Raw genomic sequence first — 55,141 nt, forward strand, 5'->3', positions numbered from 1 at the left:
CCCCTCGGGTGCGCGGAGGGACGATTGCCCCATTTCGGGCGCCGCCGGGTTCGATCGTGCGGCCGGTCGGCGTACGTTGATGGACCGGCTCGCGGGCGCCGCCGCGCGTATACCCTCGGCATGGGGATCAAGAGGACTGGCGAAGCTCTACGAGTGGGCTACCTGGGCGAGTTCAGCTCGAGCGCCCTCGAGGAGCGCCAGGCTCAGCTCCTGCTCGCCGCGTATTTGTGTGTGAAGCTCCTCCGACGAGAGGATTCGGGTGGTGCTAACGACGGCAGCGTCGACCTCAGCGCGGATGAACGTCAGGTTGGCCTCGTCAAGTTCGATGCCGAATGGGGCGTCCCGCGGTGGCCAGCCTGCGGGGCCTTGACCTCGCAGCGGGTGCACAGCCGCGAGCTCCCAGCCGCGATTGCGGAGCGACTGCGCCCGCGCGATGACTTCTTGATCGCCGTTACCCGACTGCACCTCGTTCGAGATCAAGTTGTCGAGCACCGCATCAATAACAAGCCATGTCCCCACCGACACCACGCACCGAGACTAGCAAGGGTGGGTGCACGCATTCTCGTGCGAACCAGGACCGGCTCGCGGGCAGCGCCCGGTCGTCTAGCATTCCAGGATGACGACCGCGGCTCTGACTCGGACCCCGCTCGAGGGGTGGAAGGGCACCGCGTACCTCGTCTGGTTCTGGCTCCTCGCGATCGCCGGTCTCTTCGTGATGACCGGGGCATGGATCCTGCTCCCGCTGGCGTCGCTGGAAGAGGTCACCGAACAGGGCAAGGCTCTCGCTGCCGGCACGACAATGGCTGGAACCACTCTCGTCTTTGGCGTTCTGCCTCTCGTCGTGGCCCACGCAACTGGATTGCTGATCCTCTGCTCGATCGGCGTACAGGGCCGCTACGACCGTTGGCGCGGATTCTGGCTCGGGGTAGCGGCAGTGCTTGCTGCATCGATCATCGGACTCACCGCCACGCTGATCCTCTCGGGCGGCGAGCTCATCGCAACACATAGTTACGTCCCCTGATACACAACCACCCCGATCGCCGCACGCACGGGGACCCCTGCAGCAACGCTGGCAAGTGCGCTACCGTCAGCCTCGAGGTGCATGCTCACGTAAGGAGGCGGGATGCGACGTGGTGTCTTGATCGGGCTAGCAGCGCTTGTCCTCGCGCTGATGGGTCTCTCCGTGATCGGCGAGCTCTGGGTTCTGCCAAGCGAGATCGACCGCGTAACGACGACATTCCCGGAGACTGAGCCCCACGCGACAATCGCTCTCCTGTGGGGAGTTGCGGCGATCACGTGCTGCCAGCTCCTCCTGGTCATGGCGCTACGGCTCGTCGCGCTTGGCCGCAACGAGAGCAAGTTCAGGGCGTCCGCATTCCGGTGGGCGCGCGCAATGGTCGGCTGCCTACTTCTGCTGGTCGCGCTGATTGCCGCGGCGATGGTCTTGCTGAGCGTTTGGGGTTACTCCAGCCCGCTGTCGTTCTTGCTCGGCATCGCGGGAGGGATCGCCCTGACGGCCGCAGTGGCAATTGCTAGTTCACGAGTCTCGCGACGTTCGGAGCGTCGATTGCTCGTCTCGCCGGCGACGGCACACTAGCCCCATCGCAGATAGCCGCCCGTTGACCGACCGGTATCCGGTCGAGTGAGTAGCGGGTTCGAGTCCCGATAGTCACCTCCGGATGAGCCGCTCGATGACCCCGCTGCGGGCGCGGCGCGACTACGTGTCGATGGAGACCATGTTGGCTTGGTCGTGTCGTTCGCCGGCCGCGGGTTCGAGCGCGGTCAGGCGGTCGGCCTGGTCCGCCGTCAGTTCGATTGTGTCGGCGGCGGTGTTCTCCTCGACTCGCGTGACCCGGCGGGTGCCCGGGATCGGGGCGATGTCGTCGCCGCGGGTGAGGATCCAGGCCAGCGCCGTCTGCGCGGGCGTTGCTCCGATCTCGGCGCCGATCGTGCGCACCTCGTCGACGAGGCGAAGGTTGCGGGTGAAGTTCTCGCCCACGAAGCGCGGGTTTGTCTTGCGCCAGTCATCGTCCGGGATGTCGGCCGCGGATCGGATCTGGCCGGTCAGCAGACCGTGACCGAGGGGCGAGTAGGGGACGAAGCCGATGCCGAGCTCACGGAGCAGGGGCAGGATCTCCGCTTCCACGTCGCGGGTCCACAGCGAGTACTCGGTCTGCAGGGCCGAGACCGGCTGCACGGCGTGTGCGCGCCGAATGGTCTGCGTGGATGCTTCGGAGAGACCGAAGTGGAGCACCTTGCCTTCCGCGATCAAGTCGGCGACCGCACCCGCGGTCTCTTCGATGGGCGTGTTCGGGTCGACGCGGTGCTGGTAGTACACGTCGATGTGGTCGGTGCCGAGACGGCGGAGCGAACCCTCTACGGCGGCTTTCACGTTGGCAGGCGCGCTGTCGATCACGCCCGGTCCGCCGCCGGAGTGGGAGACGAGACCGAACTTGGTGGCGATCTTCACCTCATCTCGACGACCGCGGATGGCCTGGCCGACGATCTCCTCGCTGAGGTAGGGGCCGTAGATCTCGGCGGTGTCGATGTGAGTGACTCCGAGGTCGAGGGCGCGGTGGATGGTGCGGATGGACTCGTCGTTGTCGAGACCGCCGCCCGTCGTGTAGGTGCCGGCCATGGTCATCGCTCCGAGGCCGATGCGGGAGACTTCGAGGCTCCCGAGGTGTGCGTTCTTCATGGGTGTTCTCCGTTCGGTGCGGTCAGGCCTGTGAGGTGGGCATGGCCCACAGTTCGGCGATGGAGGAGCGGCGGTGGCGCGTGACCATGTACACGATGCTCTCGGCGATGTCTTCCGGCTGGAGCTTCTCGGGGATGCTCTCCGCGTCGGAGACGGCGAGCGCGTCTTTGACGGTGTCGTTGTTGTGCGAGATCAGCTCGGTCTCGACGGCGCCGGGCTCGAGCACGCCGACCCGGACGTGCTTCTTCGTGATCTCCTGGCGGAGCGCTTCGGTGAAGCCGTTCACCCCGAACTTCGTCATGTTGTAGGCGGCGAAGTTCGCCCACGCCTGCCGGCCGGCGATGGAGGAGATGTTGACGATGTCCGCGACGGCGCGCAGTTCATCTTCGGCGGCTGCCAGCAGGTGCGGGAGGGCGGCCTTGGTCATGAAGAGCAGGCCGTTTTGGTTGACCGCGATCATCCGCTCCCACTCCTCGACATCCTGATCGGCGACCGGTCCAAGCAACATCAGCCCGGCATTGTTGATGAGGATGTCGAGGCGTCCGAGCCGGTCGATGACCGTCTGTACGGCGCGCTCGGCCTGCATGCGGTCGGTGATGTCGGCGGTGAGCGCGAGGGCCGATCCGCCCGCGGCCTCGATCTCGGTGACGAGGGCGTGGAGTCGACCCTCACGGCGGGCAACAACCGCGACAGTCGCGCCCAGTTCGGCGAGCTGCTTCGCAGTGGCCTCACCGATGCCACTGCTGGCGCCGGTGACGATCGCAACGGTTCCGGTGAGCTTGTCCTGAGTCATGGATGCCCTTCTCGAGTTTCACCGCTCGTTCGGCGGATGGTTCGAGTCAACGCTTCTTCGCCGGAGTTAGCGTGGCCCTACCTACAGGTGCCCCGACAGGGACCCCCGACGCGCTCCCATGTCGGCGTAGTTTCGATGGCATGGACACGTCGGACGCGATCAGCGAGTTCCTCACCACGCGGCGCGCGAAGCTCACGCCGTCGCAGGTGGGGCTACCGGACTTCGGCGGTCGCCGCCGGGTTCCGGGGCTGCGCCGGGAGGAAGTCGCGCTGGTGGCGGGAATGAGCGCGGAGTACTACAAGCGCCTCGAACGCGGCAACGCGACGGGCGTCTCCGAGGCAGTCATCGACGGTGTCAGCCGCGCCCTGCAACTAGACGAAGCCGAACACGCCCATCTGTACGACCTGATCCGCACAGCCAACACCGGCGCTCACCCGCAGCAACGACCACGGAACCCCCGCAAGACACAGCTCACGCCCGGCATGAGACAGACCATCGACGCCATGTCGACGGTGCCGGTCTACCTACAGAACGGCCGTCTTGACGCGGTGGCCACCAACCGCCTCGGGGCAGCTCTCTTCTCCGAGATGCTCGACAACGCCCGGCCGCCAGCGAATGCCGCCCGATTCATCTTCCTCGAGCCTCGCGCCCAGACCTTCTATCGGGAATGGGAAGCGCAGACCCGCCAGATCGTGGCTGTCCTTCGCACCGAAGCCGGCCGCTCGCCGTACGACCGTCAGCTGACCGACCTTGTCGGCGAACTCTCCACCCGCAGCGATCTGTTCCGAAAGCTGTGGGCAGCCCACGACGTCCGCGAACACCGCACCGGCCTGAAACTCGTGCACCATCCCGTCGTCGGCGACCTCAATCTCACCTTTCAAGCGATGGATCTCGCGTCCGACCGCGGACTGCAGATGATCGTCTTCTCGGCCGAACCCGGATCTGCCACCCACGAACGTCTCCAACTACTCGGCAACGTGGCCGAAACGAGCCACACGGAAGGCGACCAGGTAGCTATCGAGGGCTGATTCGCCGCGAATCGCTGAACCGAGCGGCGGCGACGCCTAGTCGCGGATCACCGCCGCTCCCGTGTCCGGTGGGCGCAATTCGCGTTCGCAGAGGGACCGGCTCGCGCGCGCGGTAGCGTTCTCGGATGCAGGTCACACGACTCCGCGTATATCCCGTCAAGTCGTTCGCCGGCGTTGACGTCAGTACTGCGCGAGTGTTGCCGTGGGGGCTCGCGGACGATCGTCGCTGGGCGGTGGTCGATTCCGACGGCCGACCCGTTACGGCGCGGGAGGCGAACGTGCTGCTCTCGCTCACCGCTGCAGTGCGGCCCGATGGCGGTTTGCTGGTGGCCGATCGTCACAGCGGCGATGCACCGCTGCGGGTCGATGTCCCGACCGGCGCGGCGCCGGTCAGCGTGGGCCACTCGCGTCAGGGCACCGCGTTGCCGGCCGGCTCAGACGTCGATGCCTGGCTGAGTCTCCGTCTCGATCGTTCGGTGCGGCTGGTTTGGCAACCAGACCCCCGCGCTCGACCCGTCAACCCCCTGCACGGCGGGCGTCCGGATGACCGAGTGTCGCTCGCAGACGTCGCGCCGTTGTTGTTGACCAGCGAGTCCTCATTGACCCAGCTGGATGCGTGGACCGGTGATGATGAGCCGCCGCTGGACATGGTGCGGTTCCGCCCAAACGTGGTTATCGATGGCGACCCCAGCGAGCCCTTCGCCGAGGACGCCTGGCCATTTGTGCAACTCGGCAAGGTGCGTTTTCGGGTGATCGGAGTATGTGACCGATGTGTGATGACGACAATCGATCCGCAGTCGCTGGTGCGGGGCAAAGAGCCGATTCGCACCCTTGCGAACTATCGCAAGTGGGACGGGAAGACCTGGTTCGGCGTCTGGCTTGTTCCCGATCTCGCGGCCTCACCGACGCAGGCGCTGATCACGGTCGGTGACTCGGTGGTCGCAGCCTGAGACTTGCGCAACGCTGGTGTGATGGACGCGCGTCGGTGCGCCGACCACTCGTGACTCGAACGAAAGGACACTTGAGGATCGGCAACCAGATCCATTGAAGGTGTCAACCCATGGCGGAGACGATCACGAACGCGTGCAGTTGAGGCATCTGCATCGACAAACCCGAACTACGACTGGAACGAGGTCTGGCTCATGAGGAGCGAAGAGGATCCCGCCCCGGTCGAGTGGCTGAAACGAGGCCAAGAGTCATTCCAACAGTTGAAGGTGGAGCTGGCAGGCCCTACCGAAGTGCGGCCGGAGTTTCTCCCATAGCCGGTTCGCCCACCTCCCAGCGGACTGTGAATCTTGACAATCGGGGGCGGCGTTCCTTGGACGCTAAATGGCGGCGGGTGCGATGACGAATGTCACGGCTTCGCGCTCAACGAACTGGCCACCATGCGTGAGCCTTCGCGGAATTTTGCGCTGCCGGTAGCGTAGCCCAATGGCAGATACCGGTCGGATGGGTGTGCTCACTCCCCAACAGGATGATTTCCCCCGCTGGTATCAGGACGTATTGGAGAAGGCCGAGCTGGCCGAGAACGGTCCAGTGCGCGGCACGATGGTGATCCGACCGTATGCCTACGGGCTGTGGGAGCGGATGCAGGCTGAGGTCGACCGGCGCATCAAGGAGACCGGCGCTGAGAACCTCTATCTGCCCCTGTTGATTCCACAGTCCTACCTGGAACGGGAGGCCGAGCATGTCGAGGGGTTTAGCCCGGAGCTCGCCGTCGTCACCCACGCGGGAGGTAAGGAGTTGACCGAGCCGGTCGTCGTTCGGCCGACGAGTGAAACCCTGTTTGGTGAGCTGATGGCCAAGTGGATCCAGTCGCATCGGGATCTGCCCATGCTGCTAAACCAATGGGCGAACGTAGTGCGATGGGAGATGCGGCCCCGCCTGTTCCTGCGAACCTCAGAGTTCCTGTGGCAGGAGGGTCACACCGCCCACGCCAGCCGCGAGGACGCGAACGCCTACGCGCTGCGTATCCACCTTGACGTGTATCGCGATTTCTTACAGAACGTCCTCGCGATCCCCGTGCTCGTCGGCGTGAAGTCCCGACGCGAACGGTTCGCGGGAGCGATCAACACGATGACCTGCGAGGCCATGATGGGCGATGGCAAGGCACTCCAGATGGCCACCAGCCACGAGCTGGGACAGAACTTCGCGAAAGCGTTCGACATCACCTTCACCGACAGCTCAGAGCAGGTCGAGACCTGCTGGACGACGTCGTGGGGCTCCAGCACGCGCATGGTTGGCGGGCTGATCATGGCGCACGGCGATGATCGAGGAATCCGCATTCCACCCCGTGTGGCCCCTGTGCAGGTCGTCGTGGTCGCAGTGAAGGACGACGAGCGAACCATGGCCACTTCCTCTGCGCTCGTCCGCGAGCTGACCACGGCTGGTGTGCGTGCACGGCTCGACCACCGGACCACTCAGAGCTTCGGACGGCGTGCCACGGAGTGGGAGCTGAAGGGTGTCCCGGTGCGTCTGGAGGTCGGCCCCCGCGATCTCGAGTCGGGCCACGCGACGATCGTGCGACGCGACAGCGGCACCAAGGAAGCAGTCGCGCTCGACACGATCAGCACGACCGTTGTCACTCTCCTGGAGAGCATGCACGCCGAGATGATCGACGCAGCCCACCAGCGACTCACGGACCGCACCGCAGACGCCAGGTCCGTATCTGAGGCTCTCCAGGCGGCCAAGTCGGGTTTTGCGCGAATCCCATGGGAGCAACTCGGCGAGGAAGGCGAGGACGCCCTTAACCGCGAGGCTGTGAGTGTCCGCTGCCTGCAAACCCGGGAAGGAACAGTGCCGAGTAGCGGGGACCTCGACTCCGAACTCATGGCGATAGTCGGCCGGAGTTATTGACTACTCATCGCGTGAGCGGGTGATTCGGATACTTCGCGCGCATGTAGTCGCGAACGACCTTCCCCGACCTCGCCTCATCCTCGTACCCGCGCTCGCGGGCCAGCTCGGCGGGTTCAAAGGTAGCCATGACCGAAGCGCAGATGAACTGCCGTCTCGGCTGTGCGTTGCGTGGCCGGTCTATGACGTCCCGCGATAGCGTCGATGGGTGCCAGTTTCCGACTACGTCAGCGGGATCCGCTCCCGAATCGGGGCCGAGTTTCTGCTCCTACCCGCTGTCACTGCCGTCATATAGCGCGCCGACCGGTTCCTGCTCGCACGGCAACGAGACTCAAGGCGTTGAAGCCTGATCGGCGGCGGGGTCGAACCTGGCGAACAGCCAGGGAATGCCGTTCGACGGGAGGTGCGCGAAGAACTCGGCGTCCACGCTGCCACTCACGGGATGGTCGGCGCCTACGGTGGCGAGGCGCTCGAGGCCGTGTACCCAAACGGTGACCGCGTCGGCTACGTGACGGTCGCCTGCCGATGCTCGCTGTCCACCGCCAATCTCGTGCTCGAAGATCTGGAGCTTCTTGAGACGCGATGGGTGACGGCCGGAGAAGTCCAGGCGCTCGATCGCCACGAGTGGATCGACCAGGTCATCGCGGACGCGGCTCGGTAGAGGACCGCGCGTGCCGCGTGTCAGAGCCCGGGAGTGTCGAGCGGGGGAGTATCCGAGCCCTGGTAGGCGTCTCCGATGTGGGTGCGGACCTCGTCGACGGTCATCTCTCGAAGATTCCCTTGCAACTGGGCGATCTGCTCAGGCGAGGCGGGTCCAGTCCCTCCGACCTCGTCGACCTTGTACTCGTCGGCGGCGTTGACGGCTATGAACAGGCCATCCTCGACGTACGCGATTCCGGTTCCGTCGGCGCGGGCCCACCCGGTGTCGGTGCGGATGCACCAGATGGGATTCCCGTCGGCGCCGATGTCGTCACTGTCGCCCTGTCTGCCGAGGAAGCTGCATGCGCCCGTGATCTGGGACTCGACAGCCTGGCCTTGAACGAGCGCGAACGCGACCGCGCCGTCATCAGTGACCAGCCAGGTTGCACCCGACAACTGCACGCGGGCATTGCTCCACCCAGGCAGGTCGGTGACGACCGCGAATGTCCCCTGCTCGAGGTAGTAGTCGCGCTCCTCCTGCTCCTGCTCGGCAAGTGCGGCCGCCCCTTCTTCAGCGGCCCTCTCCGCCGACGTGGGAAGTGTGGCCACCAGGACGATCGCCGCGACGGCCGCCGCCGCACCCGCCAGGCGAAGCGGCAGCGGGCCGAGGGACAGCCCGAGCGTCAGCGCACAGAGCACGCAGATGACGATGTGTACCCAGCCGCTGGGATCCAACAGCACGGGGACAAGCCGGCCGGTGACGAACGCGAACGCCCCGATGCTGGCCAACAGGAGGCTGACCATGAACGCCGCGAGAGGTCGGGCTCTCCCTGTGAGTCCCTTGGCGATCGCCATGACCGCGAACGCCAGCAACACGATGACGATGGGGATGCCGAGAAGATACGCCGGCATGAACATGCCAACAACCGTGACCTGCGACACCACGAGCTCAGCGAGAAGCATCGCGAAGGCGGTCACCCCGATGACCGCAAGTGACCGGCCTGCGGACGGTGCGCGCACGGGCGGGGGCGGTTCGGCGAGCGCTATCCGTTCAGTCACCGATGTAGTCAAGCACGAGGCGACGAAGGATTGAGGATGTGCAGGTGCGCGATCTCTGCCTCGGCGCGCGATGAAGGACCCGCGACCGAGCGGAGGGTTGAAGCCCCGCGATCGGACGGCACTGAGTGCTCGGCGGAAGTCGTCGTTTGAGGTCATCATCCGGCGAACTGTTGCCCTTCGGGTGCGGCTGAGTTGGAACCTATCCACGCAGCGGTCCCGAGGGCCGGAACTGATCGAGATTCTTCCTGAGAACTCCGACGACCAGCGGACCTCTGGAAGCCATGTCGGTCGCGAGGGAGACGTCGGATCGCTTCGCCAGAGTGGGCGGGCGAAGGGGGCTCCTCGCAGACCCGGCCCGTTATCACTCATCGGCGATGGGGTTGCCGCCTAGATACCCAGTCCGCTCAGGGCGTGGTTCCAGGAACGCCGTCGTTGTCGGTGCTACGCGTCTTCATTGAGCCTCTGAAACATCAGGTGGTCCCGCCACGAGCCGTTGATGCGGAGGTAGTCGGGTGCGACGCCGAAGAGGCGGAATCCGTTCCTCGCGAGCACCCGCTGCGAAGCGACGTTCTCCGGCAGGATCTCCGCTTGGACACGGTGGAGCTTCAGGGTCGAGAATGCGTAGTCCACCGCCTGCGCGACCGCCTGCGTCGCGTGCCCTCTGTCCGCGCGATCGTCTCGCACCCAGTAACCGATCGCGCAGGACAGCAGCGCGCCGCGTGTGATACCGCTCAGCGTGACTCGCCCCAACAGCTCGTCCTCGTCCGACCAGATGAGGAACGGGACGCTCGATTCTCGCTGGTAGGCGTCGATGGCCGTCGCCGCGTACTGCGTCTGCTTGTCGATCGAGTAGTAGTGAGCGGGTCGAGCGGGTTCCCAGGGGCGCAGATGCTCGGCCTGCGCCCGGACCAGATCGGTCAACTGGGGAACATCCTCCAGTGTGAGCACCTTGAGCTGAACCGCCATGCTCCACCCCTCGATGCCGTGACAGGAGGCCCAGTGTATTGGAACACATCGCGTCGGCGCGTTCGTGCTACCGCGGCTGTGCCGCGGCCCGCTGAGGCACCGGCTACGGGGCTGGCCATTCTGTCGGAATCTGCTCGTCCGGCGTCAGCTCGACGAGCCCTTGGACCGGGCTTATGGTCCTCCAGTCGAGATCGTCGCCCACGAGGAAGAGCGCTGCTGCGCCGTGCCTGGTGGCGGTCTCGAGCGGATCCCCCTCGTCGAGGTACGGCTCCGTGTTGGAACCGCACGCGGACGGCGGCGATAGAACCTCGATGCGGTTGGGTCCGTCGCCTTTGAGCCAATCGGCAACCTCGACAGACCAGATGTTTGCGCTTGCACCGTTGAAATCTGTTGTCGAGACCTTCTCGACAACGCGCCCGACGACAACGGCATCCGCGCTGTCGGCCGCGTCGTCGGGCGTCTCGTACCCCGCCCAGCCGGGACAGCCCTGCACCGAGACACACCCCGCTAGGGCCGACGCTAGACAGACCACCGCAGCAGTAGCCGCAAGCATCCGCGTTGGTCGCATGCGCCTATGGTGAAGCAACGCCGGTTCAAACGGGGGCTTCGTTACGTAGTCGATGCGAGAGCGCCGGCAGAAGGTCGGGATGCCGACGCATGCGCGGCGAAGGACCGTCTAGGGTCGCAAGCCAATCACGCAAGCTGGCTTATGCGAGCCGCGGCCGATCGGGAGCGAGATAGCGTCGGAGCTGTGGAGAACGAGTGGATAGCGAGGGCCGTCTTGTTCGTCGTGATGGTTGGCGCGGGTATCCTCCTCATCTGGATGGCGAATGCGGCAGCGTCTGGGCGGCTGAAGCGGAATCAGCTCGCGGGCATTCGGAATCCCAGCACGATGGCGAGTGAAGAAGCCTGGCTGGCGGCACATGTTCGAGCGCGGGGAGCGACGGTCTGCGCCGGAGTCATCAGCATCCTGGGCGGGGCGTTCGCTCTCGTTCCCGTTCCGATGCCCGTGGTGACTATCGGGGTGCTTCTTGCCGCGGTTGCCGCGCTCGGATTCGTCCTGTATGGGGCTCAAGTCGGGGGCACGGCTGCGAAGGCCATTTCCGAGTCCTGACCGCATTCGACCCGTCCCATGAAGGACCGGGCTGCGTGCGCGACTCGGCAGAACGCCGCGGACTCGCCGGCGTCCACGGTGCGGTGCGGATACCGCTCCCCGAAAGGAGCCCCGCGCTCCCCGCTGTCGGCGAGGACGCGGCCGAGACCACCACCACTCACGACCATGCTGCCAGCGTCGACGGTGCTAGTAGTAAGTGGTTAGTACCTGTATCGTGTGAGCATGGCGACCGACCGGAAGACCGCGGACACGCGTCGGGCTCGCGCCGTGGACGCTGGCTTGCGCGCGTTTGCCGACCACGGCATGACGACCGCGGCTGTTCAGGATGTCGCGAAGCAGATAGGGGTTTCGCAGCCCTACGTATTCCGGCTGTTCGGGTCGAAGCGGGCGTTCTTTCTGGCGTGTCTCGATGAACTGGAAGCCCGGGTGGTGGCCGCGTTCTCGTCTTATGACGGCCACGCCGGAGATCTGCTTGAGGAGATGGGAGCTACCTTCCGCTCGCTGGTATCCGACGGCACAGCGGGCGGGTTCTGGCTGCAGGCCTGCGTAGCCGCTCAGTCGGACTCGGAGATTGCGGCGCGGTGTCGGGAGCTGATCTCCGACGTGCTGCGACTTACGTCGAAGGTCGCGGACGTTGACGCCGACCGACTCGCCGCGTTCCTCGGACGCGGGGCGCTTGTGACGATGCTGCAGGCTCTCGGCGTCGATCTCGCCGAGGGCAGCGCGGCCGCCGTGCGGCAGCTCAGCGTGTCGGGTACGACACCGTGAATCCCGTGGAGTATGTCGTCGTCGCGGCGCAAGCCCTCTGGGTGCGTCGGCGCGTCGAGGTGCTGCCCGGGGCGACCGGTCCGATGACAGGAACCGTCGGGGCTGACGACGGGAAGGCAGTTCGAGTGCTCGTCGTGGGAGAGTCGACCGCTGCGGGATGCGGAGCCGCCACGCACGACGAGGCGTTCGCCGGTGCGTTCGCTCGCGCCTTGGCCGACCGTGGGGGTGAGACGGTGCACTGGCAGGTGCGTGGCCATCATGGTGCGACGATCCGGCGCGTCCGGCATCGGATGCTGGACGACGAGGCGTTCGATGTCGCCGTGCTGTTGATCGGTGTGAACGATGTGCTGAATCGCACTCGGCCTGTCGACTGGGGCCTGGATCTGGCCGCGGTACTCGACCACCTGACGGTGCGCGTGCAGCTCGTAGTGGTCGCGGGCATTCCTCCGTTCGCGCAATTCCCGTCGCTACCAGGTGCGCTAGGTCGGTATCTCGGAAGTCGCGGTCAGGCGCTCGATGAGATCGCCGAGGCGGAGTGCGCAACCCACTCCAATGTGGTGTGGATCAGCTCGACCGGACTCCTGACGTCGAACGTCGAGATTTTCGCCCGCGACGGCTTCCACCCGTCTCCGGTCGGGTACAAGCAGTGGGCACGTGCGGTAGCCGAGCGGATCGACCGGTGATGGCCCCCGAACCGTCGACGACCGAATTGGGTGAAGACGACGCTCGGCTCACAACCTGTGACGCAGATTTCCGTGATGGAAGGAATGCTCGACCGCCTGAGAGGACTCGACTGTAGTGGGAGCGGGACGGGACCGGGCATACGCCCGCCTGGTTCCTTCGCGGCGGTCCGGGGTCGGGGTTGACACCCTTCACCGTTCGTATTTCGATCCCTCGCCAAGCACAGTCGTGACTTTCGATCAACGCGGATGCGGCCGAAGCACGCCGTCGGTTATTGATGACCAGGATTCGCTGAGGTGCAACACGACCTCCCCATTGAGGATCGCCGGATTTCCAACCAACCCGCACGAAATGGGTGCCACTCACAGCCAGATCCCCTCGCGACCGCCACAACCTCCCACGGCTGGTCCGCGACTGCCGGCAGCAACTCAGTGATGCCCACGGCGACCGTCGGGAGAATGTGCACGCGGGCCGACCGGCTTTCGGCTGGCTGCAGCTGGTGCAATGGTGGCCGCATGGAAACCATCGAGTGGTGGGCGAGGCTGGACTCCGACGCCCGAGCGTGGCTCATTGCCCACAACGGCGAAGCGGTGTCACCGGAAGTGCTGAGCAAGATTGTGGCGGCAGGCGGCGCGGTGACGTCGAGCGCGTGGTGGGTCGGCGAGTCAGGACCGGACGGTTTCTTTCTCGCGGATGAAGCGGTCGACTGGATCGAGACCGCAGCGAATGACGATTCCGACTAATCGCGCGCGCTGATGGACCGGCATTCGGTCAGCTCAGGGCGAGTGGCGATCCCGCGTGGGCGCCGGTGCGCTAGTGAGGGGTCGTCGTAGGTCAGACGATGTGGCAATGAATGAGATCAAGGTTGGCTACGCCAGAGTGTCGACGATCGAGCAGGACCTGTCTGCTCAACTCGAGGCGCTGGTGCGGCTGGGAGTGGATGAAGCCCGCATCTTCGTCGATCACGGGATGACGGGCACCAACCGGGCGCGGCCCGGTCTGCGAGAGGCGCTCGCAGCGGTCAGATCCGGAGACACGCTCGTCGTGACGAAGTTGGATCGTCTCGCACGTTCCCTGCGGGATGCGCGCGATATCGCGGACGAGCTCACGCTCAAAGGTGTCGTACTCAGCCTGGGTGGCAGCACGTATGACCCGACGGATCCGATCGGCCGTTTGCTGTTCAATGTGCTCGGCATGGTCGCGGAGTTCGAGACGGACCTGATCCGGATGCGGACCCGCGAGGGTATGGCCATCGCTCGGGCAAAGGGCAGGCTGAAGGGGAAGCAGCCGAAGCTGACGCGCACGCAGCGAGCACATCTGTATGAACTGCTCGATGGTCGCGCGTACTCACAGACCGAGATCGCGGAACTATTCGGTGTGTCTCGGGCGACCATCTACCGAGAAGTGAAGCGACGCGTCGCCACCGCTGACCGGTGACGAGCCGACCGAGCTCCCGCGCTCTATCGTGGGAGCTCTCATCTGATGGCTCTCCTTGAGGACCCGGAACTCACACTCGGGCAGCCGGCGTCACGACCGCGGGCACAACGGCCTAGCGACGCACGCTAGTCGACCGTCTCCCGATCAACGGATCGGCCGATCGATCCTTGTCGGGATCGGTAGCCAGGTCGACTGCCCCGCACCAGCGGGCGCGGTAGTGGCGTCCGGAGTCCTGTTGGTGGCCTGTCAGGATTGGCGCAGAACCGCGAGGCGTTCGACGCACACCAACGCGGTCGTGAATGGAGTCGTGATGGCCGAGCAGTCCTCGGCATGGAAGCGGTTCTGGGACCACGGCGGATTCTGGCGGACGCTGCTGCTCGCTGCCGTTTACCTCGGCGTCTATGAACTGATCGGGTTTCTGCTCGGGCTAGTTGATGAAGACGTCCGTGGTGACGAAGGCAGCGCGTCATACGTGTTCTTCGCCACCGCGCTGCCCATCATCATCACCAGCGTCCTGCTCATCGCCTTCGCCGCATCCGTGGGATGGCTGAAAGAACTGTTCGCACGGCAGACGCAGCCCGGCCGTCGATGGATGTGGATCGCCCTCATCGTCGTGCTGGCCATCAACGTCGCTGCGCTGCTCAGCATCGACTACGCCGACGCCGGACTGGTCCTTGTCTTCACGTGGCTGCTGACTGGACTGTTCGTCGGATTCGTTGAAGAGCTCGTGACCCGCGGCTTCGTGGTCAACATGATGCGCAAAGCCGGTCGTGGTGAGATCGCCGTAGCGCTCGCATCCGCCGGGATCTTCGCCGCGCTGCACTTCACCAACCTCTTCACGTCCACACAGGGGCTCGGCATCACCGTGCTGCAGATCGTCTACACCTTCGCGTTCGGCATCTGCATGTACCTGATTCTGCGTGTCACCCGGACCCTCATCGCGCCGATGCTCGTGCATGCCAGCACCGACCCGACGCTCTTCCTGCACGGTGAATATCCGGCGAACAACCTCTTCGGTCTCCTGCCGGCGCTGAGCACGTGCCTCGTGATCGCCACGGGCTTCATCTTGCTCATCGTGCTCATCGTCAGCGAACGACGCCGAGCCCGACACGAGGTCCTCCCGGCATCCCTGGCGGTGTCGTAACGAAGCTGCGGACGATCGGGCCCCTCCTTAGTGGAACTCGTCAAGGCGAAGGCTGTAACTTCGACGGACCCGTGGGGGGCGACCCTTCTATGGGTTGGTGTCAACGTGGGCAGTTGTTGAGCGTCCTGCTTCGCGAGTCCGAGGGTGTGTCAGGGTGGAAGCACTGCTGCCGGCGAGCGAGGGAGATGTTGTGGCTGAAATCGTGACGCGGGAGAACTTTGCTGAGGCGGAGACCGCACACTACATCCGCGAACAGTTGAAGAAGGCTCCGGTGAACGAGTACTTCCACAACCGGGTGCCGGTGAACGTCGAGAATCAGGTCATCATCCGCTCGAACGTCGATCTGATCTACTCCTACGCGGTGGTGGACGTCACCGAGGAGGCAACCTTCACGTTGGCGCCGTCCGCGGAGTATCAGATCGCGCAGATCATCGACGAGAACCACTACATCGTGGGCGTCGCGTACCCCGGAGAGTCGGTCACAGTCACCCGCGCCGATCTTTCGATGGGCAACCACGTGTACGTGCTCGGCCGGACAGCGACGACCGGTGGCGTGGACCGCGCGCACGAGCTACAGGACCTTCGCACGATCGTCGCGGCGACCGCGAATCCCTACACCGGCAGGGAGTTCGACGAGGAGTCCCGGCTCGCGGTGGGTGCCGAGTTGGAGAGCCACGCCGCCGAAGCCGACTTCAGCAGAGGATTCGGAACACCTCAGTCCACCGACCCGTATCAGCATCTCCTGGCCGCGCGGCTGGGTTGGGGCGGTCTCTCACCCGAGCATGCCCAGTACTTCCAGGTGATGACGACGAGCACAGGCAACGATGTCTGGACGTTCGACGTGCCGCCACTGGACTACGACCACAACGGCTACTTCTCCGTCATCAAGTACGACGAGATGGGCTGGCTCGACGTCGAGAAGCCGGCCCTGGCGGATACCGACATCACCCGCAACAATGACGGCACGATCAGCATCTGGTTCGGCGACGAGCGGGCCGCCGGCAAGCCCAACGTCATCGAAACCACTGAGGGGCAGAAGTTCTACTACGGCATCCGCCTGTATCGGCCCGTCAGTGCAGAGGCAGGCGTCGAGTTCATCGACGAGCTCCGAGACAAGCCCATCCAGCCGGCCTGAACGGCGCCTCCCTCCGACAGCGGGAGTGTAGCGGCGAGGGTGCCCGCGGACCGGTGTGTCCACCGGTCCGCGGGGTCAGTCAGACACCGGCCGATTCGCGGCCCTTGCCTCTGACGATGACTCTGCCGCGCAGGTGGCCGCGTTCGCTGAGGGCGAGGGCGTCGGGTAGCGCGTCGAAGTCGTATGAAGCGGCGATCGAGACGCGGAGTTCGCCGCGTGCGGCGGAGTCGAACACTTCGCGAACGGCTGCGGTGATGGTCAGCTGGGTGGGGTCGCCACCGGCGACGATCGCTCCTTGCGCTGCGGCCGCGAAGTCCACGATGGTGACGATTCGGCGCGCCGGAAGCAGGTCGGTGACGCGGCCGATGAATCCGTGGCCGGTGGTGTCGTATCCGGCGTGAATGCCCGCCGGCGCGAGGCGGCGCAGGTCGTCGACCAGGGCGGGGCCATAGCCGATCGGCGTCGCGCCGAGGCCTCGAACGTAGTCGTGGTTGTCGGCACTGGCTGTGCCGATCACGGCGTGTCCGTCGCGGACCAGGAGCTGAGTGATCATGCTCCCGACCGAGCCGGCGGCGCCGTTTACGACGACCGTCGAGGCCGGCTCAGGGTGCAGCAGGGCGTAGATCCGCGTGGCGGTCTCGGCCGCTGTCGGTAATGCCGCAGCCTGCTCCGTGGACAGTCCTGCGGGTACCGGCAGCAGCCGAGCGGCTCTCGTGACGGCGGTCTCAGCGAATGCGCCGCTGTCGATGAAGCCCGCGATACGGTCGCCCACGGCAAAGCCGGTGACGTCGGCCCCGACACTGAGCACGGTGCCGGCCCCTTCGGAGCCGATCACAGCGGGCAGTGGCAGTGGGATCATCTCGTCCAGCCATCCGTTGCGGATCTTCCAGTCGAGCGGGTTGATCGCGATCGCGTCCAGACGGATGGCGATCTCCTCGGGGCCGGGCGGGCGTTGGTCGAGGGTTGCGTGCTGGAGTCCGTCCGGGCCGTAATGGGACACGAGGTAGGCGTTCACGCTGATGGTTCCTTTCAGGTGGGGTGAGGGTCAGGCCGCGAGCAGCGGATAGTCGGTGTATCCGTGCTCTGCGCCGCCGTAGAGCGTGGCGCGGTCAGGCTCGTTCATCGCCGCCCCGGTGCGGATGCGGGCGAGAAGGTCGGGGTTTGCGAGGGCGAGCGAGCCGACGCTGATCACATCGGCCAGTCCGTCGTTCACGTCTTCCTCGCGCCGGTCGATATTTGCGCCGGCACGGTTGAGCACGAGACCGGTGGGCCAGCTCGCCCGGATGCCGCGCAGCAGCGCATCGTCGCCCAGGTGCACAACATGCAGGTACGCCAGGCCGAGCGGAGCCAGGCCGGCGATCAGCGCGGCGTAGATCTCTGCGAGATCAGCCTCCTCGATGTCGCCTAGCGGGCTGCCGGGGCTGATCCGGTAGCCGACGCGGTCGGCACCTATCTCCTCAGCGACCGCGGCGGCCACCTCGAGCGGGAAGCGGACCCGGCCGGCCAGGTCTCCGCCGTACCGGTCGGTGCGGCGGTTGGCGTTGCTGCTCGTGAACTGCTGGAGGAGGTAGCCGTTCGCACCGTGCAACTCCACGCCGTCCGCGCCTGCATCGACGGCGCGCCGCGCCGCGCGGCGGAAGTCGGAGACGGTCTGCGCGATGTCGAACTCGGTCATCTCACGCGGCGTCGACATAGGCTGCGCGCCGGCCGCAGTGAAAATGTCCCCGCGCGCCGCGATGGCCGACGGCGCCAACGGAGCACGACCGTGCGGCGTGTTCGAGACGTGCGACACCCGGCCCACGTGCATCAACTGAATGACCAGGGTCGATCCCGCCTCGTGCACAGCATCCGCCACCCGCGACCACGTCTCAGCCTGCTCGGCGTTATGAATCCCCGGGGTGGCCAGGTAACCCTGACCGTCCTCGGACGGTTGCGTGCCCTCGGTGATCAGCATCGCCAGCGAGGCTCGCTGCGAGTAGTAAGTGCGCGTCAGGTCAGTCACCAGCCCCGTGCTCGTGGCGCGACTGCGCGTCATCGGAGCCATCACCACCCGGTGCGGCAGCGCGATCCGGCCCAGGATGACGGGCGACCACAGCGCCCCGGTCTGCATAGCGTCAGTGGTGGACATTATCCGCAACTCCTTCGAATTTGAACTACTTATCACGACAGAACGCAGGCGGCCTGGCAGATATTTCCAATTCGAAGCAGATTCGACATAGAATTTTCTCATGGCGCAGCAACCGGTCCCACAGACCTTGCCGAGCGAGTTCGGTGTGTACTTTGCCCTCCTTGAGGTGGGCGCCCTGGTCCAACAGGGTGTACAGGGCCAGCTCCGCACCGATGGCGGGCTGAGCTTCGTGCAGTTTCAGATCCTCGCCGTCTTGGCGGAACGCCCGGAAACGCCGCTGAGCATGACCGATATCGCGGACAGGATCGTGCACAGTAGGAGCGGACTGACCTACCAGATCAACAACCTCGCAGCCGCCGGATTGGTCGCCCGTGTACCGTCGCCCAACGACGAACGTGGCGTCAATGTCAGCCTCAGTCCCGCGGGCGCCGCCCTCCTCGCACGCGTATTGCCAGGCCATGTCCGCGTCGTGCACGACGTACTCATCGCCGCACTCGACGACCAAGACAGAGACGAACTGACGCGCCTACTCACAAACGTCGCGGCCGACATCCGATCACAACCCTCCCGGTCCACTCGCCGCTAACCTCGGCGCGATGAAACTCCTCGACGACGCGATAGTCCGCACGCCAAAGCACCGACATCCGAGCACCGGCGATCGGTCCGCGAGCCTGCCCGGCTGATCTGCGGCGGTCCTGTTCTCGACGTGCCGCACCCGACACCGAGGCGCGCGGAGGCTTTCGCTATGGTCGACGGATGCTCCCACCGAATACTCCGCGCCTGCGCTTTCGCCAGATGGCTCCCGCCGATCTGTCTGCGATGGCGAGCCTTCTCGGGGATGCCGACGTCATGCAGTTCTATCCCGCCCCGAAGACGCGTGAGCAGGCGGTGTCGTGGATCGACTGGAACTTGAAGAACTATGTGCGGTACGGACACGGGCTTTGGATCATCGAAACCCTTTCGGGGGAGTTCGTCGGGGATTGTGGGCTCACCTGGCAGGACGTCAACGGAGTCATGCGCCTTGAGATCGGGTACCACGTCCTGCCCCGCTGGCAAGGGCTGGGGCTCGCGACAGAAGCGGCCGCCGCGTGCCGCGACTTCGCGAGAGACCGACTCGGAGCCGAGGAAGTCATCGCGATAGTCCACCCCGACAATCGCGCGTCGACTCGGGTGGCGGAGAAAATCGGGATGCGCCGGGAAGATGAGGATCGCGGCAACGACGGAACTGTGCGCTGGGTCCTGAGCATGCCCTTGTCGCTCGCCTGAGGACCGCTCATCCGTCCGTGCCGACGGCGAGCTCGAGCAGGGGTGACCGACTAGCTACCCTCATCTGATGCGTGATCCTCACGAAGGGCTGACCACCGACGGCTGTATCCGTACGGGGGCGTCGCGCGATCGGGTCCCGCCGGCCTTCGAGCAGGTCGTCCTCGACGCGACGTCCGCGTTCGACGATCTCCGGCGGCGGGAGGCGATCGACACGGACGCTGCGCTGCTGCTGTACGGCTCAGTGGCCACCGGAATGGCGGAGCCGGGCCGGTCGGACGTCGATCTCGTCGCGATCGGTGTCGAGAAGGAGCACGCCGCGGCGCTCGCTCAGGAACTTTCCGACGCGCACCGGTCGCTCTGCCGCGAGGTCGCAATTACTGTGGCCGGGCGACACGATCACGAGGGGCCCGGCGACGAGGCCTACGGCAATCGGGTGTTCCTACGGCATTACTGCGTTCCGCTTCTGGGCCACTCGCCCGTCGGCGACGACCGATTCCCGGGAGACGCACGCGCGGCACGCGGGTTCAATGGCGACATCCGTCGCGCGCTGGACCGGTGGCGGCAAGCGGGCACCACGGATGCCGCGGCTCTCGGTAGGCTCGTCGGCCGCAAGACGCTGCTCGCGACCGCTGGACTCGTCAGTGTGACCGAGGGCATGTGGTCGACCGACCGGGCCACAGCGGCAGCTCGCTGGCGCAGACATCGCCCCGACCTCGCGGGAGGACTCGATCAACTGCTGGCGTGGTGCGACGGCGCTCCCGCGTCAGCCAAGGATCTACGAGACGCGGTGGGCGACGACGGCGTCGTTTCCCGCATCGCCGAGGACTTCGCGAATCGCATCGGACTGTGGGACACGTGATCAGCCGGCCCCGGCCAGTTCGTTTCTGACGAGCGTCCGTGAGGGGATAAAGCTCGGTCTCAATGTCTCGGATTAGGCTCCTTGGGCATCGATCCTCCTCAGCGAAAGCTAGCAGCGCGGTGGAAGGCGCGCGCCACACGGTGTAGTTGAGGACCGTTCTCCGCGCCGGGGGAGTGAATGGCATGTTCACCTCATCCACGCTGGCGCTTCTGCATCGATATATTCCGTTGCATGGGATCGGATGTGACGCTGTACATCGGGCCGGAGACGGCCTACCGGAAGTTCCGCTTCACAGACGCGAACGAGTGGGAGTCGATTCGTTCCCAGGTCGCCGCAGCGATGGACGCGGGCAAGGGGCTGATCAAGATCCCTTGGAAGGGTGACACCGTCGTCTTCGTCTATAGCCCGTATCTGATGGTGTCGTGGGTGGAGAAGCGTCCCGAATGACGGCACGACGCCGCGTTCTCACCCAGCCGAATATCTGCGCGCTCGACGACCGGCACGCGAGCCATGGTTCACGACAGTTCGCCACTGTCGCTTCATGCGGCAGCGCCTCTAGATCGCCTCGATGTGAGCTGATCCCGCAGACTGCACCGCCGCGCACGTTGGCGGTGCAGTACCGTCAACACGATCGCTATGGAAGGGAGCTGGCGTGGACGTTGTCGACGGCCCTCGCTTGGAGTACCGCGAGCAGCGCCCCACCCTCGGCATCCGAAAGCGCACTCCGTTCCGCGGGATGCTCGCCGAACGCGACCGGCTCCTCGCGGAGCTCATCGAGTGGATGCACGTCCACGCCGTCCAGCCGGACGGCTCGTTCTACCTGCGATTGCACACTGTCGACATGGCCGGTGACATGGACATCGAGGTCGGCGCGTTCGCGACCAGGCCGGTGACGACAAGGTCCGCACGGGCACCATGCCCAGCGGTGACTACGTCGTCCTGCGATACGTCAATCACTCGATGCGGGCTCACCGGCTGCTGTTCGAGTGGGCCGATGAGCGACAGATTCCGTTCGACGTCGAAGAAGCTGGCGCCGGCACCGGCTGGGCTGGGCGATTCGAGATCTACATCACCGATCCGCGCACCGAGCCACGCAAGACCCGCTGGGAGACGGAACTCGCCCTCCTCACTCGCTGATCCTCCCGATAACGCTCGGGAGGCCACCCGTCCGCGTGGTCGCTGCCTAGCCGCCACAGTGTGAGGTGACGTACCGTGGGCGGGCACCGGATGCCTGGTGGATGGCGGGTGCGAGTTCTAGCATGTCGCTCGTTGATGCCGTCATTTCAACGGGGGGGTGGGGATGGACGTCACGGTGGATCGCGACGGCGAGAAGACCGATGAGCAGGCGGTCGAGGAATTCGCGGGGTGGGTGTTCGACAGGTTCCTCGGCGGGATGGAAACGCTATCCATCCACATCGGTTCCAGCCTTGGGCTCTACGCCGCGCTCCGGGATGCGCCGGCCACGGCGGCTGAGCTCGCCGCGCGGACCGGCATCGATCGACGGTACGCGCGCGAATGGCTTGAGCAGCAGGCGACTGCGGGCATCCTCGACAGCGACGGCGAGCCCGACGAGCTCAGGTTCCGTCTGCCAGCCGCGCAGGCGGCGGTACTCACCGACGGCGCATGTCTCGGTTACTCCGCGCCGCTGGCGGACATGTTCGCAGCGGTCGCGCTGCGCATGCCCGACCTCATGGACGCCTACCGATCGGGTCGAGGCGTACCTTGGGCGGCGTTCGGTGCTGCCGTGCGCGATGGTCAGGGCGATATCAACCGGCCCTGGTTCGAGAATGTGCTTGCGAAAGCGCTCGCATCTGTCCCGCGGGTGCACGAGGTGCTGTTGCGGCCTGATGCCGGGATCGCCGATGTCGCGTGTGGTCACGGGTGGTCGACGATCGGTCTTGCCCGGGCTTACCCGGATGCGATCGTCGACGGGTTCGACATCGATGCGCCCGCCATCGAGGCGGCACACGAGCATGCCGCAGGACTCGAGAACGTGACATTCTCCGAACTCCGGGGAGAGCAGCTCGCCGATGGGGGAGAAGACCGCTACGACGCCGCATTCGTCTTCGAAGCACTGCACGACATGCCGGACCCGGTCGCCGTACTCTCCGCGATCAGTCGCGCGGTCCGATCGGATGGTGTCGTCGTCGTGATGGACGAAGCTGTCGCCGAGGCGTTCTCGCCCCCGGGCGACGACGTCGAGCGGGTGATGTACGGGTACAGTCTCCTGATCTGCCTCCCTGACTCGATGTCAACACCGGGCTCGGTCGCGACCGGCACGGTCATGCGACATGCGACCCTCGAACGCTACGCTCACGAAGCAGGCTTCTCAGCCGTCAGCGTCTTGCCGATCGACGGGTTCGCCGCCTTCCGGTTCTACCTCCTGGATCGGTGAGGCGCGTTCTCCAGCTGCTGCCGCACACCAGTGACAGACGGTCCCAGCCCCTCCCACGGTTAGCCGGGGGAGCCACCTGCGTAGCGATGCACTCCGCTCGACGACCGCTATTGCGCGACAAGCCACGGCATCGCCGCGATGACCGCCGACTACTTTCTGCAGCGAGGCGTGGGGGAGCGCTACGGGATGCTCGGCGAGTTCATAGGTTCACGGTGAACCCGAGGTCGACGTCGCTAGCGGCGTGCCCGCCGCCGACGCCCCAGTTTTCTAGAGCGATCTCGTGAAGGATCGCGGGGGAGGGGCTGACGCTCGGCAGGTACCGCAGCTCGCGTCGGCGCGGAATGTGGCGGCTGTCTCTTCACGTCAGCCTGCGGAGCTCGCCTGGAGCTTCCCGACCACTGAAGGCGACCCGATCGTTTCTTTCGCGTTCGCGGGGAGTGGCGCCGAGGTCGCCGTCTACACGACGAGTGCGTTCGATTCTTACGGGGCGATCCTCAGTGGACGGAAACCATGTGCGACCCGGCTGCGGCCCTGAGCGCCACCGGCTGCCCGCCTTCCTAGCGGCGCGCCCGCATCAGCACCTTCGCCCGCCAGCCGACCCGTCTGCCCGGGGAGGGTGATTGCAGACTTCGCAAACGGTTAACACAACTACGAACTGACATAATGTGCATTATCGGCGCCCGCGGAAGGCCAGCCCGTTGCGCCGCTTCCGGCCGGGCACTAGATATGGGCCATGACAGAAATGCCCGCCGGAAAGCTGCCGCTGCCGGAGATCACCGAGCGAGACGAGTGGCAGAGCCGGCTCGACGAGCTGCTTGTAAAAGAAAAGGCGCACACGCGCGCCGCTGACGCTCTCGCTGCAGAACGTCGTCGGCTGCCGATGGTCGCGGTCGACGCCACGACGCCGGTGATCGGCGCCGACGGGCCAGTGCCGCTCGTCGACGTCTTCGAGGGGCGCTCACAACTGATCGCATACTTCCACATGTGGCACGACGGCAAGCCGGCGGCCGAGCAGTGCGTCGGGTGCACGTTCTCGACCAGCCACATGAACCAGTTGTCGTATCTGAACTCGCGCGACATCACGTACGCGACGTTCTGCGAAGGCCCCTACGAGGCCAGCTCGCGTTACCGCGACTTCATGGGCTGGACGATGCCGTGGTACGCCGTGCCCGCCGGATCGACCGACCGGCTGGTCGCGGGCCGGGATTTCGGGATGCTGGTCTGCTACCTCCGCGACGGCGACCACGTCTACGAGACCTACTGGACGACGGGTCGCGGCAACGAGCGCATGGCGCCGTCCTACGCGCTGATGGATCTCACCGTGTACGGCAGGCAGGAGTTCTGGGAGGACTCCCCCGCCGGTTGGCCGAAGCAGTTCGACACGCGCGGGCAGCAGATGAGCCTCAAGGGCCGACCGACCGCGCAGTGGCCCCGCATCCGCGCCGGCCATGTCGACGATCTCGGCGACGCGGCCGGCCCACCGGCCGAGGACACCACCCCGCAGCTTCATCAGCACTGACGCTCGAGAGATCCTCGAAATGGCGGACCCGGTGATCGTGGGTCAGACCACCCAGGCGCCGTCGCGCATGAGCACGCGCCCGGCCAGCTCGTTCGACTCGCGCCACGCCTGGATGCGCGTCGGTCGCAGCACGAGGAACACGTACCCTGCGAGCCCTCGCGGGTCCCAGTCGGCCTGCGCCGCGTACGCGGCGCCGAGCGAGTCGTCGTCGTCCACCCCAAGCGAGCGCTCCAGCACCGCGTCGATCATCGCGACATCACGCGTCGGCCCGAGGCCGAGTCTGGCCACGCCGGACGCCCCGATATTGCGTGCTGTCACCGATCCGCCCTCGACGGCGATGACCGCTCGGTCCTGGAACCACGCCAGCGACAGGGGTACGAGATGCGGCGCGGCTTCGGGTGACGCGGTCGCCACCCAGACGTCGGCGGCCGGCGCGGTGAGCGCGGCGAGCAGATCGGCCTTGCGGGTCGCGCGGTCGCGGGGTTGCGGCATCCGTGACTCCCTTCGTGCAGCGCGTGTCAGTCTGCCAGACGGCGACGCACGATTCGCCCCCGAGAGAACGATTTCCTAGGCTCGGATCATGCTGGAGTCGCTCACCGGGTTCGTCGTGGTGGGCGTGGCGATCCTGCTGGGTTGGATCCTGGGCCGCATCGACCTCCTGGGCGAGCATGCCCGCCCGGTGCTCGCCCGGCTGACGTTCTTCGTGCTGTCGCCGTTCCTCCTGTTCGTCGTGCTGGCGCAGGCCGACGTGCACACTCTGTTCTCGGCCCTCCTGCCCGTGTCGGCGATCGCCGCCGTTGCGGTGATCCTGACGTACGCCCTCATCGCGCGTGTGGCGTGGCGGCGTTCGGTCGGCGAGACCGTGATCGGCGCGCTGAGCGCCGGCCAGGTCAACTCCAACAACATCGGCATCCCGCTGTCGCTCTACCTGCTCGGCAGCGCCGCGTACCCCGCACCGGTGATCCTGATGCAGCTCCTGGTGTTCACGCCGATCACGATGGCGATCCTGGATGCCGTCACCACCGCCCGCGCGTCGCTGTGGCGCGCGATCGTGCGCGTGGCCACGAACCCGATCGTGCTCGGTTCGCTGCTCGGCACCCTCGTCTCGGTGTCGGGCATCGAGCTGCCTCCGATCGTGATGGAACCCGCCGTGCTGATCGCGAACGCGTGCGTGCCGATCCTGCTGATCGCCTACGGCATCTCGCTGCACGGCCAGCGCGTGCTGGCGCCCTCCGGCCGCCGGCGCGACATCGTGCTCGCCACCGGCCTGAAGCTCGTCGCGATGCCGGTGATCGCGTGGGCGCTGGCGGAGTTCGTCTTCGGGCTCGCCGCACACGATGTGCTGGTGGTCACCGTGCTCGCCGCCCTTCCGACCGCGCAGAACGTCTTCAACTATTCGCAGCGCTACGACGTGGGTGAGACGATCTCGCGCGACACCGTCTTCCTGACGACGATCGGATGCGTCCCGGTGCTGATCCTCGCCACGCTGCTGCTCGGGTAGCCCGGCGCCTCAGCCCGTGCGGCGTCGGTCCGTCAGCTCCTCAGGGGCGCACGATCTCATGCATGCTGCCGATGACGAGCCGCGCCCGGCCGTCCTGCCGCAGCACCGTGAAGAGCGTGTGCGTGCACGTGCGGCACCGCACGATGGCCGCTGCCTCATCGATCTCGACGACGGCCGCGGCGACCGGCGCTCCTTCGTGGCACCCGCCGCACACCGCGATCAAGGCCGTGACGTCCGCCTCGAAGACGTCCCACAGCAGACCTGCGGCGGCGTTGCCGTCGACCGTGCTGGTTGCGATCTCTGGCCGCATCATGCACCTCCGAAGCGTTCGGTCCTGATCCGGGCGGACGGATGTCCCACCTGGACGAGTGCATCGGCGACGTGTTCGACGAAGCCCGTCGGGCCGCAGACGTAGACGATCGGCTGCCGATCCGGATCCCACGTGGCTCCCCGCAGCACCTCGCCATCGACACGCCCCACGCGTCCCTGCCAGCCGGTTGGTGCCGCACGCGTGTAGCGCCAGGTGAGCCCCACTCCCCCGTTGCTGGCCACTCGCGCCAGCTCATCGCGATATATCGCGTCTTCCGCCGTGCGGACCGAATATAGGAGCCGGACGGATGCCGCGGCTCCGGCATCCGTCGCCGCCCTCACCATCGCCATCAGCGGCACGATGCCCGATCCGCCCGCGATGAGCTGCACGGGGTCCGCTCCCCCGGGCCGCCACACGAAGTAGCCGCCCAGCGGACCCTTGACTTCGAGCTCGTCGCCGGGCAGGACATCGCGCACGAGGTAGGGCGAGACCTCTCCCTCGGGGATCTCATCGACGGCGAGCTCGATGGTCTCGCCCGGCCCGTACGACCCGATGGAGTATGACCGCACCGCCTGATAGCCGTCCTCGGCCGTGAGGCGGATGTCGACGTGCTGGCCGGCATCGTTCCCCGGCCATCCGGGTACCCGAAGCTTCAGCAGGCGCGCCGACGGCGTCGCTTCGACGGCGTCGACCACGCGTGCCGGCTGCCAGCCTCCGACGGTCACCAATACCGTTCCTCGGTCCAGGGATCGCCGTGCATGTTGTAGCCGTTCTGCTCCCAGAACCCGGGCTCGTCGTCGTCCATCAGCGTGAGACCGCGCACCCACTTCGCGCTCTTCCAGAAGTAGAGGTGCGGCACGAGGAGTCGAGCCGGCCCGCCATGCTCGGGGTCGAGCGGCTCGCCGTCGAACTCGAAAGCGACCCACGCCTGTCCGTCGCGCAGCTCGTCCAGCGGGATGTTCGTCGTGTAGCCGCCGTAGGAATGAGCCATGGCGTACGACGCGTCGGAGTCGACGCTCTCGAGCAGCGTGTCCAGTGACACGCCTCGCCACGAGGTGCCGAGCTTCGACCAGCGCGTCACGCAGTGGATGTCGGTATCGACATCCTCGATGGGCAGCGCCCGGAACTCGTCCCACGTCCAGGAGACCTCGGCGCCTCCCCCGGTGCGGATACCGAACCGCCACTGATCCAGGTCGATGCGCGGCGTCGGCCCCGCCGACAGCACCGGGAAGTCCTCGGTCAGGTACTGGCCGGGCGGCAGCCGCGGATCGCTCTCGCGACGGCGTGCTCCGAACCCCCTCGAGACGACGGCCATGGAACTCCTCCTCCTGTGCGCCGCGCCGCGGCACACACTCACGGTCACGCACGCTCACGCTAGCGCGCCTGGGCCCGTCGGGGCGACGGGCATCCGGCAACACACGTTCACGGTCGCACGGAAGTTCGACAGCGGGTCTAAGCTTTTGCCCGCACCACGTACAGGGAACTCTCAGAAAGGCCCCCCATGTCTACTGCATCCGAAGCCGAGAAGTCGGCCGTCAACGGGATCCGGACGGCGCTCGGCGTCGGCGGCGTCCTTGCCCTCATCGTCGGTATCCTGATCCTGGTCTGGCCGGGAAAGACCGCCGCCGTCGTCACCGTCATCATCGCGATCTACGCCATCGCCGCCGGGCTGGTTTACGCCGGTCTGGGGATCTTCTCCAAGACCAAGGGCGGCTGGGCCCGCGTCGGGCACATCGCCCTCGGCATCCTGTTCATCATCGCCGGCGTCGTGGCGCTGTTCAACATCGGTCAGACGACCGCCTGGCTGGCGCTGTTCCTCGGCATCCTCATCGGCATCATGTGGATCGTCGAGGGCATCGTCGCACTGTCGACCCTCGGTGACGCCGCGTCGAAGGGCTGGTCGATCTTCTTCGCCATCCTGAGCATCGTCGCGGGCATCATCGTGCTGTTCTCCCCGATCTGGGGCGTCATCGTGCTGTGGTGGATCCTGGGCATCTCGCTCATCGTCCTCGGCATCATCAACATCGTGCGCGCCTTCACCTTCAAGGGCGACATCTGATCCCAGCCGGATCAGAACGACGGCCCCGGGAGCGATCGCTCCCGGGGCCGTCGTCGTTGCGCGTCCGCGTCAGTCCACGGGCAGGTAGCGGCGCCACCAGTCCAGCACCGCATCGAACCGCTCGACGCGGTGACGCGGTTGGCCCGATCGCGTCAGCTCGTGGTTCTCACCGGGGAACACCAGCAGTTCCGCGTCGGTGCCCTGGCGCTTGAGCGCCGAGTAGTAGCGCGTCGCCTGCTCGAGCGGGCAGCGGAAGTCGAGCTCCGAGTGCATGACCAGGGTCGGCGTGGTCACTTGGCCGACGACGGCCATCGGGCTCTGCCGCGCGATGTCGTCGGCCGAGACGCCGACGTACTCGTCCCCGAAGAACGAGCCGATGTCGCTCGTTCCCTGGAAGGAGACCGGTTCGAGGAAGCCGCGCTCCACGATCGCGCCGGCGAATCGGTGGTCGTGCGCGATGACCCAGGCCGTGAGGTAGCCGCCGTACGAGCCGCCCATGACGCCGACCCGCTCGCCGTCGAGACGCGCGTCGGCGGCGATGGCGCCGTCGAGGAAGTCGATGACGTCGGCGAAGTCGACGGTCCCCATCTGCTGACGGATGCTGCGCCCGTGCGCGCGTCCGTAGCCTGCCGAGCCGCGCGGATTGGAGTAGACCACCGCATACCCGGCATCGACGAGCACCTGCGTCTCATCGAAGAGGTGCACGCCGTAGGACGCGAACGGGCCGCCGTGGATCTGCAGGATGACCGGGAACGGCCCGTCCCCCTCGGGAGCGGCGACCCACCCGTGCACCGGGTAGCCGTCGCGGCCTGTCACGGTCAGCTCGCGAGGCAGGGCGATGCCCGCTGCTGCGGCCGGCGCCCCGAACGAGGTCAGGGTGCGGGAGCCGCCGTCCTCGACGAGCACGAGCTCGCCGTACGAGTCGGGGCGGGCCACGGCGGCGACGATGTGATCGCCCCCGGCGGCGTGCCCGATGACTTCGACGTCGCCGCCGAAGACCTCGGAGAGGGCGCCGTCGCGACTCACGCGGATGAGCCGCACGCGGCCGCGCGTGCGGTCCTGCACGAGGAAGTCGTCACCGACGGGGGTGATGTGACTGCCGACCTCGCCGAGGTCGATGGTGTCGGCATCCGTGATGCGTGCCGGGGTGCCCTCGTCGAGCAGCCACAGACCGACGCCCGGCGCGACGAAGTCGACGCCCTCGCCGACCTCGCCGGCCAACAGGGCGATGGTGCCGTCACCCGCGACGTCCAGCCCCGACAGCGAGAGGCCGGCGTCGACCGACAGCACCTCGCGCTCGCCCGACCCGTCGACCGAGATCGCGACGAGGCGGTTGCGCAGGTCGCGGCGGTCGGCCTCGATGTCGTCCGGCACGGTCAGCACCTCGCGACCGTCGGCGGTGAACGCCAGACCGCCGTGCGACGTCGTGCCTTCCGTCAGCGCACGCGCCTCAGCGGCCACCAGGGTCTTCTTCGGCGGCGTGGCCTCGTCCGCGCGCACGGCAGCGGCGGGCTCGTAGAACGGCTCGGAGTCGGGCTCGGGCGCGGCGATCACGAAGACGTGTGCGGGGCGGTCGCCGATGTAGCCCAGGCCGTTCGCGTGCCAGCGCACGCCGGTGATGTGCCGCGGCGCCTCCGCCCCGGCATCCAGCCCCTCCACACTCCCGTAGCGGCCCTTCTCAGGAACCCGAGCGAGATAGGCGATGGTCGCACCGTCGGGCGACCACGCGAAATCCTCGACGCCGAGCGTCGCCTCGGTCGCCTGCACCGGCTCGCCGCCGGCTGCCGTGACGACGTGCACCTGCGGCTTGCCCTTGGCGTCGGCGCGCACGAAGGCGATGCGCGAGTCGTCGGGCGAGAGCTTCGGGGATCCGTCGGCGACTCCGCGGGTGAGGCGGCGCGGAGCCCCGTCGGGAAGGTCGACGCGCCAGAGCTGACCGACGGCCCGGTTGGCGGCGATATCGGGACGCGACGACGCGAAGACGGCGAAGGAGCCGTCAGCGGAGATCGCGGGGCGTCCGACGGAGACGAGGGTCTCGATGTCCTGTGCCCGCATCGATCACTCCGCCCCGAACGAGCTGACGTCGCCGACCAGACGGGTGTTTTCGGCGGGCACCGGCTCGAGCGCGGCGAGGGCGACCTCGGCGGCGAACTCGGAGACGTTGTACAGCTTGCCGGCGTCCTCGCGACGGGCGGCGATGGCCCCCGGGTTCGCACGCTCGAGCAGGGTGGCGGTGATGGTGCCCTCGATCATGTCGCCCGAGACGACCACGAACTCGACGCCGCGTTCCGTCAGCGCGGGGATCCGCTCGCGCAGCGCGTCCTCGCCGGCGCGCTTGGAGAGGGCGACCGGCTCGTACTCGGGCATGGTCGGCGTCGTGCGGATGAAGTGCGCCTGGTGGCTCGTGACGAAGACGACCCGAGAGCCGTCTCCCAGCAGCGGCAGGGCGCTCTCGAGCACGCTCACCTGGGCGTCGCGGTTGAGCAGGAGGGCATAGTCCTCCGCCATGCCGGACTCCATACCGCCCGACGCATTGAGCACGAGGATGTCGAGCGCGCCGAAGGTGCGCGCGACCTCATCGAACATCGCCTGGACGGACGCCGGATCCGTGAGATCCGCACCGACGACGAGCACCTGCACACCGAGCTCACGCAGCTCCGTCGCGAGCTTCTCGGCCCGCGGGGCCTTGTTGCGGTAGTTGATGACGACGTTCGCGCCGGCCTGTGCGAGGTAGCGCGCCGTGTCGGCGCCGATGCCGCGCGACGAGCCTGTCACGAGTGCTGTCTTGCCGCTCAGGGAACTCTCGGGAAGCGGGTTGGATGTCTCAGTCACGTGTAGACCCTACCTGCTAGGTTCGAGCGTAGGAGGCGCATCGTGGAGCTCATCGAGACCGTCGAACAGTGGGCGTGGATCGGCTGGCTGGTGCTCATCCTGGTGTTCCTCGTCATCGAGATGCTGACTCTCGATTTCACCTTCCTGATGCTTGGCATCGGAGGTCTCGCGGGCTTGCTCGCCGACCTGCTGGGCGCCCCGATCTGGCTCCAGGTGATCATCGCCGCGGGCGTTGCCGCGATCCTCGTGCTGGTACTGCGACCGCCCTTGCTGCGGCGGCTGCGGCGCGGGGAAGACCCGACGCCGTCCAACGTCGACGCGCTCATCGGCCTGCGCGGCACCGTCGTCTCGTCCGTCGGAACCCACGGCGGTCAGGTCAAGCTCGCCAACGGCGACATCTGGACCGCGCGTGCAGAAGCGGATCATCTGGCCGAGGCTGGCGACCTGGAACCCGGCATGCCGGTGCGCGTGAGCCGCATCGACGGCGCGACCGCGGTGGTGCGCTCCGACTCCCCCACTCCCCCGACCCCCGCAGTTTAGGACCCGCTCCCGCATGAATGATTTCGCATCCACCATCCCCGCGGTGATCGGCTGGATCCTCGCGATCGCGGTCTTCATCTTCGTGCTGGTGGTCATCTTCCGATCCGTCCGCATCATCCCGCAGGCGAGCGCCGGCGTCGTCGAGCGTCTGGGCCGGTACCACAAGACGCTCATGCCGGGACTGAACCTGCTGGTGCCCTTCATCGACCGTCTGCGTCCCCTCATCGACATGCGCGAGCAGGTCGTCTCCTTCCCGCCGCAGCCGGTGATCACCGAGGACAACCTGGTGGTGTCGATCGACACCGTCGTGTACTTCCAGGTCACGGATGCACGTGCGGCGACCTACGAGATCGCGAACTACCTGGGCGCCGTCGAGCAGCTCACGACCACCACGCTGCGCAACGTCGTCGGCGGCCTCAACCTCGAAGAGGCGCTCACCAGCCGTGACAACATCAACGGCCAGCTGCGCGTCGTGCTCGACGAAGCCACCGGCAAGTGGGGCATCCGCGTCTCGCGCGTCGAGCTGAAGGCCATCGACCCGCCGCACTCGATCCAGGACTCGATGGAGAAGCAGATGCGCGCCGAGCGCGAGCGTCGCGCGACGATCCTGACCGCCGAGGGCTCGAAGCAGTCCCAGATCCTCGAGGCCGAGGGCCGCCGGCAGGCCGAGATCCTCAAGGCCGAGGGCGACAAGCAGGCTGCGGTGCTGCGCGCGCAGGGCGAGGCCGAGGCGATCCAGACCGTCTTCGACGCGATCCACTCGGGCAACCCCGACGACAAGCTGCTGGCCTACCAGTACCTGCAGACGCTCCCGAAGATCGCCGACAGCGCGTCGAGCAAGCTCTGGATCATCCCGAGCGAGTTCACCGAGGCGCTCAAGGGTCTGACGGGCTCGTTCGCCGGTGTCATGACGGATGCCGCGGCCAAGGGTCGCGCGGAGAGCACGGGCACCCCCTCGGGCGGTCCCGCGCCGGCCGGCCCGCCGCCGGCCGTCACCCCGCCCACGCCGTGACGCACCCGTGGTTCGCAGGCGTCGCGACGCCTCGCGTGCTCGCGCACCGTGGACTCGTGACCCCGGAGGCCGCCGCCACGGGCGTCGTTGAGAACTCGTTCGCCGCCGTGGCCGCGGCGCACTCCGCCGGGGCGCACTACGTCGAGTCCGACTGCCACCTGACCGCCGACGGCGTGGTGGTGCTCTTCCACGACGACGATCTCTCGCGCGTGACCGGCGATCCCCGCAAGATCGCGAACGTCCCCGTGCGCGAGCTGGCGGAGCTCATGACCGGACGCGGCGGGCTCATCACCCTCGCACAGGCGCTGGACGCGTTTCCGGCGACGAGATTCAACCTCGACGTGAAGGCGACGGATGCGGCATCCGCCCTCGGCGCGACCATCGCGCCGTTCGGAGATCGGGTGCTGCTCACCAGCTTCTCCGACGCACGGCGGCGTGCTGCGCTCGAGGCGGCCCAGGCGGCGGGTCGCGGCATCCGTCCGGCGACGTCAGCAGGGCGCGGCACCATCGGGCGCGTGCTCACCGCCGTGGCGGCACGGTCGGATCGGCTGCTGGCGCGTGCGCTGGCGGGAATCGACGCACTGCAGGTGCCCGAGCGTCAGGGCCGGCTGCGCATCGTCACCCCGCGGCTCGTCGCCGCCGCGCACCGGCACGATGTCGAGGTGCACGTGTGGACGGTGAACGAGCCGGACGACATGGTCCGTCTGGTCGCGATGGGAGTCGATGGGGTCGTGACCGACCGCGCCGATGCGGCTCTCGCTACGCTGACTTAGCACGCTCAAATGACCGTGCGCCAGCCCCGCTGTGCATCCACTGTGAAAGGTGGGTGAACGGGGCTCCTTCGGATGATCCGCACAGGTCACTTCGTTATACCTATACAGCGACGAGAGGACCACAAAATGGCAGACCGCAGTCTGCGCGGCATCCGACTCGGCGCCCAGAGCCTACAGAGCGAAGAGGGCGTCGTGTTCCATGAACGCGCACAGCACAGCTATACCTGCACCGTGTGTGGGCGTGACACGACTTTGACCTTCGCGGCCGACGCCGAGATCCCGCCTGCGTGGGAGTGCCGCACGTGCGGCGCCGAAGCGCTGCTGCGGGTGGGCGAGGGCACCGCGACCGTCGATCACTCGGGAGACAAGATCCCCCGCAGCCACTGGGACATGCTGCTGGAGCGCCGCACCCTTCCGGAGCTCGAAGAGCTCCTCGAGGAGCGCCTCGCCTTCATCCGCGCCCGCCGCGGAGCCGGCGAGAACGTCGCGGCCGACAAGCTCAGCGCCTGACCCGCATCCACGCGACGCCGGCCCTACGGGGCCGGCGTCTTCGTGTTGGCACGAGGGCGCGTACGGCCGAGCACTCCGAGACTGACCAGCGCGATCACGCCGCCCCACACGAGCAGCAGCTGGATCGCGCCGCCGAACGTCACCGCGGGGGTCAGACCGGTGCGCAACGGCACGTCCTCGAGCATGTGGCCTGCGGTGTCGGCGGGGATGCCGGCGATCATCGAGCCGTCCGGGGCGATGATCTGGCTGGTGCCGACGGTCGAGATGTTGACCACGGACCGGCCGGTCTCGACCGCGCGCATGCGCGCGAACGCGAGCTGCTGCAGATTCTCGTCGGTGCCGCGGAAGTCGGCGTTGTTGGTCTGGAACATGTAGATCTCGGCGCCGTCCTGCGCGCCGTCCCAGATAACGTCGTCGTAGATCACGTCGAAGCAGATGGCGAGGCCGACGCCGACGCCGTTCACATCGAAGAACGGCCGGGCCCCGCCGGGTGTGTACTCCCGCTGGACGAGGTCGATGAGGTCCGGCGCGAACAGGCGGTAGAGCCAGCGATCCGGCACGTACTCGCCGAAGGGCACCGGGTGCCGCTTGTCGTACACGTCGACCGGGTTGTCGGCGTCCTGCTCCCACAGCAGCGATGAGTTGAAGTACTCGTCGCCGCGCTGAGTGACCGCCGCGACGACGAGCGGCGCCTCCAGGCGATCCGTGAGCGCGTCGAGCGTGGCGGCGGTGCTCGCGTTCATGGTGGGATCCGAGTCGACGCCGCCCTCGGGCCACAGCAGGACGTCGAGGTCTTCGCCGAACAGCGGAGCCGTGGCCTGCAGCTCGGCGTTGAGCACGTCATTGCGGCCGCGCTCATCGAAGTAACCGGCGGGTCCGTTGCCCTGCACCGCGCCGACGCGCATGGTGCCGGCATCCGTGGTCGGGAATTGCGGGAGCGCGAACAACAGGATCGCCACTGCGGCGAACGGGATCGCCGTGCGGATGTCGCGATACCGGCGGAGCCGCACCCACTCGACGCCGTTCGCGCACAGCATGACGATGAGGAACGAGAGACCGGCGACGCCGACCCAGGATGCGACGCTCGCGAGCGGACTGTCGGCCTGCGAGATGCCGACACGTCCCCACGGAAAGCCGCCGTACGGCCAGGTGCCGAGCAGCTGCTCCCGGAGGACCCAGAGGGCCGCCACGATCGCCGGGAGGGCCACGAGGCGCGCCCAGGCGCCGGTCCGCACGCGCGGGAGCCATCGGTAGGCCAGTGCGATGGGAACCGCCGTCGCCGCGGTCAGCAGCGCCTCGAGCGTGGCGAGGGCGATCCACGGGACGGGACCGAGATAGCGCGCGGTGAACGACACGTTCACCAGGAAGAACGCCAGTCCGAAGACGAGGCCGACCAGCGCGGCCGTCCAGATGCGCCGGCCGATGAGGCTGATCAGCGTCAGCGGGATCGCGACGAACACCGTGGGCCACCAGCCCAGCGCCGGAAAGGCGGTGGTGAGGGCGAGTCCGCCGGCGGCAGCGGCGATGACCGCCGCCCACAGCGGCAGCAGCGGGCGCGGCAGCGGCGGACGGGACGGCGCGTCGGGTGGCACGGATTCCACCCTAGGCGAGCCGGGGAAGGCGTTCGTCCCGGGCGCAGGCTGAGCCCGTTGAGGGGCGCTACACCGTGGAGTAGGCGACGATGCCACGACGGACGGCGTCCAGCGCCTTGCGGGCGGTACCCGCGATCGGCTGGTCCGCGACGATCGACAGCTGGTCGAGCAGGTCGATGGTCTGCTTCGCCCACCGCACGAAGTCGCCCGCCGCCATGTCGGCCTCGGTCAGCACCCGGTCGAGCATGCCGCCGCGCGCCCAGGTGTGCATCGCCAGCGCCAGTCCCGCCGAGACGGGTTCGGTACCGGGCAGCCGGTGCTCCTCCTCCAGGTCTTCGAGCTCCTGCCACAGCGTGAGGGTCGCGTCGAAGGCGTGCCGGAAGGCGCCGCGCGGCAGGCCGTGTTCACCCGGTCCGGCATCGTCGCGCCGCGGCTCGTACACCAGCGAGCACGCGAGCGCGGCCAGGGACGCGGCATCCAGGTCCGTCCAGATCCCCCGGCGCAGCGACTCGGCGACCAGCAGATCGCGTTCCCCGTAGATGCGGCGCATGGTGCGGCCGGAGGGGGTGAGCGTGGTCGAACCGTCGTCGGCGACGGCCACGTACTCGAGCGCGGCGAGCACGTCGACGACGCGGTCGAAGATCCGCGCCACGGTGCCGGTGCGCGTATCGATCTGACGCCGCAGCTTGTCGATCTCGCGCTTGAGCTTCCAGTAGCGCTCGGCCCAGCGGGCGTGATGCTCGCGGTCCGGGCACTGATGGCACGGGTGGCGCTGCATGCGCTTGCGCAGGCTCGTGATGCGACGATTCCGCTCGTCGCGCGTACGCCGTGCCGCACTGACGTCCTTGCGGTTCAGCTTCTCGAGGTCGCTGAGTTCCCGCCGGATGCCGGAGTACTCCGCGAAGTCGCCGCGGTCGCACGTCATCGCCTTGGCGTACCCCGCGAGCGACTCCTCCTGCTCGCGCACCTGGCGGGCGAGGCCCACCACCGCACGGTCGGCCTGGAACTGCGCGAACGAGGACTCGAGGATCTCTCGCGCCCGGGCCCGGCCGAACTGGTCGATGAGATTGACCGCCATGTTGTAGGTCGGGCGGAAGCTGGAGTTCAGCGGATACGTGCGCCGCGACGCGAGGGCGGCGACCGCCTGCGGGTCGAGCGCCTCGGTCCACTGGATCACCGCGTGCCCCTCGACATCGATGCCGCGACGCCCGGCCCGCCCGGTGAGCTGCGTGTACTCCCCCGAGGTGATCGCGACGCGTGCCTCGCCGTTGAACTTCTCGAGCTTCTCGAGCACCACGGTGCGGGCGGGCATGTTGATGCCGAGCGCGAGCGTCTCGGTGGCGAACACGACCTTCACGAGCTTGCGCTGGAACAGCTCCTCGACGACCTCCTTGAAGGCCGGCAGGAGTCCCGCGTGGTGGGAGGCGACCCCGCGCTCGAGATTCTCCCGCCACTCCCAGAAGCCCAGCACCGCCAGGTCCTCTTCGAGCAGCGAGCGGGTGCGTTCCTCGATGACGGCACGGATCTCGCGTCGCTCGTCCTGCGACGTGAGCCGCACGCCGGAGCGTCGCACCTGCTGCACGGCCGCGTCGCAGCCGACGCGGCTGAAGATGAAGAAGATCGCCGGGAGCAGATTCGCCCGCGACAGCAGCTCGACGACGTCAGGCCGGTCCAGCCGCTCGATCCGCTGCACGTTCGCCGAGCGCACGGGCCGCTTATTGCCCCGATTCGGGCGCCGGTGGGATGCCTCGTACCCGCCGCCCGCGTAACGCGCGCGCTCACCGCGGTCGCCGCTGCGCAGCTGCTGGGCCCGCCGGTTGTTCTCGAAGTTCGGTCCCTTGAACGACCGGATCCGCATGAGCTCCTGGTTGACCTGCGCCGTGGCGATGCCGGCGCGGTCGTCGAACAGCGGCAGCAGATCCCCCCGGACGAGCACATGCTGCTCGAGCGGCACCGGACGGGTCTCCGAGACGATGACCTGCGTGTCTCCCCTCACGGTGTCGAGCCAGTCGCCGAACTCCTCGGCGTTCGACACCGTGGCCGACAGGGACACCAGCCGCACGCTGGGCGCGAGGTGGATGATGACCTCCTCCCACACGGCGCCGCGGAAGCGGTCGGCGAGATAGTGCACCTCGTCCATGACCACATACCTGAGGCCGCGCAGCGCCGGCGAGTCGGCGTAGAGCATGTTGCGCAGCACCTCGGTCGTCATGACGACGATGCGCGCGTTGCCGTTGATGTTCGTGTCGCCGGTCAGCAGGCCGACCTCATCAGGTCCGTAGACGTCCTGCAGCTCGCGGAACTTCTGGTTCGAGAGCGCCTTCATCGGCGTCGTGTAGAACGCCTTGTCTCCCGGCGTCCGCATGGCCAGATGCACCGCGAACTCGCCGACGATCGTCTTGCCCGCCCCCGTGGGCGCGGCGACCAGCACGCTGCGGCCGTCCTCGAGTGCGCGGCATCCTTCGATCTGGAACGGATCGAGAGTGAAGCGCTGGGATGCCGCGAATGCCGCCGTGACCGGGTAGGTGCGCTCGAGTCGGGCGGCGTCGCTGGCGCGTGCGTAGCGCTCGGCGGGAGCGGGGTCGCTCACGACACCTCGGGCGGAAGGAGCCCCGCAGCCTTGTCGCGTTTCGCCTTACGCCGGTCGAACAGCATCGAGAGGCCGACCGCGGCGAAGTACAGCACGCACAGGATGCCCCCCAGAAGCAGCATCGAGGTGACGTCCGCGGCGGGGGTCGCCATGGCTGCGAAGACCGTGATGATGATGATGGCTACGCGCCACCCCTTGAGGATGTCGCGGCCCGACACCACGCCGGCGAGGTTCAGGGCGACGAGGAAGACGGGTGTGACGAAGGACACCCCGATCACCAGCAGCAGCTTGAAGACGAAGTCGTAGTACGTGGCGTAGTCGTAGAACTGGGCGATGCCCTGGTCGTTGGGCACGAAGTTCGCCATCAGCACCACCATGTGCGGCATGATGAGCCAGCCGACGTAGAGGCCGGCCATGAACAGCGGGATCGCTGCCCCGAGGAAGCCGATGGTGTAGCGGACCTCCTTGCGGGTGAGCCCGGGCATGATGAACGCCCAGATCTGCCACAGCCACACCGGCGCCGAGATCAGCAGGCCGATCGCGAAGGCGATCCGCATGTGCAGATCGAAACCACTCGCGACCGTCGTGAAGTTGAGGGCGATGTCCTGGTCGCCCCGCTCCTTCGCGATCTGCACGATCGGCTGCGCGAGCAGGTCGATCACCCAGCCGCTGATGAGGAACGCGATGACCATGCCGACCACCAGGCCGGCCGCAGCGATGAAGAATCGCTTCCGCAGTTCGCGCAGGTGCCCGCCGAGGGACATCCGCTTGTCGCGCCGAGGCTGCTCGGGCTCCTCGATGCGCGATGGCTCCGTCGTGACCACGCCCGGGTCAGGAGGACGGGTCTGCGGTGCTGCTGCTCGGGCTGGCGGGCGTGTCGGCCTTCGGAGTCTCGGCCGCGACGTTCTCGGTCTTGGACTTGCCCGCCGTGTCGTCGTCCTTCATCGCCTTCATCTCGCCCTTGAAGACCCGGGCGGACTGACCAACGCTCTTGGCGAGAGCCGGAAGCTTCGCGGCCCCGAAGAGGAGCAGGATCACCGCGAGGATGATCAGAAGATGCGGCCATCCAAATGCGCCCATGCGGAGTCTCCCTTGTCGGTGCGGATGTGGCTCCAGTGTAACCTGCGCCGGCGATGCATCGTCGCCCTCAGCGGTATTGCACCAAGCCGGCTTCGGCCCACTCCGCGACGGCGCGACGCGCACCGGCGGGCTCGAGCACCTCGACGGCGCCTCCTCGGCGTGTCGCGAGACGCCGCAGGCTCAGTTCGTCGGCGACGCGCATGGTCGCGATCGTGACCCCGTCGGAGGTCGCGAGCGTCGCGCGATCGAGGTAGTCGCCCAGCAGCGGCGCGACCTCCTCGGCGAAGCGGATGCGCGCGACGACCTCGCCGGCGTCGGTGTCGAACCAGTCGGGCGCCTGCTCCCCCGCGTGGGTGCTCGGGATGCCGGTGAGCTCGAGGTCGCTCACACGGTCGAGGTGGAAGGTGCGCATCGCCTCGCGAAGGTGGCACCAGCCCTGCAGGTACCACTGGCCGCTGGCGATGTGGACTTTGACCGGGTCGACGGTGCGGGTCGTGGGAGAGGCGTCCGGCGCCTTGTAGGTGAACGAGACCGCGACACCGCGACGCAGCGCGTCGGCCACGAGGTCGCGCACGGCGTCGACCGGCTCGGGAGCGAGGATGACCTCCGCCGGCATCCCGGACGCTCCGCGGGCGAGCTTCGCCAGCAGGCCGGCATAGAGGTCGGTGTCGCCGACACCGGGGATGGAGCGGGCGAGCTGCAGGCCGGCGAGCAGCGCCGCCGCCTCGCGGGCGGTGAGCTTGGGCGACCGCTCGAGGCCGACGGAGTTCGTGATGACGATGAGGTCGCGCTCGTCGAGGAGATCCCAATCGATGTCGAACAGGTCGTTCGCCATCTGCCAGTAGCCCCGGTCGCCGGGCAGCCCGATCACCGTGAGCTTCTCGACCATAGAGCGCATCTGCTCGGGTGAGACATCGAACTCGTCGGCGGCCTCGGCGAGCGAGACCTCGCCCTTGCCCACGAGATACGGCACGAGCTGCAGCATGAGCGCGGCCCGATCGGTCGCCACCAGCGGGCGGCGCGCGCTCATGACGCTCCCCGATGCAGGTCGCGTGCTGCGGCGAGGCGGTCGATCACGCGATCTCGCAGCTCGGCCGGTGCGACCACGCGCACTTCGGGTCCGTACGAGGCGAGCTCGTCGGCGAAGATGTGCTCGTCGACGTAGGGCACGCGGATGCCCTGCTCGGCCGGCTGCGCGCGGCGGGCGAGCCGGAGGGCGGCCTCGGTGCCGGGATTGACCTCGAGGAGCGCCGAGTTGCGCGCCGCGACCGCCTCGAGGCCCGCGAGGGCGCGGTCACCGGCGCCCTCGCGTAGAGCAGGGTCGAACGAGACGCGTGTGAGCACGACCGGCCCGACGATGCGCTGCAGGAGGAAGGTGCGATCGGCCCGGACGTCGAGGTCGATGCCGAACACGTGCCAGCGGCCCTCGTACTCGACGAGGGCGAGCGGCTGCACACGGCGCGTGCGCGGCGCGTCCTCGCCGGGCTTGAGGTAGGGGAAAGTGACGACGGTGCTCTGCTCGATCGCCTGCTGCAACGGCGGGAAAGCAGGATCGTGCAGGCTGAGCCGGGGCGAGAAGCCGATGATCGGCTCGTCGACCAGATCGCCGAGCGCCCGGATCTTGCGCAGACCGCTGCGCGCGTCGTCCGACATCGAGCTCTGACTCCACACACCGCCCGCGAGAGTCAAGAGCGCCAGCTCGGCAGGCGTGAACTCGATGTCTTCGGGCAGCTCGTACTCGGCGGTCGGCACGCGGTAGCGCGCTTCGCGCAGGTCGTCGGGGTCGGCCCAGTCGCCGATCGTCTCGATCGGCACACCCAGGCCGCGCAGCGACTCCTTGTCGCGCTCGAACATCTTCTCGAGCGCATCCTTCGAGGCACCCGCCTCGCTCTGCTCGCGATAGCCGGCGACCGAGGTGAGGATGGTGTCCTTGGTCAGCCCCTGGTCGGTCGCGATGAGGGCCACCACGAGGTTGACAAGGCGCTCCTCGGGCGGGATCTTCGCGGCGGCAGTGGCAGGCACCCGCCTATCTTAGGGCCGCGCACGGCCCCGCAGACGAACGCCGGGTCACTCCTCGGGTGCGACGTCCAGACCCAGGATGTCGATGACGAACACGAGCGTCGAGTCCGCCGGAATGGCGCCCTGGGCCTCATCGCCGTAGCCCTGGTCGGGCGGCACCACGACGAGGACCTGCGAGCCGACCGTCTGGCCCTCGAGCGCCTGAGCGAAGCCCGGCACCACGCCGTCGAGCGTGACCGACGCCGGCTCGCCGTCCCACGTGCTGTCGAAAGCCTCGTTCTCGCCCCACACCACGCCGGTGTAGTGCACGCGCACCGGCTGGTCGCCGGTCACCTTCTCGCCGGTGCCCTTCTTCAGCGTCTGGACGACGACATCGGTGGGCGGAGCTCCATCGGGGATGATGAGGCCCGGGCGGCCGTCGGGCGCGCGCACGACGCTGGGCAAGCCGAATCCGCTGTTGAACTGGTTCGCACCGTCGGCGGCGGGCAGGTACACCTTCCGCACGTCGATGATCGCGACCGCGGTGTCGTCGTCGGCCAGGCCGAAGCCCTTGGCCACGCCGTCCGCCATGTCGTCGGGCGACAGCGCGACCGCGATGCGCGAGCCGTCGGTCGCGCACTGGAGCGCGTCTTCGAAGCCCGGGAAGTTCGTGGTCCACTGCGCGGGGGACGTGACGCTCGACAGATCGCCGTCGTACGCGGTGGCGACGAGCGGCTCGCCGGTGGTGCCGCTGAACAGCGCGACATCGACGACCATCAGCTGGTTCTGTGCGGTGATCGGTGTTCCGTCGCCGACGACCACGTCCTCGTAGGCGAGGTCGTGCGCGCGCAGCGGCGTGTACACGTCGACCTCGGGCTGCTCGTCGGTGTCGCCGGTGACGTCGATGAGGTCCATCACGTCGGCGTCGGACACGGCGGGACGAGAGCAGTCGGACGACGAGCCGGGCATCGAGCATCCGGCCAGGCCGACGGTCACCAGTCCCAGGACGGCGAGGGCAGCGGGGATCTTGCGCACCGGAACAGTCTAGGCGGTGCCGTCGGGCGCGCCCGCGCGTCCCGCCGCCTGACGGGCCCCCTCCGCCGCACGCTCCGCCTCGCGGACGCGCTTGCGCAGGTTCTTGTCGGTGATCTGCCGGTCGCCGACCGCACCGGGCGTCCACAGCTCGACGTCCTCGTCGCCGTAGCTCGACTTCGACGCGCGACGCTTGACCTCGGGTGCGACGGCGCCCGGCGCCAGCCGGCGCGCCCAGATGAGGAAGCCGGTGTGGGCGACCATCCGGTGGTCGGGGCGCACGGCGAGCCCTTCGACGTGCCAGCCGCGCACCATCGTCTCGTTCGCGCCCGGCTCGGTGAACAGCCCCGTGCTGCGGATGTACTCGGCGACACGGCTGAGCTGCGTCGCTGTCGCGACGTAGCAGACCACCACGCCGCCGGGCGTGAGCGCCTCGGCGACGGCGTCGATGCACTCCCACGGCGCCAGCATGTCGAGGACGACGCGATCGACGGATGCCGCAGCCACCGTAGTCGTCAGCTCCTCGGCGAGATCCCCCACGACGACGTCCCAGTTGCCGGGGACCTCTCCGATGAACGTCTCGACGTTGGCACGGGCGACAGCGGCGAAGTCGTCCCGGCGCTCGAACGACACGAGCCTCCCGGCGTCGCCGATCGCCCGCAGAAGCCAGAGCGACAGCGCTCCCGACCCGACGCCGGCCTCCACGACGGTGGCGCCGGGGAAGATGTCGGCCTCCGCGAGGATCTGCGCGGCATCCTTCGGATAGACGATGGCGGCGCCGCGCGGCATCGACATCACGAAATCGCGCAGCAGCGGGCGCAGCGCCAGGTACTCGTGGCCGCCGCTGTTGGCGACCACGGAACCATCGGGCTGGCCGATCAGCTGCGTGTGCTTGAGCACGCCGTGGTGCGTGTGCAGCTCGCCGTCCTCGCGCAGCGTGATGGTGTGGAGGCGTCCCTTGGGACCGGTGAGCTGAACGCGATCGCCGAGTCGGAACGGGCCGCTCGGGCGGGTGATCTCGTCGGTCATCGTGCATTCTCCTCGACGGCGGTGGCGCCGCCGGCGCGCAACCGCGCCCGGTGCGACTGATGGAAGGCGGTCAGGTCGTCGACGGTTCGTCCGTCGAGGGTGTCCCACAGCACGTGCGCGCCCGCGCCGGTCAGAGACACCATGAGCGGCACCCCGATCACCGACGCACCGGACGCGACCGCCGCGCGCACGCCCGTCGACGAGTCCTCGATCGCGACGGCCTCGGCAGGGCTGACACCGAGGAGTTCGCATGCCTGCAGGTAGGCGTCGGGATACGGCTTCGGCCGCGTCGCGTCGTCGCCGGCGATGACGACATCGAACGCGTCGAAGTCGATCAGATCGACGACCGCCCGCGCCATCCGGCTCAGCGACATCGTCACCAGCGCCGTCTTGACGCCGTTCGCGCGCAGATCCGCGAGCAGCTCGCGAGCACCGGGGCGGAACGGCACGCCCGTGGTGGCGAGCTGACGCATCACGTCGTCCGTCAGATGGTCGACGATGTCGCGGACACCCATACGAACACCCTCGGCCTGGAAGACGCCGGCCGAGTCCTCGAGTCCCGCGCCGACGAGCTGCAGCGCCTGCTCGTGCGACCACGTGCCGCCGAAGCTCTCGACCAAGGTGGTCTCCGCTGCCATCCAATAGGACTCGGTATCGACCAGGGTGCCGTCCATATCCCAGAGGACGGCGGCGAGAGGAGGCGCATTCACCGTGCAATCCTACCGACGGGGCTCCGACCGTCCGCCGAGAGGGGGGCATATCCTGGAGGGAGCCCGCGGCCGATGCGGGCGGAGGGGGTCCCGTGGACGGACTGGGTCGTCGTGTTCTCGTCGCTGCATTCGACGGATGGAACGACGCGGGCGAAGCCGCGTCCTCCGCGATCACGCAGCTGCGCGAGGGCGGCTCGTACGAGACGGTGTTCTCCGTCGACCCCGAGCTCTACTTCGACTACCAGTACACCCGCCCCCACATCGCCGCCGATGCGGATGGCCGACGCACCCTGCAGTGGCCGGAGGCCACGCTGCTGCGCCCCGCGCGTGCCACCCGTGGCACGCAGCTGTGGCTGCTCACGGGCGTCGAGCCGGCTCGCGCGTGGCAGGCGTTCTCGTCCGAGTTCGTCGACATCGCCCTGCGGGAGGACATCACGGGCTTCGTCGCGATCGGCTCGATGATGTCGGACGTGCCGCACACCCGCCCGATCTCGGTGTTCGCGGGCAGCGACAACGAGAACCTCCGCAACACGCTCGAGCTCGAGCGCAGCTCCTATGAGGGTCCCGTGGGCATCCTCAGCGTTCTGGGCGACGCCGCGGAGCGCGCCGGCATCCCGACGGCGAGTCTCTGGGCCAGCGTTCCGCACTACGTCGCCGGTCACACCCCGTCGCCCAAGGCGACGCTCGCCCTGCTCGACAAGCTCGAAGACCTGACCGGCGCGCCGGTGCCCCGCGGCGACCTCGCCACCGAGGCGGCCGCCTGGGAGGCCTCGATCGACGCGGCGGCGGCGGACGACGAGGAGATGACCGACTACATCCACCAGCTCGAGCGCACGCGCGACACCTGGGATTCGCCCGAGGCGTCCGGCGACGCGATCGCGCAGGAGTTCGAGCGGTACCTTCGCCGGACCGACGGCAAGCCGGGCGACGGGCCGAGCAAGCCCGGACGCGACGACCCGCGCCGCTGAGCGGCATCCGCTCGCACGTCGTCCGCCGTCGGCTCTTCTACGGGTTGATGACGCCCATGCTGAGCAGCACCAGCAGCAGCGACCCCAGCGCGACGCGGTAGACCACGAACGGCAGGAAGCTGTGCTTGGAGATCCAGTTCATGAAGAACGCGATCACGCCGAGCGCGACGATGAAGGCGATGCCGGTGGCGACGGCCGTCTCGCCGAGCGTGAAGACGCCGGGCTCGTCGAGACTCTTGACCAGCTGGAAGAACCCGCTGCCGAACACCGCGGGGATGGCGAGCAGGAACGCGTAGCGGGCGGCGGCGGCGCGCTCGTAGCCCATGAAGAGTCCGGCGGTGATGGTGCCGCCCGAGCGTGACACGCCCGGGATCAGGGCGAGCGACTGCGCGAAGCCGTAGATCACGCCCTGGCCGATCGTGATGTCTTCGAGCTTGCGTCGTTTCGCACCGACGTGGTCGGCGATGCCGAGCAGCACGCCGAAGAAGATCAGCATGCCCGCCGTGATCCAGAGCGAGCGCAGGACGGTCTCGATCTGGTCCTGGAAGAGCAGGCCGAGCACCACGATCGGGATCGAGCCGATGATGATGAGCCAGCCGAGCTTCGCGTCCGGATCGTTGCGCGGGATGCGCCCCAACAGGGCGCGGAACCAGTGCCCGATGATGCGCACGATGTCGCGCCAGAAGAAGACCACGACCGCCGCCTCGGTGCCGATCTGCGTGATCGCGGTGAAGGCGGCACCCGGATCCTGCGCCGAGGGCAGGAACTCGCCGAGGATGCGCAGATGCGCGCTCGACGAGATCGGCAGGAACTCGGTCAGTCCCTGGACGAAGCCGAGGATGATCGCTTCGAGAAGCATGGGCGCCTTTCAGACGGGCCTGACGGCTGCCGCGGTGTCGCGGCGTCCGTCCGGGACTTCAGTAGGTGCGGAGCAGGTCGGTGAGCACAGTCTGGCCGAAGACCAGCGCGTCGATCGGCACGCGCTCGTCGACGCCGTGGAACATGCCTGTGAAGTCGAGCTCGGCCGGCAGCCGCAGCGGGGCGAATCCGTAACCGGAGATGCCCAGTGCGGCCAGCGCCTTGTTGTCGGTGCCGCCGCCCATCAGGTACGGGACGACCGGTGCGCCGGGGTCGTGGCGGCCGAGTGCCGCCACCATGGCGTCGACGAGGTCGCCGGAGAACGGCACCTCGAGGCCGATGTCCTGATGGACGACCTCGACGTCCACGCCGTCGCCGACGATGCGGCGGATGTCGGCCAGGGCAGCCTCCTCGGTGCCCGGCAGAACGCGCACGTCCACGAGCGCCTCGGCGCGGTCGGGGATGACGTTGTGCTTGTAGCCCGCGACCAGGCCGGTCGGGTTGGTCGTGGTGCGCAGCGTCGAACGCAGGAATCCGGATGCCGCGCCGGTGGCTGCCGCGACGGCATCCGCGTCGTCCGATGCCTGGCCGGTCAGCTCGGCGAGGCGTGCGGTCATCTCGCGGGTGGTGTCGGTGAGCGTCACCGGCCACGCCGTGCGGCCGAGTGCCGCGACGGCCTCCGCGAGGCGTGTGACGGCGTTGTCGGCGTGGAAGCTCGAGCCGTGCGCGGCACGCCCGCGCGCGACGAGCCGGATCCACACCAGTGCCTTCTCCCCCACCTGGAGCAGGTACGCGTGGCGGTCGCCGACCGGGATCGAGTAGCCGCCGACCTCGCTGATGGCCTCCGTTGCGCCCTCGAACCAGCCTGGGCGATCCTTGACGACGAGTGCGGAGCCTTCGACACCGCCGTTCTCCTCGTCCGCGAAGAACGCCAGGACGAGGTCGCGCTCCGGCTGCTCGCCGGAGCGGAGGATGTCGGCCACCGAGGTCAGGATCATGGCGTCCATGTCCTTCATGTCCACGGCGCCGCGGCCCCACAGCATCCCGTCGCGGACGACGCCCGCGAAGGGGTCGACGCTCCAGTCGTCGGCGATCGCCGGGACGACGTCGAGGTGGCCGTGCAGCACGAGGGCGGGCTTGTCGCGATTGCGGCCCGGGACCCGCGCCATGACGTTCGTGCGGCGCAGGATCGGCTCGTAGAACTCGGGCGTCAGTCCGAGGTCCGACAGGTAGGCGCCGACGTACTCCGCCGCCTCCCGCTCCCCCGCCGCCCGGCCGCCGCCATGATTGGTCGTGTCGAAGCGGATGAGATCGCGCGCAACGGCGGCGACTTCGGGAAGCTCGGCTTCAGGCATGCGGACAAACCTCTCATCTGACGAAAGAAGGCCCCCTTTCGGGGGCCTTCTTCACTGTGCGCGAGGGGGGACTTGAACCCCCACGCCCGTTAAAGGGCACTAGCACCTCAAGCTAGCGCGTCTACCTATTCCGCCACCCGCGCAAGGTGGTTTTCGGTTTCGCAACCGAGGAATGACATTACCACGTCACCGGAGGTTCAACGAATCGCGGGGCGCCCGGGCGCGTCACCCCATCGAGACGCCGAACAGCAGACCGAGGAGGTACGTGACGGCGGCCGCGCCGAACCCGATCGCGAGCTGCCGGAGCGCCCGGCGGAGCGGCGGAGCGCCCGACAGGAGGCCGACGGCGGCGCCGGTCGACATCAGCGCGACCCCGACGAGGACGAGCGCCAGCACGACGGCCGCGAGCCCCGAGAGACCGAAGATCCACGGCAGCACCGGGATGATCGCGCCCGAGGCGAAGAAGAGGAAGCTCGAGAGCGCCGCCGCCCATGCGCTGCCGACGACGTCGCCGTGATCGGGGACGACGATCGGGCCGGTCTCGGCGCGGCCCTGCCCGGCGGACCGCGCCGCTTCGACGATGCGCCGGGCCCGCGCGATCGCCTCGGCCTCCGGCATCCCGCGCGTCCGGTACACGAGCGCCAGCTCGTTGGCGTCGATGTCGAGGTGAGGGATGGCGCCGTCGGCGAAGTCGCTCGGCTCGGTGGCGGCCAGGAGCTCGCGCTGCGAGCGCACCGAGACGAACTCCCCCGCGCCCATCGAGAGGGCGCCCGCGAGGAGGCCGGCGATGCCGCTGAACAGCACGAACTGGCTCGACACGCCCGTGGCGCCGATGCCCATCACCAGGGCGAGGTTCGACACGAGGCCGTCGTTGGCGCCGAACACGGCGGCCCGGAAGGTGCCGGACAGGCGACGGCGCCCCCGGGCTGCGAGGCCGCGCACCACCTCGTGGTGCACCTTCTCGTCGGCCGCCATGGTGGCCGTGGCATAAGGCTCGTCGTCGTAGGGCGAGCGTGCCTCCGCGCTCTGGGCCAGCGCGAGCACGAAGATCGACCCGAAGCTCTTCGCCATGCTGCCGAGCAGGCGGGTGCGCACGTCGGGCCGCGGCAGCCGCGCCGGCTCCGCACCCAGCAGCTCGAGCCAATGCGCTTCGTGCCGCCCCTCGGCCTCGGCGAGCGCGAGGAGGATCTCGCGCTCCTCGCCGTCACGGCGGCCGGCGAGCTCGCGATACACGCGCGCCTCGGCGCGCTCGTTCACGAGGTACTGCGCCCAGCGGCGGCGATCTCGGTCGGTCGGTGCGGTGGGCGCGCTCACTCGGGCCTCCAGTCGGGGGTGGGACTCGTCAACGCTAGTCAGCCCCCGGTCCTCGACCGGTCCCGAATCCAGGATTGCCAGCATTTCGGGGTTCCGAACCGCCCTCGCCGCAGGCCGGTTCAGCGCGTGTCAGGAATGGACGCGTTTGCGGAGCACCTCGATGCGCGCCTGCAGCTGGGCGACCGTCGCGTGCGAGACGGCAGGGCCCCCGCAGATGCGGCGCAGCTCCGCGTGCACCAGGCCGTGCGCCTCGCCGGTCTGCCGCGCGTAGAGGCCGACGAGGCTGTTCAGCAGCTGCCGCTGCTCCTTGAGCGTGCGGTGCAGCGCCTGCGGCAGCGCCGGCTCCGCTTCGGTGGGAGCGGCGCGCTCCTGCGCCTCCCGCGCGGAGCGGTGGCGGGACTGCCGCGACACGCGCGACATCAGCACCTCGTGCACCTGGTCGGGCTCGAGCAGGCCGGGGATGCCGAGGAACTCCTCCTCTTCGAGCGAGCCGGGCACCGCGAGCTGTCCGAACTCCTTGCCGTCGAACAGCACGCGGTCGAAGTGAGCCTGAGAGCCGAGTGCCTGGTACTCGAACTCCTCCTCGAGGGCGTCGGACGCCTTGTCCTCGCGCTCGGCGGCGTTCATGAGGTCTTCTTCGGCGTTCCACTCGTCGTCGCCGTCGGAGTCGCGATCCAGCGCGTGGTCGCGCTGCGCCTCCATCTCGCTCGCGAGTGCCAGCAGCTGCGGCACGTTCGGCAGGAAGACGCTCGCGGTCTCGCCGCGGCGGCGGGCACGCACGAAGCGGCCGATGGCCTGCGCGAAGAAGAGCGGGGTCGAGGCGCTGGTCGCGTACACGCCGACTGCGAGCCGCGGCACGTCCACGCCCTCCGACACCATGCGCACCGCCACCATCCAGCGGCTCGTCGATGTCGAGAACTCCTCGATGCGGCTGGATGCCTCGGCCTCATCGGAGAGCACCACCGTCGGCGGCTCGCCGCTCAGCTGATGCAGGATCGCGGCGTAGGCGCGCGCGGCGGTCTGGTCCGTCGCGATCACCAGGCCGCCGGCATCCGGAACATGCTCCCGCACCTCGGTGAGACGGCGGTCGGCCGAGCGCAGCACCGCGGGGATCCAGTCGCCCTCGGGATCCAGTGCGGTGCGCCACGCCTGCGACGTGATGTCCTTGGTGTTGTCCTGCCCGAGCTGGGCCTCCATCTCCTCGCCGCTCTTGGTGCGCCACCGCATCTGGCCGGCGTAGACGAGGAACAGGACCGGACGCACGACGCCGTCTTCGAGTGCGCGTCCGTAGCCGTACGCGTAGTCGGTGCGCGAGACGCGGATGCCCTTGGAGTCGGGGTGGTACTCGACGAACGGGATGGGCGCGGTGTCGCTGCGAAACGGCGTGCCGCTGAGCAGCAGCCGTCGGGTGGCGCGGCCGTACGCCTCGCGGAGCGCATCGCCCCAGCTCAGGGCGTCGCCGCCGTGGTGCACCTCGTCGAGGACGACGAGCGTGCGCGCATCCATCGTCAGGCGCTGGTGGACGGATGCCTTCACCGCGACCTGCGCGTACGTCACAGCCACGCCGTGGTACTGACGGGCGGGTGCGACGTGGCGGTTGCTGAACGCCGGGTCGAGACGGATGCCGACGCGCGCCGCCGCATCGGCCCACTGGGTCTTCAGGTGCTCGGTGGGGGCCACCACGACGATGCGGTCGACGATCCGACGGCGGAGCAGCTCGCTCGCGAGGCGCAACGCGAATGTCGTCTTGCCGGCGCCCGGGGTCGCCGCGGCCAGGAAGTCGCGGGGGCCGGCGCCGGCGCCGTCGGGCCCGTCGAGCGAGAAGTACAGGTCGAGCGCTTCGGCCTGCCAGGCGCGAAGGCGCTGCGCGGTGCCCCAGGGGGCGCGCTGCGGGTACGTGGGCGAGAGGTGCTCGGCCGCGAAGCTGCCGATGTGAGGCTCGGCCGCGTGGGTGTCGGAGGTGTCGGAGGTGCGGGCGTCGGCGCGCGATTCGATCGTCGTTTCGTCCGTCACCGAATGCCCCTCCCCCGTAGACAACGAGTCACCACGATAGACGACCGGCACGACATCGAGGGTCGGCGTCCGGGGGTAGCCTGACTCTCGGTCACGAGCCGAGGACCGGAGGAAGCATGCTCACCACAGAAGATGCCCGCACGCCGCAAGGCGACAACGCAGGACCGCACCCGTGGCGGCGTTACGTCGCGATCGGCGACTCGTTCACCGAGGGCGTCGGCGACCCCGAGCCGGCGGCGGCGAACGGCCTCCGCGGCTGGGCCGACCGTGTGGCCGAGGTGCTGTCGGAGCAGGTGGACGACTTCGCCTACGCCAATCTCGCCGTCCGCGGCCGCCTCATCGGCCAGATCGTCCGGGAGCAGATCGAGCCGGCGATCGCCCTGAAACCCGACCTGGTGACCTTCTCGGCGGGGGGCAACGACGTCATCCGTCCGAACAGCGATCCCGACCGGGTGGCACAGCTCTTCGAGGACGCGGTCGTGCGCCTCTCGCGCGACGGTGCGACAGTCGTCGTCTTCACCGGCATCGACACGGCGTTCACGCCGGTGTTCCGCGGCATCCGCGGCAAGGTGGCGATCTACAACGAGAACATCCGCGCGATCGCCGACCGGTACGACTGCATCGTGGCCGACCAGTGGGCGCTGAAAGAGGTGCAGGACATGCGCTTCTTCGACGACGATCGCCTCCACTACAACGCGCTGGGCCATCACGAGGTGGCGCGCATGGTGCTGCGGGCGCTCAACGTGCCGAACGATCTGCAGCCGATGCAGCCCGACCCGCTCCCGCTCCGCACCTGGCGCGAGGCTCGCGCCGTCGATCTCGTCTGGGCGCGCGAATACCTCGTGCCCTGGGTCCTGCGGCGCCTGCGCCACCAGTCTTCGGGCGACGCCATCACGGCGAAGCGTCCCGATCCACTGCCGGTCACGAGCACTCTGCCGGAGGCCGATTCGTCGTCCCTCCCGTCTCTCAGTCCTGAGGCTGCGGCCTCCCGCGGCGAGGAGGACTGAGATGAGCGTGCATCTTCTGACCGGAGCGGGCTCCGGCATCGGCGCGGCGCTCGCCGACCGGCTGGCCGAGCGCGGCGACGACCTGTGGCTTCTCGCCCGCGACGCCGGCCGGGCTGCGCAGCTGCGCGAGCGGTTCCCGGGCGCGCAGACCCTGGTGGGCGACCTCGCGGAGCCCTCCCGGCTGTCGTGGGCCTTCGGCCACCAGAGCACGCCTTCCCGGCTCGACTCGCTGATCCACGTCGCCGGCATCGTCGAGCTGGGCACCGTCGCCGAGACGCCGGTCGGGACGTGGCAGCAGCAGCTCAACGTGAACGCCGTGGCCCCCGCCGAGCTCACGCGGCTCCTGATCACGGCACTCCGGATCTCACGGGGCCAGGTGGTCTTCGTCAACTCGGGTGCCGGTCTTCGCGTCAGCCCGGAGTGGGGCGCGTACGCCGCGAGCAAGTTCGCGGTGCGCGCGATCGCCGACGCGCTGCGCGAGGAGGAACGCGCCAACGGCATCCGGGTGACGACGGTGTACCCGGGTCGCACGGCCACCCCGATGCAGGAGAAGGTGCACCAGCAGGAAGGGGCCGACTACGACGCCTCCCGCTGGATCGATCCGGCGTCGGTCGCCACGACGATCCTGGCGGCGCTCGACCTGCCGCGCGACGCCGAGCTCACCGAGCTCACCGTGCGACCGGGCGCCTGAGGCTCACCGGACGACGGCGGTTCAGCGGGCGCGGAGCTCCCACAGCGCGACCGCGCTAGCCGCAGCGACGTTGAGCGAATCGACGTGCCCCGCCATGGGGATCGTGACGACGACGTCGGCGACCCGGAGAGCGCGCCGCGACAGGCCGTCGCCCTCGGAGCCGAGGATCAGCGCCAACCTGTCCGGCCGACGCGCGCGGAATTCGTCGAGAGGCACCGCGTCGTCGGCGAGCGCGAGAGCGGCGAGCGAGAATCCGGCCCCGTGGAGCACGTCGCGCGCCTCGCCCCATTCGGGCAGGCGGGTCCACGGCACCTGGAACACCGTCCCCATGCTCACCCGCACGCTCCGCCGGTACAGCGGGTCGGCGCAGCGGGGGCTGACGAGCACCGCATCGGCACCGAGCCCGGCCGCCGCCCTGAAGATGGCGCCGACGTTGGTGTGATCGACGATGTCCTCGAGCACGACGACGAGCTGGGCGTCGGCGACGACGTCGGCCACGTCCGGCAGCACCGGCCGATGCATCGCGGCGAGCGCGCCGCGATGCACGGCGTACCCGGTCAAGGTCTCGGCGATCTCCGGAGCGACGACGTATACCGGCACCGCTGCGTCCGCGAGGACCTGCTCGATGTCGGCGAGCCACTTCTCCTGCACGAGCACCGACCGGGGACGGTGCCCTGCCGCGAGCGCTCGGGCGATGACTTTGGCCGACTCCGCGATGTAGAGACCGCCCTCGGGCTCGAGCACGCGCCGGAGGGCGACATCCGTGAGGTCACGGTAGTCCGCGAGCCGTACGTCTGAGGCGTCGGTGATATGGATCGCGTGCATCGGGTCCATCGTCGCACGGCGCGGGCCGGCTCACCCGCGCGTGCCGACCGCCGTCCAGGCGCGCGCGGTGACGGCGAACGCGCCTTCACCCAGTTCGTCGCGCAGCGCGTGCTCCAGGCGCGACACGCGGGCGTCATCGAGCGACGCGACATACCGACCGGCCGGACCGACGCCCAGCAGGAAGGGCTCCCACCATTCGTCGAAGCCGCCGAAGACCACCGTCGTCTCGACGATCGTCTGCGTCACGGCGCGCAGTCCCGCGCGTTCGAAGATGTCGACCAGCTGCCCTTCGGCGGCACCGCTGAGGGAGGCCTCCCCCCGCGCGCCGTCGTCGAGGCGGTGTGCGAGGCGCCAGAAGTCCGAGAGCGGCCCGCCGCCACCGGCGTGATCCCACACGCACGCCGAGACACGGCCGCCTTCCGCCGTCACCCGCGCCATCTCGGTCACGCCCCGCACGGGGTCCTGCATGAAGTGCACGACGAGCTGCGCGAGTGCGGCACCGAACTCCGCGTCGCCGAAGGGAAGGTCCTCGGCGGCCGCGGCCCGCACGTCCACACCGGGACATGCCTCCACGGCGGCAGTGACGAACACCGGCTCAGGATCCACGGCGCTGACCGCCGGGGCGCCTCGGCGGCTCACGAGCTCGCGCGTGAGCATGCCAGGACCGCAGCCGACGTCGAGCACGCGCGCGCCCGGGTCGACGCCGTCGAGCCCGACGGTCGCGAACTCTCGCGCCAACGGCGTCGAGAAGCGGCCCATGAAGCGCGCGTACGCCTCAGCGCTGACACCTCCGAAGCTGCCCACGCGCTCATCCTGGCACGAGGGGCGGCGCCGTAACATCCCGGAAAACCGAGGGGCCTACACTCGACGCGAAGGGGGTGCGCCGTGACGACGATCGCGACCGGCTTTGACGCACGGACGACGGATGCCGTCACCGCCGCCCTCGCCACGCTCTCAGGCCGCCGCATCGCGGTGCTGACCGGTGCCGGTGTCTCGACCGATTCGGGCATCCCCGACTATCGCGGCGCGGGTGCGCCGGTGCGCACGCCGATGACGGTCGAGCAGTTCCTCTCCAGCGATGCCTCGCGGCGCCGGTACTGGGTGGGCAGCCACCTCGGCTGGAAGGCGTTCGCGGCGGCCGAGCCCAACGCCGGTCATCGCGCCATCGCAGACCTCGAGGCGCGGGGCCTGGCCACCGGCGTCGTGACCCAGAACGTCGACGGCCTGCATGTGCGCGCCGGAAGCCGGCGCGTGGTCGAACTGCACGGCACGATGCGCCGCATCTTCTGCACGCACTGCGGCCAGGTGTTCGATCGCCGTGACCTCGCTCGCCGCGTCGAGGACGACAATCCGTGGATCACCGTGCCCGAGAACGTCGCGCTCGGCCCCGACGGCGACGTGCTCCCCGAGAGCACCGAGGGGTTCCGCATTCCCGCCTGCAGCGTCTGCGGAGGGATGCTCAAGCCCGATGTCGTGTTCTTCGGCGAGTTCATCCCCGCCGAGAAGTTCCGCGAAGCGGAGCAGCTCGTGCACACGAGCGAAGCGCTCGTCGTCGCCGGCTCGTCGCTCGTCGTCAACTCCGGCATCCGGCTCCTCGAGCGCGCCCGTCGCCGACGTCTCCCCGTCGTCATCGTGAATCGCGGCGCGACACGCGCAGACGCCCGCGCGACGGTCAAGATCGATGCCGGCACGAGCGAGGTCCTCCGGGCTCTGGCCGACGGGCTGCCCCAGCTCTCCTGACGGATCGCCCATGCAGGCGCCCCGGGTAGGCTCGGGGGGTGACCGCCCTGATCCTGATCCGCCACGGCGAGACCGACTGGAACCGCGACCGGCGCATCCAGGGCGCGACTGACATCCCCCTCAACGACACCGGCCGCGCACAGGCGCGCGCCACCGCGGCGGCGCTGCGCGGGCGCCTGGGAGGTGCTGATCGACCGGCAGGGGCGATCCCCGCGACGATCGTCTCGAGCGATCTCGCCCGTGCGCGCGAGACGGCGGAGATCATCGCCGCCGAGCTGGGGCTGGCCGCTCCCCGGGCCTACCGTGGGCTCCGGGAGCGG

60 protein-coding genes and 1 tRNA gene (1 of these 61 running past the window's edge) are annotated in these 55,141 nt (G+C 68.4%); 31 read left to right on the top strand and 30 right to left on the bottom strand.

Going from position 1 to position 55,141, the window contains the following annotated elements:
* Positions 1-147: 147 nt before the first annotated feature.
* The gene (locus ACI3KY_RS01205) at positions 148-528 is read right to left on the bottom strand and encodes a hypothetical protein (protein WP_404928377.1); all 381 of its coding nucleotides are present in this window, start codon (positions 526-528) and stop codon (positions 148-150) included.
* A gap of 88 nt (positions 529-616) precedes the next feature.
* On the opposite strand from ACI3KY_RS01205, the gene ACI3KY_RS01210 reads away from it, so the two are divergent.
* A complete protein-coding gene (locus ACI3KY_RS01210; RefSeq protein ID WP_404928378.1) occupies positions 617-1,021 on the top strand; it encodes a hypothetical protein in 405 nt (134 codons plus the stop codon).
* Between the two features lie 102 nt (positions 1,022-1,123).
* On the top strand, positions 1,124-1,597 hold the full coding sequence (locus ACI3KY_RS01215; RefSeq protein WP_404928379.1) for a DUF2975 domain-containing protein: 474 nt from the start codon (positions 1,124-1,126) through the stop codon (positions 1,595-1,597).
* A 120-nt stretch (positions 1,598-1,717) separates the two neighbouring features.
* Here the strand turns inward: ACI3KY_RS01215 and ACI3KY_RS01220 are convergent, their stop codons facing one another.
* Both ACI3KY_RS01220 and ACI3KY_RS01225 read right to left on the bottom strand, forming a co-directional pair.
* Positions 1,718-2,698 (bottom strand): aldo/keto reductase, encoded by a 981-nt coding sequence (locus tag ACI3KY_RS01220; protein ID WP_404928380.1) that lies wholly within the window; start codon positions 2,696-2,698, stop codon positions 1,718-1,720.
* Between the two features lie 22 nt (positions 2,699-2,720).
* Complete coding sequence (locus tag ACI3KY_RS01225) at positions 2,721-3,491, bottom strand: SDR family NAD(P)-dependent oxidoreductase (protein ID WP_404928381.1); 771 nt, start codon at positions 3,489-3,491, stop codon at positions 2,721-2,723.
* Between the two features lie 140 nt (positions 3,492-3,631).
* Here ACI3KY_RS01225 and ACI3KY_RS01230 point away from each other — a divergent pair, with 140 nt between their 5' ends.
* The 4 genes from ACI3KY_RS01230 (at position 3,632) to ACI3KY_RS01245 (ending at position 8,033) form a co-directional block, all read left to right on the top strand.
* Positions 3,632-4,519, top strand: a complete 888-nt coding sequence (locus ACI3KY_RS01230) for a helix-turn-helix transcriptional regulator (RefSeq protein ID WP_404928382.1) — start codon at positions 3,632-3,634, stop codon at positions 4,517-4,519.
* Between the two features lie 125 nt (positions 4,520-4,644).
* Positions 4,645-5,469, top strand: coding sequence for an MOSC domain-containing protein (locus ACI3KY_RS01235; RefSeq protein ID WP_404928383.1), 825 nt, complete (start codon positions 4,645-4,647; stop codon positions 5,467-5,469).
* Positions 5,470-5,950: 481 nt separating this feature from the next.
* Positions 5,951-7,375, top strand: a complete 1,425-nt coding sequence (gene proS / locus ACI3KY_RS01240) for a proline--tRNA ligase (protein ID WP_404928384.1) — start codon at positions 5,951-5,953, stop codon at positions 7,373-7,375.
* A gap of 400 nt (positions 7,376-7,775) precedes the next feature.
* A complete protein-coding gene (locus ACI3KY_RS01245) occupies positions 7,776-8,033 on the top strand; it encodes a hypothetical protein (protein ID WP_404928385.1) in 258 nt (85 codons plus the stop codon).
* A gap of 20 nt (positions 8,034-8,053) precedes the next feature.
* On the opposite strand, the gene ACI3KY_RS01250 is transcribed toward ACI3KY_RS01245, so the two are convergent.
* The 3 genes from ACI3KY_RS01250 to ACI3KY_RS01260 all read right to left on the bottom strand — a co-directional run bounded on the left by ACI3KY_RS01250 (position 8,054) and on the right by ACI3KY_RS01260 (position 10,604).
* A complete protein-coding gene (locus ACI3KY_RS01250) occupies positions 8,054-9,070 on the bottom strand; it encodes a hypothetical protein (RefSeq protein ID WP_404928386.1) in 1,017 nt (338 codons plus the stop codon).
* 441 nt (positions 9,071-9,511) lie between these two features.
* On the bottom strand, positions 9,512-10,036 hold the full coding sequence (locus tag ACI3KY_RS01255) for a GNAT family N-acetyltransferase (RefSeq protein ID WP_404928387.1): 525 nt from the start codon (positions 10,034-10,036) through the stop codon (positions 9,512-9,514).
* Positions 10,037-10,139: 103 nt separating this feature from the next.
* Positions 10,140-10,604, bottom strand: a complete 465-nt coding sequence (locus tag ACI3KY_RS01260; RefSeq protein ID WP_404928388.1) for a hypothetical protein — start codon at positions 10,602-10,604, stop codon at positions 10,140-10,142.
* Between the two features lie 183 nt (positions 10,605-10,787).
* On the opposite strand from ACI3KY_RS01260, the gene ACI3KY_RS01265 reads away from it, so the two are divergent.
* The 7 genes from ACI3KY_RS01265 (at position 10,788) to ACI3KY_RS01295 (ending at position 16,315) form a co-directional block, all read left to right on the top strand.
* Positions 10,788-11,150 carry an SdpI family protein gene (locus tag ACI3KY_RS01265; RefSeq protein ID WP_404928389.1) on the top strand — a complete coding sequence of 121 codons (363 nt, stop codon included), beginning with the start codon at positions 10,788-10,790 and terminating at the stop codon, positions 11,148-11,150.
* Between the two features lie 222 nt (positions 11,151-11,372).
* The gene (locus tag ACI3KY_RS01270; protein WP_404928390.1) at positions 11,373-11,918 is read left to right on the top strand and encodes a TetR/AcrR family transcriptional regulator; all 546 of its coding nucleotides are present in this window, start codon (positions 11,373-11,375) and stop codon (positions 11,916-11,918) included.
* A gap of 83 nt (positions 11,919-12,001) precedes the next feature.
* Positions 12,002-12,601 (top strand): SGNH/GDSL hydrolase family protein, encoded by a 600-nt coding sequence (locus ACI3KY_RS01275; protein ID WP_404928461.1) that lies wholly within the window; start codon positions 12,002-12,004, stop codon positions 12,599-12,601.
* A gap of 513 nt (positions 12,602-13,114) precedes the next feature.
* A complete protein-coding gene (locus ACI3KY_RS01280) occupies positions 13,115-13,342 on the top strand; it encodes a hypothetical protein (protein WP_404928391.1) in 228 nt (75 codons plus the stop codon).
* Between the two features lie 106 nt (positions 13,343-13,448).
* Entirely contained in the window at positions 13,449-14,036 is a 588-nt protein-coding gene (locus tag ACI3KY_RS01285; RefSeq protein WP_404928392.1) for a recombinase family protein, read from the top strand.
* A 310-nt stretch (positions 14,037-14,346) separates the two neighbouring features.
* Positions 14,347-15,180, top strand: a complete 834-nt coding sequence (locus ACI3KY_RS01290; RefSeq protein WP_404928393.1) for a CPBP family intramembrane glutamic endopeptidase — start codon at positions 14,347-14,349, stop codon at positions 15,178-15,180.
* Between the two features lie 154 nt (positions 15,181-15,334).
* Positions 15,335-16,315, top strand: a complete 981-nt coding sequence (locus ACI3KY_RS01295) for a hypothetical protein (protein WP_404928394.1) — start codon at positions 15,335-15,337, stop codon at positions 16,313-16,315.
* A gap of 79 nt (positions 16,316-16,394) precedes the next feature.
* Here the strand turns inward: ACI3KY_RS01295 and ACI3KY_RS01300 are convergent, their stop codons facing one another.
* Entirely contained in the window at positions 16,395-17,330 is a 936-nt protein-coding gene (locus ACI3KY_RS01300) for an NADP-dependent oxidoreductase (protein ID WP_404928395.1), read from the bottom strand.
* A gap of 30 nt (positions 17,331-17,360) precedes the next feature.
* Entirely contained in the window at positions 17,361-18,443 is a 1,083-nt protein-coding gene (locus ACI3KY_RS01305; RefSeq protein WP_404928396.1) for an alkene reductase, read from the bottom strand.
* A gap of 100 nt (positions 18,444-18,543) precedes the next feature.
* On the opposite strand from ACI3KY_RS01305, the gene ACI3KY_RS01310 reads away from it, so the two are divergent.
* From ACI3KY_RS01310 to ACI3KY_RS01340, 7 genes are all read left to right on the top strand, one after another.
* A complete protein-coding gene (locus tag ACI3KY_RS01310) occupies positions 18,544-19,029 on the top strand; it encodes a MarR family winged helix-turn-helix transcriptional regulator (RefSeq protein WP_404928397.1) in 486 nt (161 codons plus the stop codon).
* A gap of 170 nt (positions 19,030-19,199) precedes the next feature.
* Positions 19,200-19,709: a GNAT family N-acetyltransferase gene (locus ACI3KY_RS01315; protein WP_404928398.1), complete on the top strand. Its 510-nt coding sequence runs from the start codon at positions 19,200-19,202 to the stop codon at positions 19,707-19,709.
* A gap of 67 nt (positions 19,710-19,776) precedes the next feature.
* The gene (locus ACI3KY_RS01320; protein WP_404928399.1) at positions 19,777-20,568 is read left to right on the top strand and encodes a nucleotidyltransferase domain-containing protein; all 792 of its coding nucleotides are present in this window, start codon (positions 19,777-19,779) and stop codon (positions 20,566-20,568) included.
* A gap of 231 nt (positions 20,569-20,799) precedes the next feature.
* The gene (locus tag ACI3KY_RS01325; RefSeq protein ID WP_404928400.1) at positions 20,800-21,015 is read left to right on the top strand and encodes a hypothetical protein; all 216 of its coding nucleotides are present in this window, start codon (positions 20,800-20,802) and stop codon (positions 21,013-21,015) included.
* A 468-nt stretch (positions 21,016-21,483) separates the two neighbouring features.
* On the top strand, positions 21,484-21,705 hold the full coding sequence (locus ACI3KY_RS01330) for a hypothetical protein (RefSeq protein ID WP_404928401.1): 222 nt from the start codon (positions 21,484-21,486) through the stop codon (positions 21,703-21,705).
* 163 nt (positions 21,706-21,868) lie between these two features.
* Entirely contained in the window at positions 21,869-22,963 is a 1,095-nt protein-coding gene (locus ACI3KY_RS01335) for a class I SAM-dependent methyltransferase (protein WP_404928402.1), read from the top strand.
* Between the two features lie 733 nt (positions 22,964-23,696).
* Positions 23,697-24,482 carry a DUF899 family protein gene (locus ACI3KY_RS01340; RefSeq protein WP_404928403.1) on the top strand — a complete coding sequence of 262 codons (786 nt, stop codon included), beginning with the start codon at positions 23,697-23,699 and terminating at the stop codon, positions 24,480-24,482.
* Between the two features lie 42 nt (positions 24,483-24,524).
* Here ACI3KY_RS01340 and ACI3KY_RS01345 read toward each other — a convergent pair whose 3' ends face one another.
* Positions 24,525-24,974, bottom strand: coding sequence for a pyridoxamine 5'-phosphate oxidase family protein (locus ACI3KY_RS01345; protein ID WP_404928404.1), 450 nt, complete (start codon positions 24,972-24,974; stop codon positions 24,525-24,527).
* A gap of 88 nt (positions 24,975-25,062) precedes the next feature.
* On the opposite strand from ACI3KY_RS01345, the gene ACI3KY_RS01350 reads away from it, so the two are divergent.
* Positions 25,063-25,983: an AEC family transporter gene (locus ACI3KY_RS01350; RefSeq protein WP_404928405.1), complete on the top strand. Its 921-nt coding sequence runs from the start codon at positions 25,063-25,065 to the stop codon at positions 25,981-25,983.
* 40 nt (positions 25,984-26,023) lie between these two features.
* Here the strand turns inward: ACI3KY_RS01350 and ACI3KY_RS01355 are convergent, their stop codons facing one another.
* The 3 genes from ACI3KY_RS01355 to ACI3KY_RS01365 are packed head-to-tail and all read right to left on the bottom strand — an operon-like array spanning position 26,024 to position 27,608.
* Complete coding sequence (locus ACI3KY_RS01355; RefSeq protein WP_404928406.1) at positions 26,024-26,296, bottom strand: DUF6510 family protein; 273 nt, start codon at positions 26,294-26,296, stop codon at positions 26,024-26,026.
* Positions 26,293-27,018, bottom strand: coding sequence for a ferredoxin reductase (locus tag ACI3KY_RS01360; protein ID WP_404928407.1), 726 nt, complete (start codon positions 27,016-27,018; stop codon positions 26,293-26,295). Before ACI3KY_RS01360 ends, ACI3KY_RS01355 begins: the two co-directional genes overlap by 4 nt.
* Positions 27,015-27,608, bottom strand: coding sequence for a sulfite oxidase-like oxidoreductase (locus tag ACI3KY_RS01365; RefSeq protein WP_404928408.1), 594 nt, complete (start codon positions 27,606-27,608; stop codon positions 27,015-27,017). The genes ACI3KY_RS01360 and ACI3KY_RS01365 overlap by 4 nt, the downstream gene beginning before the upstream one ends.
* A 186-nt stretch (positions 27,609-27,794) precedes the next feature.
* Here ACI3KY_RS01365 and ACI3KY_RS01370 point away from each other — a divergent pair, with 186 nt between their 5' ends.
* A complete protein-coding gene (locus ACI3KY_RS01370; protein ID WP_404928409.1) occupies positions 27,795-28,352 on the top strand; it encodes an HdeD family acid-resistance protein in 558 nt (185 codons plus the stop codon).
* A 69-nt stretch (positions 28,353-28,421) separates the two neighbouring features.
* Here the strand turns inward: ACI3KY_RS01370 and ACI3KY_RS01375 are convergent, their stop codons facing one another.
* A complete protein-coding gene (locus ACI3KY_RS01375; protein WP_404928410.1) occupies positions 28,422-30,407 on the bottom strand; it encodes a S9 family peptidase in 1,986 nt (661 codons plus the stop codon).
* Positions 30,408-30,410: 3 nt separating this feature from the next.
* Complete coding sequence (locus ACI3KY_RS01380) at positions 30,411-31,184, bottom strand: SDR family oxidoreductase (RefSeq protein ID WP_404928411.1); 774 nt, start codon at positions 31,182-31,184, stop codon at positions 30,411-30,413.
* A 42-nt stretch (positions 31,185-31,226) separates the two neighbouring features.
* Here ACI3KY_RS01380 and ACI3KY_RS01385 point away from each other — a divergent pair, with 42 nt between their 5' ends.
* The 4 genes from ACI3KY_RS01385 (at position 31,227) to ACI3KY_RS01400 (ending at position 34,019) form a co-directional block, all read left to right on the top strand.
* Positions 31,227-31,724 (top strand): NfeD family protein, encoded by a 498-nt coding sequence (locus ACI3KY_RS01385; protein WP_404928412.1) that lies wholly within the window; start codon positions 31,227-31,229, stop codon positions 31,722-31,724.
* A gap of 13 nt (positions 31,725-31,737) precedes the next feature.
* Entirely contained in the window at positions 31,738-32,736 is a 999-nt protein-coding gene (locus ACI3KY_RS01390) for an SPFH domain-containing protein (RefSeq protein WP_404928413.1), read from the top strand.
* A complete protein-coding gene (locus ACI3KY_RS01395) occupies positions 32,733-33,509 on the top strand; it encodes a glycerophosphodiester phosphodiesterase family protein (protein ID WP_404928414.1) in 777 nt (258 codons plus the stop codon). Before ACI3KY_RS01390 ends, ACI3KY_RS01395 begins: the two co-directional genes overlap by 4 nt.
* Positions 33,510-33,635: 126 nt before the next feature.
* Positions 33,636-34,019 carry an RNA polymerase-binding protein RbpA gene (locus ACI3KY_RS01400; protein ID WP_404928415.1) on the top strand — a complete coding sequence of 128 codons (384 nt, stop codon included), beginning with the start codon at positions 33,636-33,638 and terminating at the stop codon, positions 34,017-34,019.
* Positions 34,020-34,042: 23 nt separating this feature from the next.
* Here the strand turns inward: ACI3KY_RS01400 and lnt are convergent, their stop codons facing one another.
* From lnt to ACI3KY_RS01445, 9 genes are all read right to left on the bottom strand, one after another.
* Complete coding sequence (gene lnt, locus ACI3KY_RS01405) at positions 34,043-35,611, bottom strand: apolipoprotein N-acyltransferase (RefSeq protein ID WP_404928416.1); 1,569 nt, start codon at positions 35,609-35,611, stop codon at positions 34,043-34,045.
* Between the two features lie 67 nt (positions 35,612-35,678).
* Positions 35,679-38,201, bottom strand: a complete 2,523-nt coding sequence (locus tag ACI3KY_RS01410; RefSeq protein ID WP_404928417.1) for a DEAD/DEAH box helicase — start codon at positions 38,199-38,201, stop codon at positions 35,679-35,681.
* On the bottom strand, positions 38,198-38,965 hold the full coding sequence (gene tatC, locus ACI3KY_RS01415) for a twin-arginine translocase subunit TatC (protein ID WP_404928463.1): 768 nt from the start codon (positions 38,963-38,965) through the stop codon (positions 38,198-38,200). The genes ACI3KY_RS01410 and tatC overlap by 4 nt, the downstream gene beginning before the upstream one ends.
* Before the next feature lie 67 nt (positions 38,966-39,032).
* Positions 39,033-39,281 (bottom strand): Sec-independent protein translocase subunit TatA, encoded by a 249-nt coding sequence (gene tatA / locus ACI3KY_RS01420; RefSeq protein WP_194415545.1) that lies wholly within the window; start codon positions 39,279-39,281, stop codon positions 39,033-39,035.
* 67 nt (positions 39,282-39,348) lie between these two features.
* On the bottom strand, positions 39,349-40,311 hold the full coding sequence (locus ACI3KY_RS01425; RefSeq protein WP_404928418.1) for a helix-turn-helix transcriptional regulator: 963 nt from the start codon (positions 40,309-40,311) through the stop codon (positions 39,349-39,351).
* Complete coding sequence (locus ACI3KY_RS01430) at positions 40,308-41,303, bottom strand: helix-turn-helix transcriptional regulator (protein ID WP_404928419.1); 996 nt, start codon at positions 41,301-41,303, stop codon at positions 40,308-40,310. Before ACI3KY_RS01430 ends, ACI3KY_RS01425 begins: the two co-directional genes overlap by 4 nt.
* A 45-nt stretch (positions 41,304-41,348) precedes the next feature.
* Complete coding sequence (locus ACI3KY_RS01435) at positions 41,349-42,314, bottom strand: FKBP-type peptidyl-prolyl cis-trans isomerase (RefSeq protein WP_404928420.1); 966 nt, start codon at positions 42,312-42,314, stop codon at positions 41,349-41,351.
* Between the two features lie 9 nt (positions 42,315-42,323).
* Entirely contained in the window at positions 42,324-43,340 is a 1,017-nt protein-coding gene (locus ACI3KY_RS01440; protein ID WP_404928421.1) for a tRNA (adenine-N1)-methyltransferase, read from the bottom strand.
* A complete protein-coding gene (locus tag ACI3KY_RS01445) occupies positions 43,337-44,050 on the bottom strand; it encodes an HAD family hydrolase (RefSeq protein WP_404928422.1) in 714 nt (237 codons plus the stop codon). The genes ACI3KY_RS01440 and ACI3KY_RS01445 overlap by 4 nt, the downstream gene beginning before the upstream one ends.
* 92 nt (positions 44,051-44,142) lie before the next feature.
* On the opposite strand from ACI3KY_RS01445, the gene ACI3KY_RS01450 reads away from it, so the two are divergent.
* Positions 44,143-45,018, top strand: coding sequence for a PAC2 family protein (locus ACI3KY_RS01450; protein WP_404928423.1), 876 nt, complete (start codon positions 44,143-44,145; stop codon positions 45,016-45,018).
* Positions 45,019-45,055: 37 nt separating this feature from the next.
* On the opposite strand, the gene ACI3KY_RS01455 is transcribed toward ACI3KY_RS01450, so the two are convergent.
* The 5 genes from ACI3KY_RS01455 to ACI3KY_RS01475 all read right to left on the bottom strand — a co-directional run bounded on the left by ACI3KY_RS01455 (position 45,056) and on the right by ACI3KY_RS01475 (position 50,540).
* Positions 45,056-45,877 (bottom strand): undecaprenyl-diphosphate phosphatase, encoded by an 822-nt coding sequence (locus tag ACI3KY_RS01455; RefSeq protein ID WP_404928425.1) that lies wholly within the window; start codon positions 45,875-45,877, stop codon positions 45,056-45,058.
* 58 nt (positions 45,878-45,935) lie between these two features.
* Entirely contained in the window at positions 45,936-47,231 is a 1,296-nt protein-coding gene (locus ACI3KY_RS01460; protein WP_404928426.1) for a M20/M25/M40 family metallo-hydrolase, read from the bottom strand.
* A 57-nt stretch (positions 47,232-47,288) separates the two neighbouring features.
* Positions 47,289-47,374, bottom strand: a tRNA-Leu gene (locus tag ACI3KY_RS01465).
* Positions 47,375-47,456: 82 nt separating this feature from the next.
* A complete protein-coding gene (locus ACI3KY_RS01470; protein WP_404928427.1) occupies positions 47,457-48,545 on the bottom strand; it encodes a VIT1/CCC1 family protein in 1,089 nt (362 codons plus the stop codon).
* A 129-nt stretch (positions 48,546-48,674) separates the two neighbouring features.
* Positions 48,675-50,540, bottom strand: coding sequence for a DEAD/DEAH box helicase (locus ACI3KY_RS01475; protein ID WP_404928464.1), 1,866 nt, complete (start codon positions 50,538-50,540; stop codon positions 48,675-48,677).
* Positions 50,541-50,674: 134 nt separating this feature from the next.
* Between ACI3KY_RS01475 and ACI3KY_RS01480 the strand changes: the two genes are divergently transcribed.
* Positions 50,675-51,565 (top strand): SGNH/GDSL hydrolase family protein, encoded by an 891-nt coding sequence (locus tag ACI3KY_RS01480; RefSeq protein ID WP_404928428.1) that lies wholly within the window; start codon positions 50,675-50,677, stop codon positions 51,563-51,565.
* 1 nt (position 51,566) lies between these two features.
* A complete protein-coding gene (locus tag ACI3KY_RS01485) occupies positions 51,567-52,256 on the top strand; it encodes an SDR family oxidoreductase (protein ID WP_404928429.1) in 690 nt (229 codons plus the stop codon).
* A gap of 21 nt (positions 52,257-52,277) precedes the next feature.
* Here the strand turns inward: ACI3KY_RS01485 and ACI3KY_RS01490 are convergent, their stop codons facing one another.
* Together ACI3KY_RS01490 and ACI3KY_RS01495 are read right to left on the bottom strand one after the other, a co-directional pair.
* The gene (locus ACI3KY_RS01490; RefSeq protein WP_404928430.1) at positions 52,278-53,081 is read right to left on the bottom strand and encodes a TrmH family RNA methyltransferase; all 804 of its coding nucleotides are present in this window, start codon (positions 53,079-53,081) and stop codon (positions 52,278-52,280) included.
* Positions 53,082-53,111: 30 nt separating this feature from the next.
* On the bottom strand, positions 53,112-53,885 hold the full coding sequence (locus ACI3KY_RS01495; protein WP_404928431.1) for a class I SAM-dependent methyltransferase: 774 nt from the start codon (positions 53,883-53,885) through the stop codon (positions 53,112-53,114).
* Positions 53,886-53,966: 81 nt separating this feature from the next.
* On the opposite strand from ACI3KY_RS01495, the gene ACI3KY_RS01500 reads away from it, so the two are divergent.
* Both ACI3KY_RS01500 and ACI3KY_RS01505 read left to right on the top strand, forming a co-directional pair.
* A complete protein-coding gene (locus tag ACI3KY_RS01500) occupies positions 53,967-54,821 on the top strand; it encodes a Sir2 family NAD-dependent protein deacetylase (RefSeq protein ID WP_404928432.1) in 855 nt (284 codons plus the stop codon).
* Between the two features lie 38 nt (positions 54,822-54,859).
* Positions 54,860-55,141: the 5' end (the start) of a histidine phosphatase family protein gene (locus ACI3KY_RS01505; protein ID WP_404928433.1), read on the top strand. The gene runs 342 nt beyond the window's last position; only the first 282 of its 624 coding nucleotides appear in the window; the start codon lies at positions 54,860-54,862; its stop codon lies beyond the right edge, outside the window.

The organism is Microbacterium sp. ZW T2_14 (genome assembly GCF_044987405.1).
Taxonomy (GTDB): domain Bacteria; phylum Actinomycetota; class Actinomycetes; order Actinomycetales; family Microbacteriaceae; genus Microbacterium.

Coding starts and splice junctions, on each gene's coding strand:
- ACI3KY_RS01210 (WP_404928378.1), top strand. CDS start 617: ATGACGACCGCGGCTCTGACTCGGACCCCGCTCGAGGGGTGGAAGGGC.
- ACI3KY_RS01215 (WP_404928379.1), top strand. CDS start 1,124: ATGCGACGTGGTGTCTTGATCGGGCTAGCAGCGCTTGTCCTCGCGCTG.
- ACI3KY_RS01220 (WP_404928380.1), bottom strand. CDS start 2,698: ATGAAGAACGCACACCTCGGGAGCCTCGAAGTCTCCCGCATCGGCCTC.
- ACI3KY_RS01225 (WP_404928381.1), bottom strand. CDS start 3,491: ATGACTCAGGACAAGCTCACCGGAACCGTTGCGATCGTCACCGGCGCC.
- ACI3KY_RS01230 (WP_404928382.1), top strand. CDS start 3,632: ATGGACACGTCGGACGCGATCAGCGAGTTCCTCACCACGCGGCGCGCG.
- ACI3KY_RS01235 (WP_404928383.1), top strand. CDS start 4,645: ATGCAGGTCACACGACTCCGCGTATATCCCGTCAAGTCGTTCGCCGGC.
- proS (WP_404928384.1), top strand. CDS start 5,951: ATGGCAGATACCGGTCGGATGGGTGTGCTCACTCCCCAACAGGATGAT.
- ACI3KY_RS01255 (WP_404928387.1), bottom strand. CDS start 10,036: ATGGCGGTTCAGCTCAAGGTGCTCACACTGGAGGATGTTCCCCAGTTG.
- ACI3KY_RS01260 (WP_404928388.1), bottom strand. CDS start 10,604: ATGCGACCAACGCGGATGCTTGCGGCTACTGCTGCGGTGGTCTGTCTA.
- ACI3KY_RS01270 (WP_404928390.1), top strand. CDS start 11,373: ATGGCGACCGACCGGAAGACCGCGGACACGCGTCGGGCTCGCGCCGTG.
- ACI3KY_RS01275 (WP_404928461.1), top strand. CDS start 12,002: ATGACAGGAACCGTCGGGGCTGACGACGGGAAGGCAGTTCGAGTGCTC.
- ACI3KY_RS01280 (WP_404928391.1), top strand. CDS start 13,115: ATGGAAACCATCGAGTGGTGGGCGAGGCTGGACTCCGACGCCCGAGCG.
- ACI3KY_RS01285 (WP_404928392.1), top strand. CDS start 13,449: ATGAATGAGATCAAGGTTGGCTACGCCAGAGTGTCGACGATCGAGCAG.
- ACI3KY_RS01290 (WP_404928393.1), top strand. CDS start 14,347: ATGGCCGAGCAGTCCTCGGCATGGAAGCGGTTCTGGGACCACGGCGGA.
- ACI3KY_RS01305 (WP_404928396.1), bottom strand. CDS start 18,443: ATGTCCACCACTGACGCTATGCAGACCGGGGCGCTGTGGTCGCCCGTC.
- ACI3KY_RS01310 (WP_404928397.1), top strand. CDS start 18,544: ATGGCGCAGCAACCGGTCCCACAGACCTTGCCGAGCGAGTTCGGTGTG.
- ACI3KY_RS01315 (WP_404928398.1), top strand. CDS start 19,200: ATGCTCCCACCGAATACTCCGCGCCTGCGCTTTCGCCAGATGGCTCCC.
- ACI3KY_RS01320 (WP_404928399.1), top strand. CDS start 19,777: ATGCGTGATCCTCACGAAGGGCTGACCACCGACGGCTGTATCCGTACG.
- ACI3KY_RS01325 (WP_404928400.1), top strand. CDS start 20,800: ATGGGATCGGATGTGACGCTGTACATCGGGCCGGAGACGGCCTACCGG.
- ACI3KY_RS01330 (WP_404928401.1), top strand. CDS start 21,484: ATGCCCAGCGGTGACTACGTCGTCCTGCGATACGTCAATCACTCGATG.
- ACI3KY_RS01335 (WP_404928402.1), top strand. CDS start 21,869: ATGGACGTCACGGTGGATCGCGACGGCGAGAAGACCGATGAGCAGGCG.
- ACI3KY_RS01340 (WP_404928403.1), top strand. CDS start 23,697: ATGACAGAAATGCCCGCCGGAAAGCTGCCGCTGCCGGAGATCACCGAG.
- ACI3KY_RS01345 (WP_404928404.1), bottom strand. CDS start 24,974: ATGCCGCAACCCCGCGACCGCGCGACCCGCAAGGCCGATCTGCTCGCC.
- ACI3KY_RS01350 (WP_404928405.1), top strand. CDS start 25,063: ATGCTGGAGTCGCTCACCGGGTTCGTCGTGGTGGGCGTGGCGATCCTG.
- ACI3KY_RS01355 (WP_404928406.1), bottom strand. CDS start 26,296: ATGATGCGGCCAGAGATCGCAACCAGCACGGTCGACGGCAACGCCGCC.
- ACI3KY_RS01365 (WP_404928408.1), bottom strand. CDS start 27,608: ATGGCCGTCGTCTCGAGGGGGTTCGGAGCACGCCGTCGCGAGAGCGAT.
- ACI3KY_RS01370 (WP_404928409.1), top strand. CDS start 27,795: ATGTCTACTGCATCCGAAGCCGAGAAGTCGGCCGTCAACGGGATCCGG.
- ACI3KY_RS01375 (WP_404928410.1), bottom strand. CDS start 30,407: ATGCGGGCACAGGACATCGAGACCCTCGTCTCCGTCGGACGCCCCGCG.
- ACI3KY_RS01390 (WP_404928413.1), top strand. CDS start 31,738: ATGAATGATTTCGCATCCACCATCCCCGCGGTGATCGGCTGGATCCTC.
- ACI3KY_RS01400 (WP_404928415.1), top strand. CDS start 33,636: ATGGCAGACCGCAGTCTGCGCGGCATCCGACTCGGCGCCCAGAGCCTA.
- tatC (WP_404928463.1), bottom strand. CDS start 38,965: ATGTCCCTCGGCGGGCACCTGCGCGAACTGCGGAAGCGATTCTTCATC.
- tatA (WP_194415545.1), bottom strand. CDS start 39,281: ATGGGCGCATTTGGATGGCCGCATCTTCTGATCATCCTCGCGGTGATC.
- ACI3KY_RS01425 (WP_404928418.1), bottom strand. CDS start 40,311: ATGAGCGCGCGCCGCCCGCTGGTGGCGACCGATCGGGCCGCGCTCATG.
- ACI3KY_RS01440 (WP_404928421.1), bottom strand. CDS start 43,340: ATGACCGACGAGATCACCCGCCCGAGCGGCCCGTTCCGACTCGGCGAT.
- ACI3KY_RS01455 (WP_404928425.1), bottom strand. CDS start 45,877: ATGCTTCTCGAAGCGATCATCCTCGGCTTCGTCCAGGGACTGACCGAG.
- ACI3KY_RS01460 (WP_404928426.1), bottom strand. CDS start 47,231: ATGCCTGAAGCCGAGCTTCCCGAAGTCGCCGCCGTTGCGCGCGATCTC.
- ACI3KY_RS01480 (WP_404928428.1), top strand. CDS start 50,675: ATGCTCACCACAGAAGATGCCCGCACGCCGCAAGGCGACAACGCAGGA.
- ACI3KY_RS01485 (WP_404928429.1), top strand. CDS start 51,567: ATGAGCGTGCATCTTCTGACCGGAGCGGGCTCCGGCATCGGCGCGGCG.
- ACI3KY_RS01490 (WP_404928430.1), bottom strand. CDS start 53,081: ATGCACGCGATCCATATCACCGACGCCTCAGACGTACGGCTCGCGGAC.